This window comes from Vibrio sp. LaRot3, from assembly GCF_027587025.1.
In the GTDB taxonomy this organism is placed as follows: domain Bacteria; phylum Pseudomonadota; class Gammaproteobacteria; order Enterobacterales; family Vibrionaceae; genus Vibrio.
In genome coordinates this window covers 1,209,510-1,267,180 of record NZ_JAPPTI010000001.1, presented here as the reverse complement: position 1 = coordinate 1,267,180, position 57,671 = coordinate 1,209,510, and the positions used below count along the sequence as shown (strand labels likewise).

Genomic DNA, 57,671 nt, shown 5'->3' with positions numbered 1-57,671 from the left:
GATTTCTTCTTGAGCCGTTTATAAAAGATGGCTTTTAAAATCCGCCCGCCCACTCATCAAATGATTGAATATTATCAAGCTCTTGCTGCGTTCTGGGTGCAGGATAGTAAGGCAAAGCCAATAGCTTATCGGAAGGAAGAAGCTCCCATTCTGGGCTCATTTTTAAACGGATTAGCTTGCTTTGGCCTTCTTTAGTGACATACATGTAGTAACCGTCACTGTGGGTATTGGCGTAACTTGCGATTTTTACCACATCGCCGCTTGGTAACTTGACCTTACGACCGAGCGGATAAAGTTGATGTAGAGCGAAGCTGACATGGGCGTCTTCAAGGTAACCATGTTTGAAACGGTACAAACCGATCGCAGTTGAAGTATGTCGTACGCTCCATCCCGCCAGTTTTAAACCTTTCAAAGAATCTTTAAATGGTTTGCCTGTTGGTTCGCCTTCGTTAGAGATGAACTGAACGATTACTTCATCTCCTTGTTCTTGCTGAATACTCAAGAATTGCTCGCCAGTTTTATCCGCTAATAATTTCATTACGTTTGAATTTGAAGTGAAACTGGTGTCCATAATACGCGTTCATATTTGGTATAACAAACGGTTTGCGCGATATTTCAAAATGCCAACTTTTCGTCAGCTCTCTCAATCGCTACTTATGAGTAAAAGCGGATTGATAGGGGGAAATTTTGAGAATTAGCAGAGTTAGAGAAAGAGTGAAGTGGTTGTCGTCACGACAAATTACTTGATTAGTTGCTACTCGTGAAACCTGCTTCAATAGCGCCAACGATAAAGTTCATCGTCAATTACTTACATTCAAGGTATTCATATGTTTTCTATTGGTGATTTAGTTGTAGCAACTAAAGGTATTGAGTTGGGTCAAATGGAAGTGACTGGCTTTAGCAGTGGCGGTTTTTACGTACACGTTCTAGTGAACGATATGTCACTGACTTACCCAGCAAAAGATCTTAAGAAAGCGTAATTAAGAACTCTTTTCTGTAAAGAAGGTAGCCAAATGGCTACCTTTTTGCGTTTGGGGACCTAACTGCGTTGATAGCAGTGATAAACATACCAAATCGCGATGAATGATATGGGGATAGCCAGTAAAGAGGCGATGGCATAACTGCTTGTGGCCGCCAAGGCAATCGCAACGGCACCAATCAACGTATGGCTTAGCGTTTGCACTGCCTGATAACCCGCGATATCGACAGCGGGCTGAGTCCCTGTTTTGGCGAAGCCCATCACCAAGGTATAGGCCGCCACGGTGTTAATTCCGATAGAAAGGCCAGTCGAAATGGTCATCATCCACACCATTTCTGTTTGTATTGGGCTATCAGCACTAATGATAAACCAGCCTAAACCACTTAAGATCATTATGCCTAGTCCAATCAGTTGAACACGCCAAGCACTCCAAATGAATATCAGTGGCGCGGCGATAATACACCCTGCAATCACCATTAGGTTATGTCCAAGACCTGAGATGAAACCGATCTGTGTCATCGTCCAACCTGAATCAACCAATATCAGTTTGATAAGTGCGAATAGTCCGGCACCGCCCATGGTAGTGAATACCGCTAGCCCTAACATGGATAGTGATAAAGGCCTTGAAAATACTTTACGAATTTTACCGGGGTGGCTTTGGTCTTTTTTGTTTGGCTTGGGTTCACGCCAAATACAGATAGGCACTATGCAAAGCAACTGTAAAATCGCGATTGAGCTAAATGTGTTGAAGTGGCCTAAATGTTCTTCCCCAACCAAAACGGCTGAGCCTCCTATGATCATTCCACCCATAAAGAACGCGACTTGTATAGAGTTTGCTTGGCCAAGTTTGGTACCTTGTGAGCGTTCTGCGGTAAGACCGTCAGTCGCAATATCTTGGGTGGAACTAAATAGAGCGAGTAGAGAGATGAGTGCTAATACAAGGTAGACGCTTTGTTGGTTTAACTCTATTTGAGCGATGGTAAATAAACACGCGGCACTAAGCAGTTGTAGGGGAATAATCCAACTTTTCCTTCGGCCCACTTTGGCTAACCAATGATTATCGACCAAAGGTGCCCAAAGTACCTTAAGTACCCAAGGGAGAGCGGCTATGGGGGTTAAAGCGATAACATCGAGGCTTAATCCGGAATGCCTGAGCAGTGCGGGGAAAGCTTGAAAGGCAAGTCCTAGCGGAATACCTTGAACTAAATATAAACAAGCCAACATTAGGTAATAGTGGCTTGAACGCTGGGCTGGTTGAGCCAAAGTGTGAGTGGTCAATGGAATTGTCCTTATATGCTGAATCCAGCTTGTTATGTGTTGTAAAACAGCTTTTTCATTTCGCTTGGTAGCAGTCCGTGTTGTTTTTTAAATGCAGAGCTAAAATGACTCACATTGCTGTAGCCTAAAGCGATAGCGGTTTCTGTTACACCACGCTGCTTGAGCATCACTTTAGCTTCATCCATCCTATGTTTTAGGAAGAAGGCATACAGGCTTTCGCCAAATAGCTGTTTAAAGCTATTTTTGAGTTTTACTGGGTTTAATCCAGTGCTGGCGGAAATTTCGGCAATGGTTGGTGCGCGCGACAAATCGGCCAATAATAGATCTCGGGCATAGTGAAGTTGGCGATAGGTTTGCTTGGGAAGGTCGAGCTCTTCAGCTGGGACACAAGCATCTAATTGCACCGCAAGTAAGTGGAGTGTCGCGCTGTATATTTTGATTTGCGAAAGCTTGGGTTGCATCAACTGATCAACAAGTTCGTTTACTGCTTGGCGGTTTTCATAGGTAAACCCAATTGGTTGCCATGAACCTTCTTGGCATATTTGGTCCATAACCAATTGGTAATCATGCCCTATCAAAGACTTCAACTTATTCACGCTGACACGAATTTCGATATATCGAGTATTTGGCTCGACAGTCATGGAGAAATTGTTTTTGGGGATGTAGGTAACGAGCATTCCGCCGCGTGTTAGTTTGACTTTTTTATTTCCTGTAGTGACGCTGACATTGCCCGTGACAAGGCAAGAGAATTGAATGTCCGAGTGATCGCTGTTGCCGTGCAATGTGGTCTGCTTTTGCAAGTCAAAATCAACAACCAGTACCGAGAGTTCAGAGTCTAAGTTGAGCTGCGAGACATTCGCCGATTGCTGCTCTCCGAGCACTACCACGTTCGAAGTTAAGGTTGATTGAGTTAGGTTTGAAGTCAAAGCAAAGATCCCTATATTGAAAGGTGCTACGTGAAGTAGCACCTATTACTCTGGTCAAATTACCATTTGAAGTTAGTCGAGAGACCAAAGGTCATTGGGTCACCAGAGCGGCCGAACCAGCCTGAATCCATTTCAAAGGCTCGAGTCAAATACTCTTCATCAAGAAGGTTTTTAGCCCAAAGAGTGACGTCAACATGATTAGAGGTATAACCGACGCGAAGGTTCAATACGCCATAAGCGTCTTGTTTTTGCGTGTTGGCAACATCAAAGTACATATCTCCAACCACATTGTAGTCGGCATAAACGAAGTAATTTTCGAGGAAATTAGCATCAAAACCAATCGAGTAATCGTAACGCGGTGCACTCGCAGGGCGCTTACCTGACATGTCGACTGAACCTAAGTAATTGCCATTTTGATCGAAGGTACGGCTATGGTAGTCGGTAAAGTGTGCATCGTTATATCCACCGGAGGCAATTAGTCTAATTTGAGGTGCAACAAACCAAGATAGCTCTGCTTCTATACCTCGGCTAACCGTACTACCGGCATTCTCAGTAAAGGACTCTGGGTACAGTTGCTGCTCGACTTGTTGGTCTTGCCAATCAATCCAAAACAGCGCGGTGTTGAACTTGAGACGGTTATCTAACCATTCGCTCTTCATGCCAAGTTCGTAGTTAATGGTGTACTCAGGATCGAACTCGTACGGATACCCTGGTGGCGTCAACATGTTGAATCCGCCACTTTTATAACCGCGAGCAATTGAGCCATAAAACATTAGATCGTCATTTTGGTAATAATTAACCCCGAGCTTCGGTAGAACCTCGGTAAAGCTGACTTCTTCATCACCGGTATAACTAGGGTAAAATGCAGTCCAAGTATTGCTAAATTGAGAATTGGTTTTTTCATGGTCGACGCGCAGACCTGCGGTTAACTCCCATTGTCGGGATAGCGAATAGAAGGCGTTACCAAATAGTGCAATGTTTTGTGTGTCAGTATCAGAAACTTTCTTATTAACTACGACGCCAAAGGGCGTGGTCATATCCATTCGGATGTCTGATTTGGCATTTTCATCGAAGTAATACAACCCAGCGAGCCAGCGGAAGTCTTGATCTTGGCTGGAGCTCAAGCGGAACTCTTGCGTGAACCGCTGGTGCGCCATGTCCATATACAAAAACACGGCAGGGTGGGCGGTGAAATCGCTATCTAAATTATCTTCTTTGTCTTCCGTGCTGTATGCGGTGATCGATTCGAAGTTAATGTTTTCGCCTTCGTAACTGGCTCGGATCGATCCAGAGTAGACGTCTGCTGCGATCTCTCCTTCAAAATCTGAGTAGACTTTATGACTGTCTTGCTTGATTTGCTCTAACGAGGCAAAAGAAGTATCTCCGTTTCGACGGTGATGAGCTTCGAGAGTGGTAATCACCTTCCAATCGCTGTCGTTAGGTAGCCAACCGAGTTTAATTCGGCCATTAAATTCGTCAATTGAATCAACGTCATCTTTGCCATCAAAATCTCTTTGCCAATAGCCATCGCCCTTACGATATTGCAGTGCCGTGCGGTATGCCCAAGAATCGCTATCTCCAATACCTCCGCCTGAAATTAAGCTGGTTTTAGTTTCATTGTAATTACCTACCGATAGCTTTACTGAACCCTCTCGGTAGAAATCAGGATCTTTGGTGATGACGCTAATGACGCCGGAAGAGGCATTCCGGCCATACAATGTACCTTGAGGTCCACGTAATATTTCTACTCGTTCAACATCGAGCAGCTCCATATCGAACATATGGTAAGGCACGCCATCGACAAGGAATAACACAGTCTGGCTTCCTTCCATGGTTGGCGTGATGCCTCGCATCGACATAAAACTAGCGTCAGATGGGTTACCTGCCTTGATCATAGAAACGTTAGGAGCGCTATTTATTACGTCATAATTACTATCGATGCCTGAACGCTCCATGTCGGCATCGGTAATCACAGTCGTGCTAATAGGCGTACTTTGCTCTTGTTGAGAAAACTTCTGAGCGGTAACGACTATGGTTTCGTGAGTTGCTTGGTCATGAGTGTTGGCTGCAACGTAATGGCTAGATAAGGAACTTGCAATAGCCACTGCTACACAAGAAATCTTGGTGTTCATGCTAAATCCTTTACAAGTACAAAACTGAAATGAAGAGATGTTTTTGGTCTCCAACAACCCACACTACTCGTAAAAGATTGCGTCGGAATTTTTATAATGAGTTACGTCATCGCTTTATTTGCAATGCTTCTCGATAAGTTAATTTGGGGAAACCTAAAACGAAGGGGATATTCCTACCCTTAAGGGATTAAATGCAAATGATTCTCAATAGTGTGATGAATAAATGCTAGAGAGATAGAAAATCCAGAAAATAAACCTCAGTTAAATAGTGTTCTGTAGGAATAAGGGGAGTAAATGTCCGATTGGGGCAATGCTTCATGTGATGGTAAGTGCGATTAACTTCTAAGGCGTTGATAAATCGTCGGTATAAAATAGAGAGGATAAATAATAATCGAACACTGTTTTCAAAATGTTCGATTAGGTGTATGCTGCACACGTGTACAGTTAAATATCATTGCGAGTGATGTAAAATGGTCAATAATTTGAAGGGCAAATGGTTAGTGATTCTGGCGTGTTGGCCGGCGCTGGCATGGGCGAATACTCAATCTACTCCTTTGCGTACCTACGCTTCTTCACCATTTCAATCAAGCTCATTAAGCACTCAACTTCGAAGTGGTTTTGCACCGCAACAAACCGAAGTGTTTTCGATGATCTCTGCCGCCAGTGTTTGGGCGCAAAGTGATGACTTTCAATTAGATTATTACCAAAACCAAGCGCATCTAGGTATGCAATGGCGCGTCAGCGATAAACTGAGTGCTGAGGTGATGTATCAATATTCTTGGGCCGGTAACAACCATCTTGATACCTTGACGATAGGCTTCCATGACTTTTTTAATATTGGTCAGAACGGCCGACTGGATGTCGACAAGCACAGCTTTGATATTCGTAGCGATACTTACGGCATTGAAGTCACCGATTTTGAAGGTGAGACATTAGTCAATGCGCTGCACGGCTATATGCAATATCAACTAATAGAAAACCAGTACCATGCTTTAGCGTTAGGCGGCTCTCTCTATTACAACAATGTCAATGATTCTCCTTTTGAAGCTTCGGTGTTTGAGCAAGGGGTACAGCTAAATTACTCGTTCATTAACGGTAACCACGCGGTATTTACAACCGTGGGGTTAACGCATCGCGACGAAAATGAGCTGATGAATACCATCCCAGTGAAGAGCGGTAGCACAGCGGCATTCGCCATCGGTTATAATTATCGTTTCTTTGAACGCCACGAGGTTGTGATTGAGTATCACGGTTTTGAGGGTGTATTGGACGATGGTAGTGAGTTTGAGAAACGCTCACATGAAGTAGTAACGGGCTATCGATACCACGGCAATGGTTTCGCATTTGAGCTGTCAGCGACTGAAAACGCCATCCATATGGATAACTCGACCGATATTATGTTTACCACTGGTTTGCGTGTTTACCTATAGCTCGGCTATCAATCACATCAAGTTAAAGCAGCGAGGTTAAAATCGCTGCTTAACAAACTCAATAAACGCTCGCAGCCTTTTAGGTTGGTAGCGATCTTTATGATACAGAGCAGAGAAGGGGACGCTAGCTATTTGCCAAGCGGGCATAACTTCAACGAGCAACCCTTGCTCAATTTCTTGCTCACAATACACTTTGGGTACGCGGATAATCCCATTTCCCGCCAGTGCTGACTTGATCAGTGCCCGGCCATTTTTACATGTGAGTGTGCCTTTTACATGTAGGTCATAATGCTGCGCTGAATCAATCGCTTGATATGACCATCGGGTAACAGAACCGGTCAGTAACGAATGTTGAGCCAATTGTTTAGGGTGTTCAGGCGAGCCGAACTTCTCAATATATAGAGGGCTTGCTAATGTAACCATCTCTACATCCAATAGATGTTTGGCGACAAACCCAGAATCTTCCAAGTTGCCCATACGAAAGGCCACGTCAAACTGGTCTTCGATTAAATCGATACGGTGGCTAGAAAAATCCAAATCAATCGTCACGTTTGGATAAAGCGACATAAATTCTGCGATCGATTGAGCGATCACTTCTTCACCTAAATAACCGCCTACACAGTTAACTCGAATCAGTCCACGCACCTGCTCGGTGTCATCTACCGCAGCGAGCAAAGCTTGGTCGATGCTGTGCAAGGCGGATTCACACTGTTTGTAAAATCGCTCTCCGGCTTGAGTGAGCTTGAGTGTACGAGTGGTGCGAATAAGTAAGGTGACACCCATTTGTTTTTCAAGTGCGCTTATCTGACGAGAAACATGCGAGCGGGAGACATTGAGCGCCTCTGCCGCTTTAGTAAAGTTTCCCAATTGAGCAATTAAAACGAATGAGCGAATGTCAGCAAGTTGAATGCGATTAATCATAAAAGAACCGTCAATATCAAACAGAGCCTTAGCTTAATTTTATTGTTGCACACGTGCAACAGTGATTGAACTTAAATGCTATATATCAACGATCACCAAAACCCTAAACTAGCTTCATTGCCACGTACAAGGGTACGGGCCAACTCAATCGAATTGGAGAATAATGATGAAAAAGTTAATTGTGGTAACAGGTGCAAGTTCTGGTATTGGTGAAGCGATTGCTCGTCGTTTGAGCGCGGCTGGTCATCCGCTTCTATTGATTGCTCGCCGTATCGAGCGTCTAAACGCATTGGAACTAGCAAACACACTGTGTGAAAAAGTGGATGTATTGGATAAAGAGAGTTTTGAAGCCGCGATTGCGAAAGCGGAAGCTCAGTTTGGCCCAACAGATTGTATCGTGAACAACGCAGGCGTAATGCTGCTGAGTGAACTAGATGTGCAAGACCCGGCAGAATGGAAACGCATGTTTGATGTAAACGTGATCGGCCTAATGAATGGCATGCAAGCGGTACTAGCGCCAATGAAAGAGCGTCGCAGTGGCACTATCATTAACATCAGCTCAGTAGCGGGTCGTAAGACGTTCCCGAACCACGCTGCTTACTGTGGTACTAAGTTCGCTGTACACGCTATTTCTGAAAATGTGCGTGAAGAAGTGGCGAATTTCGATGTTCGTGTAACAACGATTGCACCGGGTGCGGTAGAAACAGAGCTTCTCTCTCATACTACGTCTGAAGACATTATTAATGGCTACGGTGAGTGGAAAGAAGAAATGGGTGGTGTGTTGGCTGCTGACGATATCGCTCGTTCAGTTGAATACGCTTACAGCCAACCACAAGGTGTGTGTGTACGTGAGATTGTTTTAGCACCAACACGTCAACAACCATAAGCCTAATCACGCTTTTTAAGCCCTGCACTGCGGGGCTTTTTTTGCATTTGGAATTCTAGTTAAATTTTGTGAATATTTATGAATTTTAGTTCGCAGTAGTAGGGTAAATGGTGAGCAGTGACATGTGTCACAGATTGCAAAGGTCTCACAATGGATTCTGTTATTTGTTAAGGATATTGCGTGATGGCTGTTAATTTTGTTGCACAATGTTTGGCATAAGATGCTAAAAAAAAGTATCTTGGTAGATGATTTGGCACTTCAATCTAGGCGCAAACGTTATCTCAATCCAAAATATCGTTCGTGTGACAAAAAATAGTGATTCTTGCCAGTTTGTAGGGGAATTTGAAGAATTATTCGATTTTCCATCACATTTTTATGGCAAATTACTTCAATGATTGCTAATGTGTGCCGCAATCTTTGTAAGGATTTAGGTTTTTCTGCTTGAAAAGTGAGCAAAAAAAATCTAATTCACTACCGTTCGAGTGACCTTACAAAGTAGTCATGGATGCAAATAAAAAACTTGGAGTTTTACGCATGTATAAGAACAAAATTACACGCGCACTGTTCGTGGGCGCGGGCCTTTCTCTTGCACTTGTGGGCTGTGGTGACAAACCAGAGCAAAAACAAGCGGCAGCACCAGCACCTCAACCAGAAGCTCAAACAGAATCTTCAGAAACGACACTGGCTGCAGTTCAAGAGCTAGTTCGTGGTAACGGTACTGAAGTCGCGACTATCGACCCTCATAAATCTCAAGGTGTTCCTGAATCTCACGTTATCCGTGACCTACTTGAAGGTCTAGTTAACCAAGACGCTGACGGCAACACGGTTCCAGCAGTAGCAGAAAGCTGGGAAACGACAGATAACAAAACGTTCACTTTCCACCTTCGTAAAGATGCAGTTTGGTCAAACGGCGATCCTGTAACAGCAGGCGATTTCGTATACAGTTTCCAACGCGCTGTTGATCCGGCAACTGCTTCTCCATACGCTTGGTACATGGAATACACCAAGATGGTTAACGCGAAAGACATCGTAGCAGGCAAAACGGACAAGTCTGAGCTAGGTGTTAAAGCGCTTGACGATCACACGCTAGTGGTTGAGCTAGAAACTGCGGTACCTTACTTCGTTATGATGATGGGTCACACAACAGTTAAGCCAGTTCACCAAGCAACGGTTGAAAAATACGGTGACCAGTGGACTAAACCTGAGCACTTCGTTGGTAACGGTGCTTACGTTGTAGACCAATGGGTTGTGAACGAGCGTCTAACTCTTAAGCGTAACGAAAAGTACTGGGATAACGAAAACACGACTCTAAACAAGGTAACGTTCCTACCGATCGAAAACCAAGTTTCAGAGATGAACCGTTTCCTAGCTGGTGAAATTGACTTCACTAACGAATTGCCAATCGAGCACTTCAAGCGTCTAACAAAAGAGCACCCAGAATCAGTATCTGTAACGGGTAACCTTTGTACTTACTACTACATCTTCAACACGAAGAAAGCACCATTTGATGATGCTCGTGTTCGTCAAGCGATCTCATACGCGATTGACCGTAACGTAGTAACTGATGCAATCCTTGCTCAAGGCCAAAAACCTGCTTACTTCCTAACTCCAGAAATTACAGCAGGCTTTGATCCAGAAATGCCAGCATACGGTGCAATGACGCAAGAAGAGCGTAATGCAGCGGCGGCTAAACTACTAGAAGAAGCAGGCTTCGGTGCGGATAACCCACTGAAATTCAGCCTTCTTTACAACACGTCTGAAAACCACAAGAAGATTGCAGTAGCACTTGGTTCTATGTGGAAGAAGACGCTAGGTCTAGACGTTACTCTTGAAAACCAAGAGTGGAAAACTTACCTATCATCAAAAGACTCAGGTGACTTTGAAGTTGCTCGTGCAGGTTGGTGTGGTGACTACAACGAAGCTTCGTCGTTCCTAACTCTAATGAAGAGTAACAACACGACTGGCGGTATTCACTATGACAGCAAAGCGTACGATGACATCATGGCACAAGCACTTGCGTCTACTTCAGAAGAAGAGCGTAAAGCACTCTACCTAGAAGCAGAGAAGCTACTAGCGAAAGATATGCCTATCGCGCCTATCTACCAGTACGTGAAATCACGTCTACTTTCTCCACAGGTTGGCGGCTTCCCAGCAAACAACCCAGAAGAGAAAATCTACTCTAAAGATCTATACATCAAAGCTAGTAAATAACTAGGCTAATAGAACTATAAAAATATTGACGCTGCATGTGAGAAATCACATGCAGGGTCTTGTTGTACTTAACTGTCACAGACTGAAAGAGTGAGTTTATGCTTAAATTCATCGCTAAAAGGATATTTGAGGCGATCCCAACTATGTTGGTTTTGATCACCGTATCTTTCTTTCTCATGCGTTTCGCACCAGGTAACCCATTTTCTACTGAGCGTCCTTTGCCGCCGGAAGTAATGGCTAACATCGAGGCTAAATACGGCCTAGATAAACCTGTATTTGAACAATACACCACTTACTTATTTAACGTTGTACAAGGTGATTTTGGTCCTTCATTCAAGTACCTTGATTACTCGGTAAACGAACTGATTGCAGGTGCGCTACCTGTATCAGCAAAAGTAGGTGCAATCGCATTTATCTTCACTGTCATTTTGGGTGTTACCGTCGGCACCATTGCCGCATTAAGGCAAAACACCTGGATTGACTACACCGTAATGTCCACCGCTATGCTCGGGGTGGTGTTGCCATCCTTCGTGTTGGCTCCTGCTTTGATTTACTTCTTCTCCTTGAAGATGAAGCTTTTCCCTGCTGGTGGTTGGAATGATGGTTCCTTCCAATATCTGTTCTTACCAGTCATCGCCATGTCACTGCTTTACGTTGCAACCTTTGCGCGTATTACCCGTGGCTCAATGATTGAAACCTTGAACAGTAACTTTATTCGTACTGCACGTGCGAAAGGTCTTAGCTACCGCTACATCATTGTTAAACACGCACTGAAACCAGCGCTTCTTCCAGTTGTTTCTTACATGGGCCCTGCGTTCGTAGGTATCATCACTGGCTCGGTTGTTGTTGAGACCATTTTCGGTCTACCAGGTATCGGTAAGCTATTCGTTAACGCCGCGTTCAACCGTGACTATTCGTTGGTAATGGGTGTCACCATTTTGATTGGTTTCCTATTCATCTTGTTCAATGCCATCGTGGATATTCTACTGGCAATGATCGACCCGAAAATTCGCTACTAACAGGGACGTTTGGTTATGTTAACGAAAAAAGAAAACCTAGAAGCGATTGAAAAGTTTTCTGAGAATTTAGAAATCGAAGGTCGCAGTTTATGGCAAGACGCTCGCATCCGTTTTATGCGTAACAAAGCGGCGATGGTGAGCTTAGCAATCTTGTTTACAATGACATTGGCAGTCATCTTTTTGCCGATGATCGCTCCATACACATTTGATAATACCGACTGGGGTTCAATGCACGTTGGTCCTAACGCTGACCATTGGTTTGGTACAGACAGCTTAGGCCGTGACTTGTATGTTCGTACGCTTGTTGGTGGTCGAATCTCGCTGATGGTTGGTGTGATGGGTGCGTTTGTAGCGGTACTGATTGGTACACTTTACGGCGCGGCATCTGGCTTCATTGGTGGTCGAACTGACCGTATCATGATGCGTATCCTAGAAATCCTTTATGCGGTTCCGTTTATGTTCCTAGTTATCGTACTGGTGACATTCTTCGGTCGTAACATCGTCCTAATCTTCGTTGCTATCGGTGCAATCGCTTGGCTAGATATGGCGCGTATTGTACGTGGCCAAACTTTAAGCCTGCGTAGCAAAGAGTTCATCGAAGCGGCACACGTTTGTGGTGTGAGCAAGTGGAACATCATCACTCGCCATATCGTACCGAACGTATTAGGTATTGTTGCGGTTTACTCGACACTGCTTATTCCAAGCATGATCTTGACAGAGTCGTTCCTATCTTTCCTTGGTCTTGGTGTTCAAGAGCCGATGACAAGTTGGGGCGCGCTACTGCAAGAAGGCGCACAGACAATGGAAGTGGCTATTTGGCAGCTTGCTTTCCCAGCACTATTCATGGTTGTAACACTTTTCTGTTTCAACTATGTGGGTGATGGTCTGCGTGATGCGTTGGATCCAAAAGACAGATAATAACGACAGCTAGAAACTAGCAATAAATAAGCAATAAATTATAAAAAAATCGAAAAGATTATAGGAAGCAATGATGAGCTTATTAGATGTTAAAGATCTGCGTGTCGAGTTCACCACACAAGATGGTATCGTAACCGCAGTAAACGATCTTAATTTTTCACTAGAGCAAGGCGAAACCTTAGGTATCGTAGGTGAGTCTGGCTCTGGTAAGTCGCAAACCGTATTCGCAATCATGGGTTTGCTTGCGAAAAACGGCATTATTTCAGGCAGCGCAAAGTTTGAGGGTAACGAAATCCTTAATTTGCCTGAAAAAGCACTAAACAAAGTTCGTGCAGAACAGATCGCGATGATCTTCCAAGACCCAATGACATCGCTCAACCCTTACATGAAAGTTAGTGACCAGCTAATGGAAGTGTTGATGCTGCATAAAGGCATGGGTAAAGCGGAAGCATTTGAAGAATCAGTACGCATGCTTGAAGCGGTGAAAATCCCTGAAGCGCGTAAGCGTATCACTATGTACCCGCACGAGTTTTCTGGCGGTATGCGCCAGCGTGTAATGATTGCTATGGCGCTATTGTGTCGTCCAAAACTGTTGATTGCCGATGAGCCAACAACAGCGCTAGACGTAACAGTACAAGCTCAGATCATGGATCTATTGAACGAGCTGAAGAGTGAGTTCAATACCGCAATCATTATGATCACTCACGATTTAGGCGTGGTTGCAGGCTCTTGTGACAAAGTGCTTGTAATGTACGCAGGCCGTACCATGGAATACGGCAAAGTGGATGATATTTTCTACAACCCAAGCCACCCGTATGCGGAAGGTCTACTGAAAGCGATCCCTCGTTTGGATACAGAAGGTGAGATTCTACCGACAATTCCGGGTAACCCACCTAACTTACTGCGTCTACCGACTGGCTGCCCTTACCAAGAGCGTTGCCACCGTGTGATTGACCGTTGTAAGCAGGAGTCGCCGATTCTGACACCATTTGGTGAAGGCCGTCAGCGCGCATGTTTTTCTGATTGGGAGGCTTGGAGCAAATGAGTGTAGATAAACCACTATTATTGGATGTTAAAGACCTAAAAGTTCACTTCAGCATTGCTGCAAAATCAGCATGGCCATGGACAAAACCATCAAACCTAAAAGCGGTTGATGGCGTTAACGTGCGCCTATATGAAGGTGAAACGTTAGGTGTAGTAGGTGAGTCAGGTTGTGGTAAATCCACCTTTGCTCGCGCAATCATTGGTTTAGTTGAAGCAACAGACGGTGAAGTTGTTTGGTTAGGCCAAGACCTCACTAAAATGCAAGAAGTGAAGCGCCGCGAAACGCGTAAAGAGATTCAAATGATTTTCCAAGATCCTTTGGCATCTCTTAACCCACGTATGACAGTGGGCGACATCATCGCTGAGCCGTTAGAAACCTTCTACCCAGAGCTTTCTAAGCAAGAAGTGAAAGATCGCGTAAAAGAGATGATGGCGAAGGTAGGTCTACTGCCAAACGTTATCAACCGTTACCCACACGAGTTCTCTGGCGGTCAGTGTCAGCGTATTGGTATTGCACGCGCGCTAATCTTAAAACCTAAGATGATCATCTGTGATGAACCAGTGTCAGCGCTAGACGTATCGATTCAGGCACAGGTTGTTAACCTACTGAAAGAACTGCAAAAAGAACTTGGCTTATCGCTAGTGTTCATCGCGCATGATCTATCAGTGGTTAAACACATTTCAGACCGCGTATTGGTGATGTACCTAGGTAACGCAGTAGAGCTAGGCGAAGCTGATGCACTGTTTGCTGACCCTAAGCACCCTTACACTCGCGCACTGATGTCGGCTGTGCCTATTCCTGATCCGAATCTAGAACGCAGTAAGAAAATTGAAATGCTAGAAGGCGATTTACCGTCACCAATCAACCCACCATCAGGTTGTGTATTCCGAACGCGCTGCCCTCAAGCGACTGAGGCGTGTGCGAATCAAAAACCACATATCCAAGGTAATGATGTTCACGCAGTCTCGTGCTTGAACGTTAGCATTTAACCCATTCAGCCTGTGACGGGCTTAAGCGCGGCTTCTTAGTAGGTCGCGCTTTTTTTATGTCTGTGTTTTATTCGTTGCTGAATGCGGCTGGATTTGGCTTCGCATTAAAGTTGATTTTTGCGGCTTCTTTAAAGCCATTGGTTTCAAATAATAACGGGAAGTCATAATCAAACCTCACAAAGTCTTCAGTGAGAAATTGTTTTACTATCACATGCATAAACTCATCTATCGGATATAGGTAATAGTTTTCGCCATTACAAATTTTCGCAACAGCATAGGTTTTTTCATAACCCAATATAAATATGGCTTGGGACTCTTCAAAAGGTATGTTTTTTTCTTTTTTGTACATGATTCTGGGGTAAGAAAAACGACACCAAAGTTTCCGTTGTGAATTCCCATGAGAGCGAAAAAAGTCTGATCATGGCCTGAACTATCAATGACTGAAAACGAAGATATGCGACCTTGATAATCCTTCATGGTGTCAGCAAAACTGTTATAAACGATAGTCGTATACCCAGGGTAGGTATCACTCAATCCTTGCTGTTTTATATCTATGTTTCCCCCTGCATAGAGAGGGGGGCTTACAAAGCCTAAAACTACCAAAGTAAACACCATCAACTTTTTCATGTCTTTTCCTTAACTATTGAACTGAAGTTTTTATCCATACAAATAATCAATGAGTTTTAATGCTACATGACGTTTGGTGATTTTTTAGGGATGTATTTTATAAATCGCGATGTTAAGTGGCTAAAATGTAGGCGTTTGTATGAGGGGGCTAGCTCTTTGGTTTACCTTTCACTAGGTAGCGATATGTTCCTTCCTCGAAGAATTTGAACGAGTTGAACTAATTGGTTGGCTGTTGTTATCTGCATGATTCTCTAAACTCTCTATGTCTAAACGGCGATAGTTGAATAGTGGAGATGAACGATGGGAAAGTTAGTTGATGGCGTGTGGCATGATGTGTGGTACGACACCAAAAGCAACGGCGGCAAGTTCGTACGCGAAGATGCAGGTTTTCGAAATTGGATAGAAGATAAGCCTGACGCCAAGTTCAAACCAGAGTCAGGTCGCTATCACCTTTACGTGTCGCTTGCTTGCCCTTGGGCGCACCGAACGTTGATTTTTCGCCAGCTTAAGCAGCTTGAATCTCACATTGATGTCACTGTGGTTTGCCCAGACATGATGAATGAAGGCTGGCAGATGGGATTACCAGAGCCGCTGTTTGGCCATACGCGACTACATCAAATCTACACGCAAGCCAAATCGGATTACACAGGCAGAGTAACAGTCCCTGTACTGTGGGATAAGAAAACCGAAACCATTGTGAGTAATGAATCTTCTGAGATCATTCGCATGTTTAACTCCGCGTTTAACTCACTTACGGGCAATCAGCTTGATTTTTATCCGCAAGAGTTACATAGCGTGATTGACGAATGGAATGATTATATCTACCCGAACATTAATAATGGGGTGTATCGTTGCGGTTTTGCCACCACTCAAGACGCGTATGAAGAAGCCTACAATAAGTTGTTTGAAGCGCTAGATAAGGTAGAAAACCATTTAGCGACCCATCGTTACTTAACTGGGGCTAAGCTCACGGAAGCTGACTGGCGATTGTTTACTACTCTTGTCCGTTTTGATGCAGTTTATGTTGGGCATTTTAAGTGTAATAAGAAAAGAATCGCAGACTACCCAAACTTGAATGGCTATTTGAAAGAGCTTTATCAAGTGGATGGCATTAAGCAAACCACCGATTTCTACCACATTAAGCGCCATTATTATTTTAGTCACAAGGGTATAAATCCAACACAAGTTGTTCCCAAAGGGCCTCTGTTGGATCTCGAATCAACTCATGGTCGAGATACCTTGTAGCAACATATGAAATAGAACATGACTTAAGCCAGCGAAAGCTGGCTTTTTACGTTTTATTAACAGTTGGGCGCAGGGCATCTTCGGTGTTGATTTTTATTTAGAATGTTGTGCCAATTCTTATTGGTGATGCGATATTGAACACGCTTGTTGGATTGATAATCAATATTCACAAGCAGATTGGATGAGTAGAGCTAAATTTAGCTGCTTTAATGCACAAAACTGACAAAAAGATGTGAGGTGCGCCCAAAAAGTAAATGTAACCAATTATAAATAGGGTTAGAATTGAGCCTCAAAAATAATAAATGATAACAAATTGTTAGCTTGCTATGCTGCTCAAAGTGCGTCGTACTGCCGGTTTTACTCTCGTAGAACTGGTCGTCACTATTATAATTCTGTCGATAATTTCTATCGTGGCCTACACGAGGTTTCCCTCTATCAGTGGCTACAAACTTCCTGCGTATTGCCATAATGTGAAATCTGCTCTGCGCCGTGTTCAGACCCAAGCAATGAATGACGTTACTATAAGCTCTGCTTATCAAGTGATTGTCTCTCCACACTCTGTCTCTTGGAATAACGATGCGATAGTCCTAGACACGAGTGCGAATTGCGTCGGGAACCAATGTAGCCAACTCGTCACGCTCAGCCAAGATGACATTAGTCGCGGTATTACGTTTTCAGCCAATCAGTTTTATTTTGATTCCATGGGGCGCTTCGTGAGTGCCGCGTCAGCGACCTCCGGCCGAGTAGAGATTGCGATCACAGCGCCTCAGACAAGTTCTGAACAGGTGACGGTGTATCAAGAGGGGTACATCGATGGCTGCGAATAAAGCGTCAGGTTTCACCCTTATTGAAAACGTCATGGCTATTACGCTTGCTGGTTTTTTGATGTTGGCATTTACCTCTTTGCTCGCGCCTGCCGCGACACAAAGTGCTGATGTGCTTACCCAGCAACGCGCTTCTCAAGTGGCCACTCTGATATTGAAAGAGATGTACTCACGCGAGTTTGATGAAGCGAATATCCAAAGTCTCGATCGTTGTGAAACCTGTTCAACAAATTTTGGTTTCAATCAAGATGGTGATTTAGTTCGCGATGACTTTGATGACTATGACACAGGCGGTAACGCTATATCTATTCAGCAGTTTGGCATTGATATGGATGGCCCTTATCAGAACTTCTTAGTTCAGATAGATGTGGCGTATGTGGATAGCCAATTTCAACCTCTTACATCTGGTACCAGCCCAACTAAACAAGCGACCTTGACCATTACTAACGGCAATGCCGCTCAAGCGATCACATTTGTTGCTTATAGGAGTAATTACTAATGAGTAAGCAGCATGGTTTTACCTTGATGGAGATGGTCGTCAGCATGGTGATTGTTGGCGTGATTTCACTTGGTTTGATCAATTATGGCGTGGTCAGTTCAACCTTGTTTGTACAAACACAAAACCGGATCAGTGCGTTAGAAGAAGCGCGTTTTGTATTGAGCCGTTTTCACCGGGAGTTGGGTAACAGTGTGCCGCTGAGTACTAGAGTTTCATCTGATGGTGATTGTATTGAATATATCCCGCTGACTTATGTTGGTGAATACGATCCAGATAACTTGACCCTAGGGACAAACAGCTTGCCTCTTACTCACCCGCTAAGTAGCGCGTTGGATCAATGTTTTGCTGATGCTAATAACCCTTGCTTAGTCAGTATTTACCCACGCCGCGCCGAAGATTTATATCAAGGTGAGAACTCGTCAAATCAAGTATATCGCTTAACCGGAGCGGATACTCAATCACTCAAATTAGGTAGTGTATTGAATGTGCGTCCCACATCGCCTTCCAATCGATTGTTTGTTTATCTGCCGATTGCAAGGCAGTTCTGCGCGATAAATGATGAGGTGCGTTTTTTCCCGGGTTACCCCCTAACGTTTGAAGGTTTGTGGGCAGCAAACAGCCAAAATGATCAACCCGTTGCCAAGCACTTGGCTAGCCATCGCAATATCTTTCGTTTAGGTGTGGATGGGACGTATTCGAGCACTGCGAGTATGCACTTTTCATTGCAGGTTAATCACGATAACGAGAATGTGGAGTTCATGCAAAATGTCCAAGTTCTTAATGCACAGTAGAAAACAGCAGGGCAGTGCAATGATCGTGATTTTGTTTGTCACGGTAATTGCTACCTTTTTTGCTGCGCAATTGCTGCAAATGAATAGCCAAAGCCAGCATGCAAATACCTATGAGGTGCTGAGCACTCGGGCGTACTGGGCGGCGCGCTCGGTTGTTGAAAAAGCCGTGTATGACTTTGTCCCTGTGACAGGGACACCCGCAACCACATGCCCTAGCGTCACGTCGTTAGAGGCTTATCCAAATTGTCAGTTTGACGTGCAATGCCAAGCCAATGGCAGTGCGGTCATCATTACTTCTAGTGCAATTTGTTCTGAAGATGCTTTTCGCGTAAGCCGTAAATTTGAAGTTGAGGTGAGACCATGAAAATACGATTACTCCTAATAGGTTGCTCACTGCTTAGCTCATGGTCTGCCTTTGCGGCAACCGTGAAAGGCACGATATTCGAAGATTACAACTTTGGCGGTGAGGCTCGTCAATATGCCTCTAATCTTGGCATGGCGAAGCTTAATCGCATGAGTATTACCGTGCGCTTGACCAACGTGGATTACCCTCAGTATTACTATGAGCAAGAAACCTACGGCTCTGGTCAGTATCGGTTTAACGGTATTCCAGCGGGGTACAGATATCGAATTAGTTTGCCAAATGCCCGACCGATGGGCTCAGATAAAGATGGTCAACTTTATTCAGAGAGAGGGGACTGTTACGACTGTTTGCCCGTTCAAGTTTACCCATACTTATCTAAAGACTTTGGCTACGAGTTTGATGTGGTTGGTGGTCAATCTACGCGAGATATTGGTATCAACTACAGTTCGGTCATCAATGGCAATGACTCAGGGGCCGGCTCGTTACGTCAGTTCATCATTAATAGCTACTCATTAAGAGGAACACGTTCGTCTCAGATTACGAAAAGCGTAATGAGACAAGAATTTCATACCGAAGGCGTCGATAACGCCATTTTTGCTATGCCGCAAAAAGATGTGATCATCAACCTTAACTCTAAGCTCAACATCGGTTATCCAAACTCTGGTATGAGAGATACGCATATTGCGGTTCTAGATACCCAAGAGACCTATTCATTAGCTAATTCAGTTACGATTAATAGTTCGAATAATTTCTCTCATCCAAACGATACCGGACGCGTGTTTGATGTGTATCGTTCGAGCAATATTAAGCTAGCCCGCTTGTATCTCAATTCTACTGGCGACAATAGCAGCAGCAATGCCAACGCGATTACAGTTCAAGATGTATCAAGTGATATCCACATTGAAGGGAATATTATCAGCGGGTCGTCTGATGATGCGATAGAGGTAAATGACTCGCGCGACATCGTGATTTTATCTAACCGAATTCATGATATCGAAGACGATGCTATTCAGGTTTACAACATTTCTTCTTCGTCAGGTAATAGCATAACCATTGACAACAACATTATTGAAAGAGTCGGTGATGATGGTATTAAGCTCTATTGGACCAACTCCAGCGTAATAAAAAACAATCGACTGAATCAAATTAATGGCATTGGTTTAAGTGTGGAAAACAGTGACCGTTTTACCGCAACGTACAATAGCTTTTCTTATATCGGTGGCAACGCACTGAGCATGTACACCTCTGGAGATAATGTATTCTCAGATAACTTGGTGGACAGAAGTTATATTTCTGCCAGCGATAAAGATTCTGCTGCCGCCATTTATTTTGAGCACAATGCTCATGATAGTCAGTTTTTTAGAAACACATTTAGCCATACCGGATTAAATAATGACGTAGAGCCACCTGCGTCGGTATTTCGTTTCGCTTCGGACAATAGTGATAGAAACTACGTGGTCAATAACGTTTATCAAAACAACGCGGGAATGTTGATTGATATCGTTAAAGGCCGTGTAGGGGTTAAAGATTCAAATGATGGTAAGTACGGTGGGCCGAACGATGGTGTTGATCATCCGATCATTACCGACATTGAGCAAGTAGGGAATGACTTGGTCATTTATGGTTATACTGGTATTCAAGGAAGCGACGAAAACAATAGAAATGGTAAAATTGATGCGCAAATGGTTGAGTTTTACAACACTCAACTAGATGCAAATGATGATATCGTTTCAGCCCAATCCTTGGGTATGTGTTATACCGAAACTCATTGGGAGCATTGGCAGTACCGCAACTTTAAATGTACTTTAGCGAATGCTGCATCACCGAATATCAACGCAATCAGTGCTATTGCAGTACGCCATAAAATTACGGGCGGTATTGGCATTGGCGATCCTCTAAATCCAAAGCCAACCGATAATAAATCCAGTGTTTCAGAGTTTGGTCCTGCGTTTGATTATGTCGGTAATCGATCTTTTGACTATGGTGATGCACCAAACCAAGACCTGCAAACTGGTTGGGAAAACGCCCGTTTTAAAGTGACTAAAGCGGACGATGGTGCTAGGCACGTCGTAGCTGCTGATATGTGTTTGCGCCCATTTGGTACCAACTCATGTACTTATCATATTGATGAAGAGAAAGATGCGACGCCATCTCGTTATGCGTCCAGTGATGAAGGTGATGATGGGGTTTGGATTAATCCATACAAAGATGAGTTAAGCCAATCGTCTTTATCGACATTGATTACGGGTTATCTTGATGAAAATGGTGATGAGCAAGCCGTTGATAACCATATTTTGATCAATGCCTCTCGGGCGGGGTATATCTCTATTTGGTTAGACAAAAACCAAGACGGTAGCTGGCAAGATTTTGAACGTGATAAGCAGCCAGTGTTAGAAAAAATCGTTGATCGTTATAGGGTGAATGCAGGTTCAAACGTGATCGACGGTATTAACCTTTCCGCTTACGATGTACACGGCGAAAGTTGGTTGAGAGTGCGTTTTTCAACCTCAGCGTCAGCCATTGAGCACTCTTATGGCACGGCACCAGATGGTGAAGTTGAAGATTACCGTGTTTGGATTGCCGCCCCATCACTGCAAACCGCAGGATGCGCAGCAGGTTTGCAAAATGGTTCATTTGAGCACTATTACACGGAGAACGGGAATAATGGCTGGGATACGCCAGAAAGCTCGGTAGCGGGTTGGTCTGTTCAGCAGCTTGATCCAACGCTCATCCCTTCTGGAATGCCTTATGAAGAGCGTCAGCAGCGCCGCAATCATATTGAATTCAACGATCACTATTATTATCTACGTCAAGCACCACTTGACGGCAGCTCTAACGTTGCTGAACTTAATGTGTATCACCCAACCATGTTGTATCAAGACATCGTGACCAAACCGGGTGATGAGATTAGCTGGTCGTTCGATTATTCAAATCGAACCAAGCCTAACAGTCATTACAATGATCAGATGTCTTTATTATTTGGTAGCCCGAGTAGCTCGCTGGTAGAAACGAAAGTCATCACGGGTAAAGATGCTTGGCAACGCTATGAAGGCGTGTACACCGTACCTGCGGGTCAATATGTTACTCGTATTGCGTTTCGTTCTAATCTACCTGTCAGTGGATCTGCCGGTAATATTCTCGATAACGCACAATTTGGTTGTCATGTTGGTTATGACTATGGCGATTTACCCACGCAGTATAATAATGAGCAAAACACCCGTTACCGTGTGAGCCCGAATCTATACGTTGGTGAACAAATGCCGGATACCGAAACGTCGGCATCACCATCACTTTATGCTCGCGGTGATGATACCACCGAGTTTAACGATGAACGCACTTTCGACACGCCAGTTATTATCAAAAAACAGAACGATTTTACGATTCACAATATTACGGTCTTCAATGCGACAAAGAAAAATGCGCATTTGAACGCATGGCTGGACATTGACCGCAACGGTGTGATGGATAGCAATGAGAAAGCGAAGCAAGTCATCGTAAAACCGATGTCTTCGGCGCAAAAGATCAGTTTGGAATGGAAAAATATCCGCGATAGCCGTTGGACGAGTGATGATCAAAGTTACCTACGTATCAGTCTTGTCCAAGATGGCTACGGTGAAGTAGAAGACCATCTTGTTTATTTGACCAATGATGACCTGATGCCATTACCGGGGCGTTGTGATGGTTTTGTTCAAGTAAAAGCACCGCAAACGAGTGGGCAAACTCAATACCAATATTCAAAATGGGTCGCTAATGGTGGTCAACTCGCTATCGAGGACATTAACCCTGCGCTATCAACGAAAGAGATTAAAGTGGTTGGTCTTAGTCAAAAAGATGGGCTTACCTACGGTGTGGGTTCAGATGAAGATTATGGCTGTCAGTCGTTAAATGGTTCTCGCTGTGAAGTGCATCTGTTTGTTGCCGACCAATCTCGCTCCCCTGCGGCTGAGTTTACTCATTTAGTGCCGCTGAGAGCCGCCAATAACAACGCGTATATTTTAGATAAAAACGGCAACCGATTCTCATTTGCCAAAGATGAGGTGTTAGATACTCGTAAGTACTCTGATAACTACACTCGCCGTTTATTAAAAGCCAACAGTGGCGACGTTTCAATTGATGGTCGTTACATGATCTTGGGTCGTGGTAGTTGGCAAACACTGGTCAGAGTCGATCTTGCGACCGGTGCATTCGACACCATTCAGTTGCAAATGTCTCGTGGTCAAAATGTGCCTTGGAGTGCCGACTTTGCGTTTAACCCAAACCAACCAGATAGCCCTTATGTGTATGGTTTATCTCGCGATCTGAAAAAACTCTATCGCATCGCCATTGCCGATGTATCAAGCAGTGAGCCAGCAGGTTCATTCACTGAACTTAACTTGGCGCTTAAACTCAACTCAGATAGCACCAATGCAAACCCTGATTGGCCGCAAGCGGACAGCAGAGGTCGCTTGGGTGCTGGTGGCGTGGGTGTAAACAAAGGCGGCGTTATTTTTGCGATGACCAATGGCGGCTATCACGATCTTGACCAAGATGGACAGTTAGAATTTAGTGAAACAAGCCGACCAACCACGGCACTGTATTCCGTTGATATTGCGAAACAAGAAATTCGCTTTGAAATGGTCGGGGTGGATGGTTCAACCATGAGTAACGATGCTGGCGGTTGTGCGATTCACGCGGATTATGGTGATGCTCCGAAGAAATTAGAGTTGCAGAGCGATCCTGCACGCCATCTTGGCAGCAGTTCTGCGATTAAACTTGGTGAGCATTGGTCAGCAGATTTAGGTCCCGGTCATGATAACGAGGCAAAATCAGACTTGTCCGATGATGGTGTAGAGATTATCGACCCTACCACTTCGAGAGTGATTAATTTAAGTAGCGAGCCTTTGATTCCCCTCAAGCGCTACCAATTACGTTTAGATAAGCGTGGTGGCGGTATTGCTTCTGCGTGGGTTAACTGGGGAGAAGAGGGGAAAACGAGTTGGATCCCAATCACGATTGCCGACGGGCTTGAAGTGCCTTTAGCCAATGGTGGTAGAGGTTACTTACGCGTCCGCTATGCTAGCTCCAAAGTGACTTCTCCATTTGGCGTAGCCGAAAATGGTGAAGTGGAAGACTTTAGTTTCGAGATTGGTAACCCAGTTAAAGGGATTGATGTTAAAGCGCCTTCGTCGAGCTTACTTACCTGCGAAGTGGCTGAGTATCGCGTCTCGTTGGATGTAGAAGGCGATCAACTGTCTCAAGATGTCGACGTGGACGTTTGGTTTGACCAACCACCAGCAGGTTGTTGGTACTCGCTTGCGCCATTTGGACGTGGTGACGCCATTAATAAAACCAGCTGTAGCACTCAGCAGACGGTGACTTTTGCAAAAGACGGTAGCTTAAGTAAGACCATTTATGTGGCCACAGACTCAGAGCTTAAACCGGTAACATTACATGCTGAAGCGACAGATATCGGCTCAGATAGTGATTTCGCATCATTTAGCAAAGAAGGCTTTGTTATTACGGAAGTCACACCAAATGGGCTCTATAAAGCGGGTGAAGAGTTTGCGATTCGACTAGAGCGAAAAGTCGCGCTTGAAGATGTTTCCCGCTGCTCGGTAGATCCAGACTATCAAGGTGATAAAGAGTTCACTTTTAGCTCGGGTAAAGGCTCTGAGCAGCACCTTGGCAAGTTGATGGTGGATGGCAAAGAGTTGACCAGCAGTGACAATAAGCGCGTGTTGTCATTCTCTAACGGGGTGAGCGGCTCTTTCCCACTGAATTATTTTGAGTCAGGAACGCTTGATCTCTACGCTGAAACCCATCCTGAAGAAGGGCATGTCAAAACCGCAGGAACAAGTTTTATCGTCCACCCTTATGCACTGACGGTAACTCGTAATTACACGTCGGCCAACCCGACTGTTCAAAGCCAAACAACCAATACTCCGTTTACTACTGCGGGAACTCCGTTCACCGTAGAGGTAGCCGCAGTGGCATCAAATGGTCAAGTCACACAGAACTTCAACGGTCAATTGATTGCAGATGCAGGTAACAGTCGCGCTGCGACAACCGGCTTTAGCCGTAAAGTCACCTCGCCAAGCGATCAGCCGAGAGACGCGACAGACTTAATAGAAACCTCTGCGTTAAATCGACAGTTTAGCCAAGGATTATTATCAAATCGTTTTGAATATCGCAATGTGGGTTCGCTAGCGACTCGTTGGAAGGTAGATAGCTACAAGAACGTGACGGGGCTTGCCAGTTTCTTAGATACTGATATTACCCATAGAAACATCGATAACCATCGCCAAGTCGGTTATTTCTATCCAAGTCACTTTGCACTCAGTCGAGCCTACAGCGCAGATTGGAAACATGAAGACCAACCGTGGACTTATTACGGTAAACCGGATGTGTTAGTTGGGGCGACATTAACGGCGAAAGCGATTGGCGGTCAAACGCTCAGTTTTTACGATGGGGATATCATGCAAGCAGGGGACTATCCTCAGCTTGCCGCCACGTCGCTTGAGTACGTTAATGCGCCGACCTGTAATACTCAGCTACTACATCATCAAGGTACGGCCATTGATTTTGACCAAACTTGGTCTGGTGGTGATTGGCAACTGCAAAATGATACCTATGCTTTTTATCGCGATCCAAGCTGTCGCAGCGAGATAAGCAATATTGCTGTACAGATGAAGGTACCAGTTTCTGTGCCGAATGCGACGATACCTATCTTTGAGTTAGGCAGTGGTGAGGATTTAAGCGGCGGAGCGATTCCATTAGGTGATGAAATGAGTGTACGTTTTGGTCGTTTGTCGATTGATAATACCGCAGGTCCGATTCAGCAAACGTTGCCAATGGGCCTGAAGTTGGAGTACTGGAGTGGCAATAACCGCTTTGAAGTGAATACATGGGACAGCGAATCGAATCTGACTGAAGGTGGTATCGGTGTTATTAATAAACAAGCGGTGACCACACAAGCAGCGAAGCAAGGAGATAAAGCGCCTGTGATTTCAACGGAGTCATTTGGTATGAATGAAGTGAAAGATGGTCAATCGCTTACAACCATAGAAGGCAGCGACCCCGGTTATGCGACCGTACCATTTAAGTTTGCTAACGACTCAGAGCAGTGGCTCGGTTATTGTTGGAAAATTGATGACAACGCACAGACGATCGATATTCCGTCAGACTGTAAGTCGGCTGATAGCTTTACTCAGCCACCAGAAGCCTTAGCGACCTTTGGTGTGTCGGCGGGGTCGAATAACGTCATTTACTTTATGGAGCGCTATCAATAATAACCGCGCTTACAAACTAAAAACGCCCCAGTAATTGGGGCGTTTTCGTTGGTGAAAGCGTTTAGCGATTCGACGCGAAAGCTTTAATCACAGTCGAAACAATCGTGTCGACTTTGCTGGCTAACTCAGCCCCTTCAGGTTTGTTGTTAAGGTCAAGCACCTGAGGCCAAAACAGTAACCCTTGGAAGATACTTATATAGACGCTGGTGATTGTTTGGGCATCTTGCGCCACAAATTTACCATCCGCGATGGCCTGCTCAAACCAACCATTAACCGCGCGAGTTCGATATAGCCTCTGAGAGACGCTTTTGGCCAGCTCCGGTTGGCGGAAAAATTCCATCACAATTGTGCGTGAAAATGCGATGCCATAGTTTTGGTAAAGCACCTCAATTTCACGGTGGGTAATCGCAGTGAGTTGCTCATCCAATGATTGTTCGGGGTGATATGGGTAGTCACCTTTGCGTTCAATCTCTTCTTGAACGATAGACAACACCGCTTCGAATAACATCTCTTTGCTTTCAAAGTGGCGATATAAAGTGCGTTTAGAGACTTCGGCTGCTGCACTCACATTATTCATGTTCGCGGCGGCGAAACCATTCTCAATAAACTCTGTTTTTGCCGCCTCTATAATGGCGCGTTTTTTTTGTTCTGAACGGGTCATCTCTTCCCTCCGGCTCACAGTCTAACAATCGCTACTTAAAAGGTAAACTTTAGAGTTTACTTTTTATAAATCTCACCATAAAATCCGAAAAATAAACTCATGAGTTTACTTTTGTTTTTCTGATCAATGACCGCGTGTCGACTTGGAGAATTCCTGTGATTAAAACGCACAAAAATACGTTTAACCCTAAGTGCCTAGTAATGGCGATTGCGGTTAGTTTATCGACTTTTGCGCTGCTAGGTTGTGGTGCAGAAGCACAGCCACCTGTGCAAAAGCAGAGTATTAAACCTGCGTTAACCGAAGTGGTTCAACCTACCTATGGTGAAAGCCTTAGCTTTAATGGCGAAGTAAGAGCGGCAGAACGTGCTGAGTTGTCATTTCGTATTGGTGGTCGCTTAAGCGATGTGTACGTTCAAGAAGGACAGAAAGTCGCTCAAGGCGAGTTATTAGCTAAGTTGGACTCTCGTGATGCAAAAACGGCGTTGGCGTCTGCCAAGATTGAGCTTGAAAACGTAAAAGCGGAATACCTACGTGCGAAAGCCATTTACGACAAGAGCAAAGCGATTTCAAAGAGCAGTTTAGATGAAATTACCGCGCGTTATAACCTAGCGAAAAACCGTTACTCAGAAGCGGAAAGGCAGCTAGATTACACCAAGATTGAAGCGCCATTTGCTGGCATTATCGGTAAAAAGTGGGTTGATAATCATACTCAAGTTCAAGCGAATGCGACGGTGTTTACCCTACATGATTTACAAGATCTTGAGGTGGTGATTCAAATTCCGGATAGCGTGATGTTATCGGGATTACATGGCACTAAAGCGCAAGCGGAGATCAGTGCAATTCCCCGAATTAAATTTGATTTGAGCTTACGTACATACGCTACTCAGGCTGATGCCAATAGTCAGAGCTATGCCGTCGTGCTTGGCTTTGATGATGTACAAGGCTATCGCGTACTACCGGGTATGGCGGTAAAAGTATACCCTGCGCAAGCGGATTCTCAAGCGAACGCGGATAAAGGGCTGTTTACACTTCCGGTAACCGCGATTGTGCCTGATAACCAAGGCAAGCAGTTTGTATGGGTGGTTGGAGACAATAACACGGTAGCAAAGCGCTTTGTTGAAGTGGGTAATCTGCATAAGCAAAGAGTGCAGATCACGGATAACTTAGAGCAAGGTGAGCGCGTTGTGATTGCCGGTGTAACAAGCCTACGTGATGGTATGCAAGTTCGTCCGATGTTAAATGAAGAGGCTAAGCAATGAACATTGCTCGCTACACTATTGCCAAGCGCACCAGTGTTTGGGTGCTGATTGCACTGATTTTAATCGGTGGTTACATCAGTTACCTAAAATTGGGCCGATTTGAAGACCCAGAGTTTGTGATTCGCCAAGCGGTGATTAACACCGCTTATCCCGGCGCAACCGCACAAGAAGTGTCAGATGAAGTTACCGACGTGATTGAAGGGGCGGTGCAATCTCTGCAAGAACTCAAAGAGGTGAAATCGGTTTCTAAGCAGGGCATGTCTGAGGTTACAGTTGAAATTAAACTGGAGTTTGCAGGCAGTGTCGCAGAGCTACAACAGGTGTGGGATAAGCTGCGTCGTAAGATCAGTGATGCACAACGCCTATTGCCTCCGGGCGCAGGTACGCCAATGGTTAACGATGACTTTGCTGATGTGTACGCACTGTTTTTTGCTGTAACGGGTGAAGGCTACAGTGATAAGCAGCTGCAAGATTACGTTGACCAATTGAGACGTGATTCAGTGCTGGTTGATGGCGTAGCGAAAACTGCCACCTTGGCAGAGCGTCAAGAGACCATTTTTGTTGAAATCTCGAGTGAGCGTTTGGCCAAATTTGGTGTATCTGCACAGCAAGTTTTGCAAGTACTGCAAAAGCAGAACATGGTGACGGTGGCGGGTTCTATTGATGCCAATGATATGCGCATTCCTGTGATTCCGAGTACTTCGGTACAGTCATTTGAACAGTTGCGCCAGCTGCCCATTAGCGTCGGTCAAGATCGTGCTGTGATGCGCCTAGGTGACATTGCAACCGTCGAGCGTGGATATCAAGAGCCTGCCAGTATGCTGATGCGCTACAACGGTGAGCGAGCGATTGGCTTTGGTATTTCAAATGTCAGCGGTGGTAACGTCGTTGATATGGGAGATGCGGTAAAAGCACGTTTGGCTGAACTCGAAGATCAGCGACCACTTGGGATGGAGCTGCATGTTATTTCGATGCAGTCTGACTCTGTACGTGCTTCGGTTGCGAATTTTATCGATAACCTGATTGCTGCCGTAGCGATCGTGTTTATCGTGTTATTGCTGTTTATGGGCGTACGCTCCGGCATCATCATTGGTTTTGTATTGTTGCTGACGGTCGCGGGCACACTGTGCATCATGTTCATCGAAGATATTGCCATGCAGCGTATCTCGCTTGGGGCATTGATCATCGCACTCGGTATGTTGGTGGATAATGCGATTGTCGTGACTGACGGTATTCTCGTTCGCTTACAGCAAAACCCTGAAGAAGATAAGCAAACGATCGTATCTGAAGTGGTGGACTCTACCAAATGGCCGTTGCTTGGCGGCACGGTTGTAGGTATCTGTGCATTCAGCGCGATTGGGCTATCACCGTCCGATATGGGCGAGTATGCCGGTTCTCTGTTTTGGGTGATTTTATACTCGATGCTGCTTAGCTGGGTGTTTGCTGTGACGGTGACGCCGATGCTTTGCTTTGATTTTTTGAAAGTCAAAGCGGTTAAAGGAGAAGTGAAAGTCGGCAAAATGATGTCGATGTACAAAGCTTTGTTAGCATGGGTGCTAAAACATCGCATGATGAGCTTAGCCATGTTGTTTGGCTTGATGGCCATTGCAGTTTACAGCCTGAAATACGTGCCTCCGGGCTTTATGCCAGACTCGCAGCGCCCGCAGTTTGTGGTGGATGTTTATTTACCGCAAGGCTCAGATATTCGTCGTACAGAACGAGTAGTGGCGAGTATTGAGCAAGATGTGAAAGCAAAAGAGGGTGTCACGAATATTGCTAGCTTTATTGGCGGTGGCGGTCTGCGCTTTATGCTGACTTACTCACCTGAAGCGCGTAACACGGCTTATGGCCAATTGCTGATTGATATTGATGACTACAAAAAAATCGCGCCTCTGCTGGTTGAGTTGCAAGATGAGCTGTCGGCGAAATACCCAGATGCTTCGATTAAAGTATGGAAGTTCATGTTGGGTCGCGGTGGCGGCAAAAAGATCGAGGCTGGTTTTAAAGGCCCAGACAGTGCGGTGTTGCGTCAACTTGCCGAACAAGCAAAAGCCATTATGCTGGCTGATAGCAACTTAATAGCGGTACAAGATGATTGGCGTCAGCAAGTGCCCGTTCTTGAGCCTGTTTATTCCGCAGAAAAAGCGCAGCGTTTTGGTTTAACGTCGCAAGAGATAAACCAAGCTATTGCGCAGACATTGAATGGGCAAAATGTCGCGGTTTATCGTGAAGGGAATGATCTCGTTCCTATTGTGGTACGCGCGCCACAAGGTGAGCGTGACCATCAACGAGCGGTGGAAAATACCGAAGTGTATAGCCAAGTTGCGGGTGGTTATATTCCTGTAAGTCAGTTAGTTGATTCTGTTGATGTTGTCTGGCAAGACGCGATGTTACGCCGTATTGATCGCATGCCAACGATTTTGGTGCAGGCCGATCCAGCTCCGGGCGTATTAACTTCGGATGCGTTTAACCAGTTAAGAACACAAATCGAAGCAATAGAGCTGCCACCGGGTTATCAGCTGACTTGGTATGGCGAATACAAAGCATCGAAAGATGCTAACCAAGGTTTAGTTATCTCGGCGCCTTATGGTTTTGCTGCAATGATTCTATCAGTGATCTTTATGTTCAACGCCATTCGTCAGCCATTGGTGATTTGGCTAACTGCGCCATTAGCTGTCATTGGGGTCACGTTTGGTTTGATTGTGTTTCAAACACCATTTGAGTTTATGGCGATTCTTGGCTTCTTGAGCCTGATTGGCATGATGGTGAAAAATGCGATTGTGTTAGTGGATCAGGCGGATGTCGAGATTGCACAAGGTAAGCAGGCTTATCATGCCATTATCGATGCAGCAACCAGTCGTGCTCGTCCGGTGTTGCTTGGCGCATTGACGACCATATTGGGTGTTGCGCCATTGCTTATCGACCCGTTCTTTAAGAGTATGGCGGTGACCATTATGTTTGGTCTGTTGTTCGCAACCATTTTGACCTTAGTCGTTATTCCGTTGTTCTATGCGCTGTTTTTCAAAGTGAATATAGAGCAATAGTCGTACGGATATGAAGCAAAGCCCCGAATTATCGGGGCTTTTGTTTTTCAGTCACTGATAAATCTTGGGGTAGTCTTGAGGTTACTTAGCGAGTGTCGCGACTTTCTTTAAAAAGCTATCGCGCAGGTGCTCTTGGTCGTACTCAAGACGATAAGTATTATGAAAGCCAATTTTTAACTCTACGCCATTGCCACGCAGATACACGTTGTAACCGTCATAATCGGAGAAGGCTTCTACGCCTTCATATATTTTGCCGTACTCAGTCGGTGAGCCATTGTTCATCACGCACTCGTATGCTTGTAACACTTTGGTTGGGTCTAATTCGTTTTTCATATCGAACGCCTTATTATTTCCACATTTTAATTATGGTTAACGGCGGTGTTATTTGCCAAATTGATACGAGAAAAGAGAGAGTAAAGTTTACTTAGTTTTATTGATCTATAGCTTCATCGAAGCAAACTTGGTTTCGGCCTAGCTTCTTGGCACGATACAAGGCTTTATCGGCAAGGTGCAGAGTTAAATCAAACTCGGTATCTGGGGAGGAGCAGCTCACCCCTATGCTAACGGTATAGTGGATATCGATTTGATGGTATTGATAGTGGGTATCGTCAAAAGTTTTTCTAACGCGCTCGGCTAGCAGAGCGACATCAGTGCAATCTTCAGCTAAGACGAGGCAAAGGAACTCTTCACCACCAATCCGGTATAGTTGGCTATTTCTCGAGACGGCTTGAAGTGTAGCTGCGGTTTGTTGCAAAACGCCATCTCCCGCAATGTGGCTGTACTGATCATTGATTTTTTTAAAATGATCAATGTCGATGTAAAGCAAATGATACTGGCAACCAGATTTTTTTAAATGCTCTATGGCACGTTCTAGCGCTAATCGGTTTTGTAGCCCAGTGAGTGGGTCGTGAGTCGCTTGATATTCCAGTTGCTCACTTTGTCTCTGACGAGTTAGTTCATGCAGGTGAGAGATGGTCCAAATAGCCGCGTAAACCAAGGTAAAATTGATTAGCGTGAAGTGGGTAGTCATCTTTAACCAGATGATCGGAACGATAGTGATAAACAGCAGGGCGGTAAATAGCGTTGCGTAGCGAAAGTTCAAAAAGATGTAGTAAATGGCAGGCAAGCAGATAAAAGCAAATATAACACCTGAGTTTATCGGCACCGTAATCAAACTGTTTAGCATCATTATGGTTAGATAAATAGCATTACCATAGAAGTACCAACGTTTGAGGTTATCGCGCTTAATTTGCAAGTAGATGTATATACAGAAGGAACTATAGATTAATGCACTGGCTCCAACTGGATAATTGTGAGTAAAGAAAAAGTTTAGTACAACACTAAACATCATGATGATGCTAAAAACGATACTGGTGACTTGCAGAACAAGCGCTCGTTGACGATAAGGGGCGAGAGTGTCGGTATCAGGATTAGACATATCAATTAATTAACATCGTTGTTAAAAAGTTGATGATATATAGATTAGAGCAATAAATCCAAAGATATGGGGAAGTTATAAAAAAGCCCTCACATTGTGAGGGCTTTATCAATCAGTAATTATCTAATTACTTTTGCTCTTGGTCAGCTTGGATTGCTGTTAGAGCGATTGTGTATACGATATCGTCTACTAGTGCGCCACGAGACAGGTCGTTAACTGGCTTGCGCATACCTTGTAGCATTGGACCGATAGATACTAGGTCAGCTGAACGTTGTACCGCTTTGTAAGTCGTGTTACCAGTGTTTAGGTCTGGGAATACGAATACAGTTGCTTTACCCGCTACTGGAGAGTTAGGCGCTTTAGAAGCGGCAACGTTTTCCATGATAGCAGCATCGTACTGTAGAGGACCGTCGATGATTAGATCAGGACGTTTCTCTTGAGCAAGCTTCGTAGCTTCACGTACTTTATCTACGTCTGCACCCTTACCAGATTCACCAGTAGAGTATGAGATCATAGCAACACGTGGGTCGATACCGAATGCAGCTGCAGAGTCAGCAGATTGGATAGCGATTTCAGCAAGTTGCTCAGCTGTAGGATCTGGGTTGATCGCACAGTCACCGTAAACCAGTACTTGATCAGGCAGAAGCATGAAGAATACTGACGATACGATAGATGCGTTTGGTGCAGTCTTGATGATTTGGAACGGAGGAACGATAGTGTTCGCAGTTGTGTGAACAGCACCAGAAACTAGGCCGTCTACTTCGTCGTTCTCAAGCATCATTGTGCCTAGGAATACTGAATCTTGCAGTTTCTCACGAGCAACAACTTCAGTCATACCTTTCGCGCCACGTAGTTCAACTAGGCGAGCTACGTAGTTTTCACGTACTGAATCAGCATCGATGATTTGTACGCCAGCGCCTAGTTCAACACCTTGTTGAGCTGCAACGCGTTTGATCTCTTCAGGGTTACCTAGAAGCACACATTCTGCAATGCCGCGCTCAGCACAGATAGCTGCTGCTTTCACTGTACGTGGTTCGTCACCTTCAGGAAGAACGATACGCTTACCAGCTTTACGAGCGAACTCAGTTAGTTGGTAACGGAATGCAGGAGGGCTTAGACGACGAGATTTTTGAGTACCTTCAGTCATAGACTCGATCCAGTTACCGTCGATGTGACCAGCAACGTGCTCGTTGATGAACTCGATACGCTCTTTATCGTCTGCAGGTACTTCTAGGCTGAAGCTTTGAAGGTTCAGAGAAGTCTGCCAAGTGTTACCTTGTGCTTTAAATAGCGGTAGGCCAGTATCGAATGCTGGCTTACATAGTGATGCGATCTCTTCTGGCATGTCGTAACCGCCAGTTAGAAGTAGCGCACCGATATCCACACCGTTCATTGCGGCAAGTGCTGCTGCAACGATAACGTCTGGACGGTCTGCTGAAGTAACAAGTAGAGAACCCGGTTTGAAGTGCTCAATCATGTTTGGCAGAGAACGTGCACAGAAAGTGATGCTCTTAATACGACGAGTATTGATGTCACCTTCGTTGATGATGTCAGCTTTAAGGTGTGACGCCATGTCTACTGCGCGAGTAGCGATTAGGTCGATGCTCCATGGCACACAACCTAGTACACGAATAGGAGAAGTGTTGAAGATTTCCATCACTTTCATTTCGTTTTGCTTCGCGCTATCTGCATCGTCAAAGATTTCAGATAGGTCAGGGCGAGTACGGCCAGCTTCATCTACAGGAGCGTTAAGTTTGTTGATGATAACGCCAGAGATGTTTTTGTTCTTAGTGCCGCCGAAGTTAGAACATGCTACTTCGATGCGCTCTTTAAGTTGTGCTGGGTTGTCAGTACCCGGAGTTGCAACCATTACGATTTCAGCGCCAAGTGTCGCTGCAATTTCAGCGTTCACTTGGTTTGCGAATGGGTGCTTACGAGTAGGTACAAGACCTTCGATAAGCGTTACGTCCGCATCGCTATTGATTTGGTTGTAACGTTCAACAACAGTTTCTAACAGCTCGTCCATGTTGTCGTTACCGATTAGGCTCTCAGCAACAGACATTTGCATAGGTTCGCCGATCTTCATATCGCTGTTTGCGCCAACGATAGTAGAAGTCAGATCAGGCTGATCGCCACCGTGACGTGGTTGTGCGATTGGCTTGTAGAAAGAAACTTTAACGCCCTTGCGCTCCATTGCGCGAAGAACACCCATGCTTACGCTAGTTAAACCAACACCAGCGCTAGTAGGGATAAGCATAATAGTACGAGACATTCGTATAAGTACCTTTAGCTATTGTGATCAAAGCTTAACTACGTATTCCATGCACGGCAAAGAATAGGAGTTAAGCCCCTTATAATTCTTCTTATGAAGAAAACTGGCTAGCCATTCGGCTAGCCAGTGAAGTCATTAAAGACCTGTTAGGCGTGCAGTGTCTTCAGCGATAACTAGCTCTTCGTTAGTAGAGATAACCATTGCTGGGATACGGCTGTTTGCAGTAGTGATAGTACCTTCACCACCGAAACGTGCTTTAAGGTTTGCTTCGCCGTCAACTTCGATGCCGAAGATAGCTAGACGGTTAAGAACCATCTCACGGATTGGGCCAGAGTTCTCGCCGATGCCGCCAGTGAAAGTAATTGCGTCTAGACGACCTTCCATTGAAGCTGTGTAACCTGCTACGTACTTAGCTAGACGGTGACAGAACACGTCCATTGCGCGAGTTGCTTCTTCTTTCTCACCGTAGTTGTCTTCAACGAAACGACAGTCAGAAGTCACTTCAGTTAGACCAGCAAGACCAGACTCTTTAGTTAGCATGTTGTTGATTTGCTCTACAGAGTAACCTAGAGCGTCGTGTAGGTGGAAAACGATCGCAGGATCGATGTCACCACAACGAGTACCCATTACTAGACCTTCAAGAGGAGTTAGACCCATAGAAGTATCTACAGATTGACCGTTCTTGATTGCACATACAGATGCACCGTTACCTAGGTGACAGTTGATGATGTTTACTTCTTCAACTGGCTTGTCTAGTAGGTTAGCAACTTCACGAGTGATGAACAGGTGAGAAGTACCGTGCATGCCGTAACGACGGATGCCGTGCTCTTTGTATAGGTTGTATGGAAGAGCGTATAGGAAAGACTCTTCAGGCATAGTTTGGTGGAACGCAGTATCAAATACAGCAACATTCTTAAGCTCTGGGAAGTTAACTTTCGCAGCTTCAATACCGATAAGGTGTGCTGGGTTGTGAAGTGGTGCGAAAGTAGCAGCGTCTTGAATACCCTTTAGAACATCGTCAGTGATCAGTGCAGATTGTGTGAACTGCTCACCACCGTGTACAACACGGTGACCGATAGCGCCTAGGTTAGCTTTAAGCTCTGGCTTAGAAGCAAGAATAGTTTCTACCATGAAAGATAGTGCTTCTACGTGAGCTGCACCAGCACCTAGTTGAGCTTCGTGTTTACCATCAAGTTTCCACTTGATACGTGCTTCAGGAAGGTGCAGACATTCTGCAAGACCTGATAGATGCTCGTCGCCGTTTTCCGCATCTACAACAGCAAATTTAAGAGAAGAACTACCACAGTTTAAAACTAAAACTAGCTTAGACATGTATGACTACCTGTTTATTCGTCTGACAAAAAATCAGTTAAGGGTGAAAAATTAATCACAAGAATAGCCGAGTCTTTTATCAACTGCGTACTATTCTTGGTCAAAAAAACTTCTATTTCCGTGTGAAAAAGAGGTTGCTTTACCAATAAAGCAACTTGTGCAATCCTTGCAGATATCTCTCAAAGTTGCCTAAATTGTAAATAACAGCAACAATGAGATTGAGGGTGTGCAAAGGATAGCGATAATAGACAAATATAACAAAAAAAATTTGAAAGAATATTAACTTTCGTCAATTTTTTACGCTATCAGTTGAAACTTTCAACTATTTTTTAGTTTGATGCCCTGTGCTGGAAGTGAGAGAGTGCTATGAATAATAAAGTCGGTATCGTTCACAGCTTACGTGATGGTCAAAAGTACATGGATACTTGGCCAATGAAGAAAGAGCTGGCTCCTATGTTTCCGGAGTTGCGTATTATCAAAGCCACACGCTTTGGTATGAAAGTAATGCCTGCAATTGCAGCGATCAGTGTGCTGACACAAATGACGTTTGGAAACTATCAAGCTATGCCTCAAGCGGTCATCATTGCGATTTTTGCGATTAGTATGCCGGTGCAAGGTATTTGGTGGTTAGGTAATCGTGCAAATACTGAGTTACCTCGTCCTTTAGCGGGCTGGTATCGCGAGTTGCACCAAAAGATCTTAGAGTCAGGATTCGCATTAGAGCCTTTAAAAGCTAAGCCACGTTATAAAGAGTTGGCGATGATTCTCAATCGTGCATTTAAGCAGTTGGATAAAAGTGCGTTTGAACGTTGGTTTTGATGGGGTAGTGACTTAAACGGGTTTGAGTGAGTCCTCAAGCCTTATACCGTTTTGCTATTGAAAATAAACAGTTTAAATAAAAAGCGCTCATATACTATGAGCGCTTTTTTGATCTTTCTGCAAAGTTCAAGTTTAGTTGAACATCGCAATTGCTTCTGCTGGGTCGACATATTCAAGGTCGAAGCTTTCAGCAACTTCTTTACAGGTGACTTTACCGTGAATCACATTTAGGCCTTCAAGGAAGCCGTGATCATCGAGTAGAGCCGCTTTGTAGCCTTTGTTTGCGAGCTTCACAATGTAAGGTAGTGTTGCGTTGTTAAGTGCGAAAGTAGAAGTTCGAGCAACGGCACCAGGCATGTTAGCCACACAGTAGTGTACGACGTCATCAATGATGTAGGTTGGATCGGCGTGAGTCGTGGCGTGAGAAGTTTCAAAACAGCCGCCTTGGTCGATGGCGACGTCAACCACAGCTGCGCCCGGTTTCATCTTAGCGATATGTTCTTTAGTGACCAGTTTAGGTGCGGCCGCACCCGGGATGAGAACAGCACCAATCACTAGATCGGCATCAAGAACATGCTTTTCGATAGCATCTTCTGTTGAATAAACCACTTTTGCACGACCTTGGAACTCTTCGTCCAATTTGCGAAGTGTGTCAATATTTCGATCAAGAATCGTTACATCTGCTCTCATTCCAACAGCCATTCGAGCGGCATTTGCGCCCACAACACCACCGCCGACAACAACGACTTTAGCGGGCTCAACCCCCGGTACGCCTCCTAATAGCAAGCCTCGACCCCCGTGAGACTTCTCTAAAGTTTGCGCGCCAGCTTGGATAGACATACGACCTGCAACTTCAGACATTGGAGCAAGTAGTGGCAAGCGACCCATATTATCTGTTACAGTCTCATAGGCTATACAGACAGCTTTGCTCTTGATTAGCTCATCAGTTTGTGGAAAATCTGGTGCTAGGTGCAAATACGTAAATAATATTTGTCCCTCTTTGAGCATGGCTCTCTCGACAGCTTGAGGTTCTTTGACCTTAACAATCATTTCTGCTTTCGCAAAAACGTCAGCAGCAGTAGGAAGAATGGATGCGCCTACAGCGACGTAATCGTCGTCTGAGAATCCAATGCCCGTGCCGGCTTGGGTTTCAACAAAAACTTGGTGGCCTTGAGACACTAGCTCGCGAACGCTAGCTGGGATCATGCCTACGCGGTACTCGTGGTTTTTAATTTCCTTAGGTACGCCAATGATCATCCTGACTCCTCATTTTATTTTGGTTGTATTGACTATGTGTAGGGTAGTATTGTCGAATTAATATCTAGTATAGAACCAAATGTTTAACATTTGATGCTAAATATTAAAAAGATGTAGTATATTTTTTTGCAAGGAAGTAATAAGGTGGAATAAAAAATGGCAGACAACAATAAGAAGCCGTCCAAGGATCTAGACCGTATTGACAGAAATATTCTGAATGAATTACAGAAAGACGGTCGTATTTCAAACGTAGAACTATCAAAGCGTGTGGGCCTTTCGCCGACGCCGTGTTTGGAGCGTGTTCGTCGTTTAGAACGTCAGGGCTACATTACGGGTTACACAGCATTGCTGAACCCGCAATATCTTGATGCGTCACTACTCGTATTTGTTGAAATTACGTTAAATCGTGGTGCGCCAGACGTGTTCGAACAATTCAACACCGCGGTACAAAAACTTGATGACATTCAAGAGTGCCATCTAGTTTCTGGTGATTTTGACTACCTATTGAAAACTCGCGTATCAGATATGGGTGCATATCGTAAGCTTCTGGGTGACACACTACTGCGTCTACCTGGGGTTAACGACACACGTACATACGTGGTTATGGAAGAAGTCAAACAAACAAATCAATTGGTAATTAAGACTCGATAATGTTTGACCGCAGAGCTGCATAACTTTGCCGATGAAGCCATTTTTGCCTTCTCGCAGACTCTTTTTCGCTAGCTTTGCTCTGTCATAGACAACAAAAGGTATCAGAGGTGGAATCCCTTTCGATATTCTGACGTTAGACAATTGGGTTTTTACCTTTGATATGGTTAAATCTATAGTCCGGGCAGCCTGCGCTGCTCGGACTATTTTTTTAACTCCGATCTGCATTGCTCAACCAGTAGATTAGGACCAGAGAAGACAAGTTGGTTATGTTCAAGAAGAACAACAATAAAGTAGAAACAATTATAAAAACGGGTGAAGAGCCTCAGTCTTCCCGTCTTAATGGCCCGCAGAGGCTAAAAGAGTGCACCTTGATTGTCGCGGTGCTTGCATCCATTTTGCTCTATGTCGCTTTGTTAACTTTTAGCCCTGCTGACCCGTCTTGGTCACAAACTGCTTGGGGCGGTAACATTTCTAATGCTGGTGGCATGGTAGGTGCTTGGTTAGCTGACACATTATTCTTTTCCTTTGGTTCTTTGGCTTACACCATTCCTTTCGTATTAACGGTTACCGCGTGGGTGTTATTTAGAAAACGCGGCGAGGATGAGCCTCTTGATTTTATGCTCTGGGGGGCTCGTCTACTCGGGCTTGCCATTCTTATCCTAACCAGCTGTGCATTGGCGGATATTAACTTTGATGACATTTGGTACTTTTCATCAGGTGGTGTCATTGGTGATGTGCTGACTAGCCTTGCTTTGCCAACACTGAACGTACTGGGTACGACGCTTGTCTTGCTGTTTCTTTGGGGCGCAGGTTTAACCCTATTGACCGGTATTTCATGGCTAACAATTGTCGATTGGTTAGGTGCAACAGCAATTAAAGCAGTGACCGCTTTATTGAACCGCATTCGTGGTGAGAAAGATGAAATTCTTGAGCCAGAACTCACAATACCTCAACCTGAGCCAGTAAAACCGGCAGCGACCCCTGCGTCAGCGGAACCGGTTCAAACTGACGAGAATAAGCGCCATTATAATATTCACATGCCTCAAGCACAGGTAGAGCAAAGTGCAGTAACGCAGCAAGCTGAACCTGTCATTCCTGAGCCAGTTTCTCAACCAACCGAAACGCAAGTGGAATATCATTATGAAGGTGAAGAGCCTGATTCAGACAGAAATCGCCAGCTAGGTGCAACGATAGAGCAGCTTGAAGCCGATGCGGTTGATGCGAATGATTTTGCTGAGCATGCTCAAGACTCAGTAGTAGTTGCGCCACAAGTTGATAGTGTTGAATCGGTTAGCGAACCAGTAGAAGTGACCAGTGACTTACCATGGGTTGAAAGCGAACCGCTCATCGATGAGTCGGTATTAGAAACGATCTCGACTCAAGTTGAAGAACAAAGCGAATATGTTGAACCAGTCATTGGTGATATGAGTGTTGCTGAACCTGAGAGTGTCGAAGAACCTTTAGTTGCTGATGACACAACGACTAATGTAGAGGTTCAAGCTACACAGGAAACGCAACAGCCTGTCGAGAATAACGATCAGGATGTTGAGGCATTCCAAAACATAGTCGCAGAAGCACAGGCGAATGTTGCCGCTTCTCAAAACCCATTCTTAGTCCAGCAAGATGTAAACTTGCCGACTCCAACAGAGCCATTGCCGACTTTAGACCTGCTCTATCACCCAGAAAAACGGGAAAACTTTATTGATCGTGAAGCGCTAGAAGGGATTGCTCGTCTGGTGGAGTCGAAACTTGCTGATTACAAGATCCAAGCGACGGTGGTAGACATCTTCCCTGGTCCTGTTATCACGCGTTTTGAACTCGATCTTGCTCCGGGTGTTAAAGTCAGTCGTATTTCAAGCTTATCAATGGACTTGGCACGCTCTCTCTCCGCGATGGCGGTACGTGTGGTCGAGGTTATCCCGGGTAAACCGTATATTGGCCTTGAATTGCCAAATATGAGCCGTCAGACCGTTTACTTCTCAGATGTTGTCGGCAGCCAGAAGTTTATCGATGCGAAATCACCAACCACCGTTGTGCTTGGTCAAGATATAGCGGGCGAAGCGGTGATTGCTGATATCGCTAAGATGCCTCACGTATTAGTTGCGGGTACAACGGGTTCGGGTAAGTCGGTGGGTGTGAACGTCATGATCTTGAGTATGCTTTATAAAGCATCTCCTGAAGATCTGCGTTTCATCATGATTGACCCGAAAATGTTGGAGCTATCCATCTATGAAGGTATTCCGCATCTGCTCTCTGAAGTCGTTACCGACATGAAAGATGCATCTAATGCGTTACGTTGGTGTGTGGGCGAGATGGAGCGTCGTTACAAACTGATGTCAGCACTTGGTGTACGTAACATTAAAGGCTTTAATGACAAGCTTAAGATGGCGGCAGAAGCCGGTCACCCGATTCATGACCCACTGTGGCAACCGGGTGATAGCATGGACCAAGAGCCACCACTACTGGAAAAACTGCCATACATTGTGGTGGTAGTGGATGAATTCGCTGACTTAATGATGGTTGTTGGCAAGAAAGTTGAAGAATTGATTGCCCGCTTGGCGCAAAAAGCACGTGCAGCGGGTGTGCATTTGATTCTTGCTACTCAGCGTCCATCAGTTGACGTGATTACCGGTCTAATTAAAGCAAACATCCCGACGCGTGTTGCGTTTACGGTTTCAACTAAGACAGACTCGCGCACTATTCTAGACCAAGGCGGCGCTGAATCGCTGCTTGGTATGGGTGATATGCTGTATCTTCCTCCGGGCTCTAGCCATACTGAACGTGTTCATGGCGCATTTGCCTCAGATGATGACGTTCACGCGGTTGTAAACAACTGGAAGGCACGTGGTAAGCCGAATTACATCGAAGAGATTACTAATGGCGATCAAGGGCCGGAGGCTCTGTTACCGGGTGAAAAACCAGAAGGTGATGAAGATATGGACCCACTGTTCGATCAAGTGGTAGAGCATGTGGTGCAATCTCGCCGTGGTTCTGTTTCAGGTGTACAGCGACGCTTCAAGATTGGTTATAACCGAGCGGCGCGCATTGTCGAGCAGTTAGAGGCACAGGGAATTGTGAGCGCTCCGGGTCATAACGGTAACCGAGAAGTGCTTGCGCCGGCTCCCAGTAGAGATATGAACTAACTCCTTGAAAGAGATTGTTGTTCAAAGATTAAACGCAGGTCTGAGACCTGCGTTTTTTTATATTTGTTAACATCAAACTGATCCTAGAGGGTAACTCAGCTGTCTTCGACATCAACTTGATATTGATTATGGCTGTACCGACTTATCTATAGTTGTTCCAGATATCGATTTTTCCCCAAATAGCGGCCACAAAAAAGCTGGCGACTAGGCCAGCTTTATCATAGTAGAAGGGGCAGTTATTTGTGTTTTACAAACTGTGCAATCACAATGCCCGCTAGCGCGACTAGGTTTGCCGCAAAGATAACTACAAGCCATTGTGGCATAGATAGGCCTAAGAACTGCCACACGACTTTAGAGCAGTCTCCATACGCTTCAAACATCCATGGTGCCCATTGGTTGAGGGGCGCCCAATCTGGGAAGGTGACAAAAAGGTCGCAGGTCGCGAATGGTGACGGATTAAATTGGTAATCGACGTGCTGCATTGAAAGCGCTAAGCCTTTGTATGCACTTGCGCCCCAAGCAGCAAGACCAAGCCAACGAGCGATAGGATTGTTTGGCGCGATCAGGCCAATGATTGCAGCGCCACCAATGCCCATCATCGCAACACGTTCGTAGATGCACATAACGCAAGGTGGCAATAACATAATGTGTTGGAAGCCTAACGCGCAAAGTTCGAAGAATACGATAAAACCAAGAAGAAGCGCCCATGAAAGACGACGTTGAGAGAACGCTTTAAGCGTTTGTAGAAAGTTCACAGTTCCTGTTTCCTTGCTTGTCCACATTAAAATAAAAAAGCTCTGATTACTCAGAGCTTTTTATCTTGGATTAGTTTCCTAATCAAGTGAAATTAATGTCCACCTGATACGGCGTGGCTCACATCTCCAACGTGATGTGAAATCCAACCTGCGTCATATAGCCATGCTGTTGAAGGCTCTAGGAAGAACATAATGCCCGCCAAACCAACGAGTGCCAGTACGATTGTGTACGGCAGTGCCATGATTACCATGCGGCCGTAAGACAAGCGAATTAACGGTGCTAGAGCAGATGTCAGTAGGAACAAGAAAGCCGCTTGACCGTTTGGTGTTGCAACAGAAGGTAGGTTAGTACCTGTGTTGATTGCTACTGCAAGTAAGTCAAACTGGTCACGAGTGATTACGCCATCAATAAGCGCTGATTTCACTTCGTTGATGTAAACCGTACCTACGAATACGTTGTCCGATACCATAGATAGTAGGCCGTTCGCGACGTAGAACATCGCAAGCTGTGTGCCTTTGTCTTCAACGGCCAATACAGCGTCGATAACTGGCTTAAACAGTTCTTGGTCGATGATTACCGCAACAACGGCGAAGAATACCGCGAGTAGGGCAGTAAACGGCAATGCTTCCTCAAAGGCTTTACCCATCGAGTGTTCTTCAATCACACCCGTGAACGCAGTCGCAAGGATGATAACTGAAAGACCGATAAGACCTACAGCTGCTAAGTGCAGAGCAAGACCAACGATTAACCATACTGCAATGAAACCTTGAACCCATAGTTTCGCAACGTCTTGGTTAGTACGCGTTTTGCGCTCTTCTTTGTCGAATTCGACTAGGATCTGACGTACGGCATCAGGCAGTTGCGCACCGTAACCAAATACCTTGAATTTCTCAACTAACGCACAAGTCAGTAGACCGCAGAAGAATACAGGTAGCGTTACTGGTGCCATACGCAGTAAGAACTCACCAAATAGCCAACCAGCTTGGTCTGCAATGATGAGGTTCTGAGGTTCACCTACCATTGTTGTTACACCACCCAGTGCCGTACCGACACCTGCGTGCATAAGTAAAGAACGTAAGAATGCGCGGTAGTTTTCTAGGTCATCACGAGTCAGCTCTGAAATGCTGCCATCTTGGGTGTGGTCGTGATCGCCAATTGGGTTACCTGAAGCTACCTTGTGATAAATAGAGTAGAAACCAACGGCAACACTGATTACAACCGCGATAACCGTCAGTGCATCAAGGAATGCAGATAAGAATGCTGCCGCGAAACAGAAAGCAACAGACAGTAGAACTTTAGAACGGATGCCGAGCAATATCTTAGTGAAGATAAATAGCAGTAACTGCTTCATGAAGTAGATACCAGCAACCATGAAGACCAGCAATAGCAGTACTTCGATGTTAGCCACTAATTCATGTTTAACTTGCTCGGGGGATGTCATGCCTATGGCGATGGCTTCAATAGCGAGTAAACCACCAGGTTGTAGAGGATAGCATTTAAGTGCCATCGCTAAAGTAAAGATGAACTCTGCAACGAGTAGCCAACCTGCAACAAATGGGTCGACAAAGAAGAAAACAATAGGGTTGATGACTAGAAAAGCGATGATTAGAACTTTATACCAGTCTGGCGCTTTACCAAGGAAGTTCTTGATAAATGCGTTTCCGAGTGACATCGGCATGATCAAATTACTCTTAAATGTTGTTACGAATAGACACTGCGTGTGCTTGTATCCGTTTATCGGCGATTAATTATTAGATACAACCCGAATCAACAGCGACTTAGAAAAACAACATTACGTAAAATGTGATGTGGCCTTGCCAAGTCACTCCCTGAGAAAGACAAGCACTCCGTTACTTTGGTCGCCACTGTACTCCTCGAACAAATTTAGTCAATCATTATGTTTATATTGATAAAATGCTTAGTGAGTTTTAGATCAAAAACGCGATCAAAGTTGGGTTAGCATATCATGATAGTTGTAAAAAAATCCATTATATACCCCGGCTGGGCTGAACGCAGAGAATAAGATAATTTGTGAGTTTAATATGAAGGTAAATGACATATTATTTTTGCATTTATAAAAACTTAGTTTTTACTGTTGGCTCTTTATTTATGGGAGCTATGTTTAAGCGGATTCTACTAAATTATGTATTTATTCACTTTGCCTTACCTTATCAACTATGCAAACGTTCCTTTTAAATTAGTGTTATTACTCTAGTATAAATTTGCGAGGAGTTTACTGTAGGTTTGTTTCCGAAGCGTTATAAGTAGTGGTATGATGAGTTTATCTGATCCCCCTATAACTAGAATATACGGACACAATTAATGGTCATTAAGGCAAAGAGCCCTGCAGGATTTGCGGAAAAATACATTATCGAGAGTATTTGGAAAGGGCGCTTCCCTCCGGGTTCTATTCTTCCGGCAGAAAGAGAGCTTTCAGAACTTATTGGTGTGACTCGCACCACTTTACGTGAAGTATTACAACGTTTGGCGCGTGATGGCTGGTTAACTATCCAGCACGGCAAACCAACCAAAGTTAACCAGTTTATGGAAACCTCTGGTTTACACATTCTAGATACGTTGATGACGTTAGATGCAGATAACGCAACTTCAATCGTAGAAGATTTACTTGCAGCACGTACAAATATCAGCCCGATTTTCATGCGTTACGCGTTTAAAGCGAACAAAGAAAACGCAGAAAGAACCATTATTGGTGTGATTGAATCTTGCGAAGCATTATTAGCCGCAGAGTCTTGGGATGCATTTATGGAGTCATCGCCATACGCAGACAAGATCAAACAACATATTAAAGATGATGGTGAAAAAGACCCAGCTAAACGTCAAGCGACGCTAGTGGCGAAGACATTTAACTTCTACGATTACATGTTATTCCAACGTTTGGCTTTCCACTCGGGCAACCAAATTTACGGTTTAATTTTCAACGGTCTTAAAAAGCTGTATGACCGCGTTGGCAGCTATTATTTCTCTAAACCTGAAGCTCGCGATTTAGCGCTGAAATTTTACCGAGATTTATTAGAGGTTTGTGAATCAGGCAATCGTGAACAGATTTTGGTTGTGGTTCGTAACTACGGCGTTGAAAGTGCGCAAATCTGGAATCAGATGAAGACTACACTGCCAACTAACTTTACTGAAGACGATAGCTAATCTAACGGTTAAGTTTGTTGAATAATCATAGTTTCAGAAAGCCCATCAAATGATGGGCTTTTTTATTGTCAGTTGTATTGTCAGCAGTAGATAAGCAAATTAGCCGATCTCGATGGCTAAATCGCCGTCAATGGTTGAAGAACAGGCGAGTACATAGCCTTGTTCAATTTCTTCTGCCGTCAATGGGTCTGAGCTGGTGGAATTGACGCTTCCTTCGGTGACTTTACACTTACACGAACCACAAATACCACTTCGACAGGCGATGATGATAGGAAGTTGTTCGGCTTCTAAGCTATCAGCTAATGTAGCGCCGTGTTTGGCTTGGAAAGTCTTGCCAAAGCTTTCGACCGTGACAGTCGCTTGCTGATTGTCGCTTTGCTTTGGTTGAGATGAGGTAACTGGCGTAAAGCTTTCCTGATAAAACTCGCTCATATCAAATTGAAGCTGCTCCAAGTAACCTTTGCTATCGAGCATGAACTGTTCTGGGCCACAAAGATAGGCGGTTCTTTGCGCGAAATCCGGAACAAGTTTTACCAACCAATTAGCATCGAACCGACCTTGATGGTAGGCGGTGTCAGTGGCGTCTTTGAGCAGAAGATGTAAGTGGAAGTTTGAATATTCACAGTCCAGTTGTTCGAGCGTAGACAAAAATAGGGTTTCGCTTGCGCTGCGGGCAATGTGGACAAATGCAATATCAACACCCGGTTGCTGGGAAAGCCAGTAGCGTGCCATGGCATAAACAGGCGTAATACCGCAACCCGCACTGATGAGTAACGCCTTATTGTTGCGTGGCTGATGATCGATACAATTGAAATCGCCAGTGGGCGCAAGGCATTGAACTGTGTCGCCAACGGCTAGAGTATCAATGATGTGGTTAGATACTTTGCCACCTTCGACGCGTTTGACGGTTAGTTGCAGCATATCTTGCTTAGGTAGAGAGCTGATCGAGTAAGCCCTGTATTCTAGTTTTCCGGCTATTTCAATTCCCACACTAACAAATTGCCCAGGTTTGAAATCAAAGCTTTGCTTGTTTTCTGCGGCGAGTTTGATGCTAACGCTATCGGGCGTTTCTTGGATTTTATCAACGCAAATAAGCGTGGATGGCTTACTATTTGGCCATTCAAATGTCATAAAAACCTCTCGGATGAGAGGGGGCTTTAAGCCCCCAAAAAGTTAAGCAGCAAGAATGGTGTCTAGATCAGATTCAACATTTGAAATTGCGCGCATGTCGAACTTTTCTTGGATAATGGCAAGTAGATTATCGGTTAGGAACGCAGGCGCAGTCGGGCCTGTGTAGATGCCTTTAACGCCAAGAGCGAACAGGGTCAGTAAGATAACAATGGCTTTTTGCTCGAACCAAGAAAGTACCAATGTAAGTGGCAGCTCGTTGATGTCACAGTCAAACTCTTTTGCTAATGCAAGCGCCAATTGAATGGCTGAGTAGGCATCGTTACATTGGCCAACATCAAGTAGACGTGGAATACCGTTGATGTCACCAAATTGGTTTTTATTGAATCGGAATTTACCGCAAGCTAGGGTCAAAATCAGTGTGTCTTCTGGTGCTTGTGCCGTGAAATCAGTGTAGTAACTGCGCTCTGCTTTATCGCCATCACAGCCGCCCACAAGGAAGAAGTGGCGAATGTTGCCCTGTTTTACTTGATCAATAACAGCAGGCGCAGCGTTCATTAATGCGTTACGGCCAAATCCGACAGTAATCATTTGTTCAATTTCATCATGTTGAAACCCTGGTTGAGCTAGAGCACATTCAATAACTTGGCTGAAATCATCGCCCTCAATGTGTGCGACACCCGGCCAGCCCACAATGCTGCGGGTAAATAAACGGTCTGCGTATTGACCGACATCAGGGTTAAGTAGGCAGTTTGATGTCATGACAATCGCACCCGGGAAGTTAGCAAACTCTTTTTGCTGGTTTTGCCATGCACTGCCGTAGTTGCCCACAAGGTGAGGGTATTTATGTAATTCAGGGTAACCGTGAGCAGGCAACATTTCACCATTGGTGTAGACGTTGATACCAGTACCTTCGGTTTGTTGAAGGATTTTCTCTAAGTCATGTAAATCGTGACCGGAAACAAGGATACACTTTCCTTTCACTGGCTTAACGTTGACTGCGGTTGGTTCAGGGTGTCCAAAGGTTTGAGTCTCGCCGTGGTCGAGCATCTCCATCACTTTGTAGTTCATTAAGCCGATTTGCATCGAGCAGTCTAATAGTTGACCGAGGTCTTCTGGGTCGGTACCAAGCCACGCCATGATTTGGTGATATTCAGCTTGAATCGCTTGGTCAGTCTGCTCCAATACGCGCGCATGTTCCATGTAAGCGGCAGCACCTTTAAGGCCATACAAACAAAGTAAACGCAGACCAATGACATCTTCGTGTACCGAGTCTTTACCGCGGTTCACTGCCACTTGAGGAGCAAAATCAAGGATAGCTTCTGCTGATGGTGGCAGTTCAAAATGTGCAACGCTAGGTGCGCTTTCAAGCTCTACATTACCCATAGCGGCAGCAGAGATAACGAGCTCTTTCAATTTAGCTTTGTATTGTGCTGCTTGATTAGCCAGTTCTAAGATACGTTCTGGGTCAAAGTTAACGTTGGTCAGTGTGGAGAAGAATGCACGTGGTGCCCACTGATCAATTTCTGCATCGATAATATTGAACTCACGCGCTTGATTAGCCCAATATGAGACGCCTTGTAAGGCATAAACCAGTACGTCTTGTAGGTCAGAAACTTCCGATGTCTTGCCACACATCCCCTGCGTGAATGAACAACCTTTGATAGTTGGGGTTTGAATCGTCTGTTCACATTGAATACAGAACATTGTAGCTCTCCAGAGTTATCGCCCATTTTAGTTTTAGGTTTGGGCTGTTTGTTTTAGATAACGCTGTAGAGCAGGGATTGTGCCAAAACTTAACTCTATGTTTTTATTGAATATTATTAGGTTTTGAGAAGGTGATTGTTGTAAAAAAGACAACATTAACGATGTCTTTTTTACAACAAGGAGGAGTTTAAAGGTTAAATTTCTTACCCATGCGATACAGGTTTCCTCTGTCCATTTGAAGAAACTCTGCTGCTTTTGCCCATACATTGCCCGATTCGTTCAAAGCGTGTTCAATCAATTGTTTTTGATAACTTTCAACCAGTTGGCGCATCGGCTGACTATCAGCAGGGAATAAGCTCGATGTGTTTTTTACAACGCCTGCTTGGTTGGGTAAATCGAAGTGATGTTGTTCTATAGTGGCGCTCTGCTGTTGTATCGCGTGTAGGGCCGCTCTCGTCAACGTATGTTCAAGCTCGCGAACGTTACCCAACCATGGTTGAGATTCAAGCATGGCCAAGGCTTTAGGGTGTACATGCAAGCTTGGTGAGTTAAATTGCTGACGAACTTTCTCTAGTAGGTAGCCAGAGAGTATGGAAATATCAGTTTGTCTCTCTCGTAGGGGAGGTACATGGATTGGGAACACATTCAGTCGATGATAAAGATCAGAACGAAATCGACCTTGCTCCACTTCTGTGGGTAAGTCTCGGTTGGTTGCCGCAAGAATTCGGACATTCACCGTTAGGTATTTATCACTACCCACACGTTGCAGCTCACCTTGCTGAATGACTCGTAGCAACTTGGCTTGTAACACCAATGGAAGTTCACCGACTTCGTCTAAAAACAATGTGCCGCCATCGGCAAGCTCGAATTTACCTGCGCGGTTGCTGTTCGCACCGGTAAATGCTCCTTTGACATGGCCGAATAGTTCGCTTTCCGCTAAGCCTTCAGGCAGCGCAGCACAGTTTACGTAGATCATTGGTTTGTCGGAGCGGTGAGATTGGGCGTGGAGGTTGTGCGCAACCAGCTCTTTACCCGTACCAGTTTCGCCTGTGATGAGTACGGCATAATCTGATTGAGCGACGGTCGCGATACTGGTTTTTAGTGCTTCGATTTGTGGGCTTAAACCAATCATCTCACCATGTTGCGAGCGCGCTTGTTGAATGAGAGTCTGAGTCACGTATTTTTGCTTTCGATTGGCTGAACGTAGCGCTTTGATTTGGCCAATATTCCTAAGGGTAGCCGCCGTTAACGCAGCGAAGGTTTCGACTGTCACCATATCTAAATTATCGAATGCACCTACATTGAGCGCATCCATGGTCAACACGCCTACTAAGGTATGGTCTACGTACAGGCTACAACCTAGACAGTCATGGACATCAATGGTTTGTTGCTCGGTAAGAAGCGCGCCGTCAAAAGGGTCGGGCAGTGGGCTATCGGCATCAAAACGAACAGGAAGCTTACTTGCCATGATTTGCTCTAACCTAAGGTGCTGTGAAGGGCAGAAGCGTCGCCCTAACACTGCGGCAGACAAACCTTCTACTGCAACAGGGGACAAATAGCCTTGCTCATCAAATACAAATAAAGCACTGGCGTCACAAGGAAATACTTGGCTAATACCTTGAAGCAGTCTTTGATATTGTTGTTCAGTAGATAGGCTAGAGCTGAGATTTAAAGAGAGTTGTAATAAGACTTGTTCGACAGAGGAAGGCATAGTGAAGCTCGTATAGATAATTTACTGAGCATACTATCAACGCGATGTGTTTTTCACATCGCTCAAATGGGTATGAATGCTATACGTTTGATGATGATCAAAAAGGCCTCGTCGAAACGAGGCCTAATCTAGATTCAGCAGTCAGAGCAATCTTCACTGCCGCCAGCTTCCATAAACCAGCTGGTTAAGTGGGCCTTTAGGTCCTTGAGCTCATCGGGGCCAATCAAGGCTAAGCCAAGATCTTCGGCGCGAGTGATATCGTTATAACGCAGTGGGCGGAAGCTCACGAGCATTGCGCGAGCTTGCAGGCCACCAAGTAGGTCGCGTAGCGATTCCAATTTATACAGTGTGTCGTCGCCATCATCGCGCATTCCTTTGGTCTTACATTCGATGATGTGTAGCTTGTTATTTACCACTGAGGCAACATCAAGCTCATTACGCACTTCACGGTCACCGAGCTGGCGATAAACCTGAACATTTAGCGAGCGGTCTTGAATGGTTGGCATATCTTGCTGAATTTGACGCACAGTACTGTGAACGAGCGTCTCAAGCCATTCACCATTTGAGAATCGGCGTGCTTCTTCGCTTTCAAAAGTGAGGATACCATTCTCGTAGGTAGCAATGTTTGCTTCCACTAGATCGCTCAGTAGCATGTTGAGCTCGCGGTAGCCTTGCTGTTTTTCTGAGAGTTCTACATCGAGCTTTTGCTCTTTACGACAAGTGGTCGCAAGGTAGTTTAGTGTCGCAAGGCCAGGGCCAAGTTCTAGTGCATTACTCGCCCAGCGTTCACCTAGCTCATAGAGCTTTTGGTCAAGCTGAGGTGGCAGTTCTTGCTCGTTAAACTCACCACGCGCGCCAAAAATAGTCAGGTAGTCTGAAATAGTGATACGGTCTTGAACTTGGGTATCTTCTTTACCATCTGGATACAGCCAACACAGGCGGTCGCTGTTTGGTTCAACCACAAAAATTGCCCAGTGGTAGCTACGAAATACTTCATAAACCGACAGCAAACGATGACGAAGGCCACAACTTGCGTTGAGTTTGACTTCTTCCCCGCGGGATTTTAGGTCTTCCGCTAATGCTGCTACAGACTGTTTAATCTTAGAAGTATTTGCAACGTTAGGGATTTGGTAAAACTCTGACGTGATATTACGTTGTTTCAATACACTGTGTAGACGTTCATACATTTCTTTTTGGTTTTCAACGCCAATAAACACAATGTGCTGACTAATCGTTCGATTGTCCAATAGTGGAGTGATCAAGCGGATAGGGTCTTGATCTATGATGCCAACATGAACTGCCATAATTGTTCCTCATGTTTGGCTTGCAATACAAACTGGAAGAAAAGGTGAAACGCCGCAAGCCATAATAACCATATAATGATGGCGCATATAAAAAACAAGGGCGATTAATAAAATTAATCGCCCTTGTTCAATTATTTACATAAAACTTGCGTGCTAGAGCTTGAAGCGATGTACCAATTCTCCTTGCTGATTAGCAAGTTGGGTGAGGTTATTGCTGGTCGCTGCAATGTCAGCCATTGCGGTGTAGCTGCTGTCAGCGATTTGGTTGATCTCTTCAATATTCTGGGCAATTTCAGACGCGGTTTGGTTTTGCTCTGCGGCAGCGGTTGAAATGTGACCACTCATCTGGCTGATTTCCATAATCAGGGATTGAATCTCTTCCATCGCACTGTTAGCACTCGATGCTTGATCAACCGACAAGGTCATATCATCCATACAGCTTTGAATTACGCTGTTGGCTGATGTAGAGCTGCTTTGCAGATTGCTGATCATGTTTTCAATCTCAGAGGTCGATTCAGTCGTGCGCTGCGCAAGGACGCGTACTTCATCTGCAACCACTGCAAAACCACGCCCTTGTTCACCAGCGCGAGCGGCTTCAATCGCTGCGTTCAGTGCAAGGAGGTTAGTTTGTTCGGCAATATTGCGAATCACGTCGAGAATCGAACCAATCTGACTACTCATGTTCTGCAGTTCTTTCACTGCATCAACGGATTCATTCAAGCGAGTCTCAAGCTGGTTGATGGTCGTAATGTTGGTGCTCATGATCTGACGACCTTGTTCCGACGCCACTTCCACTTGTTCAACCATCTGCAATGAGCTTTGTGCGCTTTGTGCCACTTCTTCAACCGAGTGAGTCATTTCAGTCATTGCGGTTGCAACACTCGCCGTTTGCTGACGTTGTTGGTTTAGCTGTGACTGCGCGTTAGACAATGTGCTTTGGTTGTTGTTAGCAGTGTGGGTGAGATTATCAGATGCTTCGTTAAGCCTAACTAGAATGTTATGTAGGTTTTCAGCTAGGTCATTAATATGCCCACTCACGCGGCTGAACTCGTTGTTGTAACGAACCTCAATACGTTGGGTCATATCGCCTTCGCTAAGACCTTCTAATGTCTTCAAGATACGAGTCAGTGGATCGCGCACGCTTTTCGCTAGGCTAAAGCCGATACCTGCTGCAAGTGCACCAACAACCAAACATAAGAAGATAGCGCGAACTAAACTTTCGTCGTAAACGTTGCCCGCTTCTACTAATGAATTGTTTAAACCGTTTTGCGCTGTTTCACTAAATGAAGCCAATAGCGCCATTGAGGTATCCACCTCTTTGGTTAGGTTAGCGATGTTTTCATACAGCGCTTCGCGTGAAATAAGGTAGCTGTTGTGTTGGTCTAATACGCCACCTTTTTTACCTATGTCCAAAGTGAACTGTTTCACCGAAGAATCGAAGGTATTTTTTAGTTCTGGCAATTGAGCCGTAAGGCCTCGGTATGCGTAGTTAAGGTGGGTAACCGCTTTTTTGTTTCTAGCCACCGCTTTTGCCACGAACTCTGTGTCGCTGCTTGCCAACGCATCAGAGGTGATCACTTCAGCATCTTTTAGCTTCACAAAGTAACTTTTTGCCATCACTTTAACTGCGATTTTATCTTGGTCGTCGATATACTCCTTCATTCCGACACTCAGTTCAGAGTGAAGGCGTTGGAATTGGCGAGTTGACTTTTGAACTTGTGCTTGGGCGGTGAACATATTGCGGTAGTTATCCATCGCAATCTGTGCTTCATCAAAGTAGCGTTGTTCGATTTGCTTAACTTGCTCTATACGTTCTTTCAATTCAGGATGGTCAGCACTAGCTTGTTCTAGCTGCGTCAAAGATTGATCGTAACGGGTTTGAGCTTCGCCAAACTGTGCGCGTATCACATCCATCCGCTCAAAACTTTGAGTGGTTAAATAGTCTTTGAAAAGTTTGTCGGCAGAAAGCAAATCAACGTTAGTTTGATTTGAATAAGACACAAGGGGCAGTGATGTATTGGTTACACTAGCAAAATTCTGATGTATAAGTTCCATACCACGCAATGCCATAAAGGTGGAAATTGCGAACATCAAAATGATCAATGCAAACCCAGCGTACATTCTCCTAATCACTGAGCCTTTCATAGACCTCTCCTAAATTTCATAATTAGATTATTGGTTATAAAGTACCAGACGCTAAGATATTGTATTGACTACGAGACACGCATTTTTTGACGCACAAGACAAAAATGACTCGACACAAATTATTTCGAAGCGCTAAATATTGAAATTGAACGCTGTTTTTAATTGTGATTTAAATCGGCATGACGCATACTCAATCACATCGCTAATCTTATCTCATGGAGTCCGGCATGGCTGAAGAAACCATTTTTAGTAAAATTATTCGTAAAGAGATCCCGGCTGATGTCGTTTACCAAGACGATTTAGTTACAGCATTCCGTGACATCAACCCACGAGCTCCAAGCCATATTTTGATTATCCCAAATAAGCTGATTCCAACGGTGAACGACATCGAAGCGGATGATGAGTTAACCATGGGGCGCATGTTTACGGTGGCTAAGCAATTGGCTAAGCAAGAAGGGATTGACCAAGACGGTTATCGATTGATCATGAACTGTAATGCGCATGGTGGCCAAGAGGTTTACCACATCCATATGCATTTAGTAGGCGGTCGACCTCTCGGCCCGATGATAGTGAACTAAACTTATTGGAAAGTGATCTGTCAAAAAAGCACGATCGAATGATTGTGCTTTTTTTATAACTACAATTTTGAATACGGAGTACGAATTGAACAATACTCTTCGACTCATACTGGCTTCGCTTAGTACCTTAACGCTTGCCGCTTGCGCGAATCTTTCTGCGGGTAATCTTTTTAGCCACTATAGTGCGCAAACTGCACAGGTTTACCAATCAGTAAAAGTGGGTCAGTACCAACAGGCAGAGCAACAGTTACCCGACCAAGTCGCGGGAGACATTTTAGATAATTTTGAAAAAGGCCGCGTGTCATTACTCAATCAAGATTATCAGCAAAGTCAGGCTGCGCTTGAACGAAGTGATAACGCCGTTCGTCAGCAACAAGACCAAGCGGTTGTTTCACTTTCTGAAACCGCGGTCAATGTAGGCTCTATCGCAGTAAACGACAACTTAAACTACTATCAGCCCGCAGATTATGAGTTAGGTTTTCTCCACCTATACTTAGGTTTGAACTATGTTAAAGCGAATCAGTTAGATGACGCTTTGGTTGAAATGCGCCGCGCTAACCAAGTTCAAGAGCGCGCTCGCATGGAGAGAGAGCGAGATCTGCAAGACGCTGAGCAACAAATGAAGCAGCAGGGGCTGACGCCAAACTTGGGCAGTGTGTTGGCCAAATACCCAGATGCGGGTAAAAGTTTACAAGCGGTGCAAAATGGCTACTTGCTTTATTTATCGGCATTGCTGTTTGAGGCAGACAATGATTTAAACAGTGCTTATGTCGACTATCGGCGAGCGCTGGCGGTGATGCCAGACAACCGAAGTGTGATTGATAGCACAATGCGTGTTGCTAAGCGGTTAGGCATGAGTGAGGATTTAACCAAGCTTGAAAAGCGGTATGGGGCTTATAAACCGTTAGCGAAAGGCAAAGCGCGCGTTATTGTGCTGCAAGAGCAAGACATTGTTGAAGCATTACAAGGTTGGAAGCTTTCTTTGCCTTTATATGACAGTCGCGGAAATGGCGCGTTGTACTCTTTGGCTTTACCTTATTATCCGACACATGCGTCGATTCGATATACGCCACTGGCGTTAAATCAGCGCAATGTGAATCAAGACCTGTTGGTAGATGTAAATCTAATGGCACAAAAGAATCTGTCAGAAAAAATGCCATCGATAGTTATCCGCCAAGCTTTGCGTGTCGTAGCCAAAGATAGACTACGTAAAGAAGCGGCTCAGGGCGATGATGTTGGCAACTTGCTGTTTAATGTTTGGAACACCTTAACTGAACAGCCAGATACTCGCAGTTGGCAAACGTTACCCGCCAGTGTTTACAGCTCAACGTCGGTAGTGTCACCGGGAGAGCAACAGCTTTTGGCTGGGTCTCAGGCGTATTCATTTAATGCGCAAGAAGGTCAAACCGTGCTTGTGTGGCTATCGCGCCAAGGCAATAGCGCCACTATTTGGCATAAACAATTAGGGAAACTGTGATGAAAAAATGGATATTAGCAATAATGGCAACCTTTGCCGTCGTCGGTTGCAGTTCTAATACCTCAGGGCTGCGTATTGATGGTGGTTCGCAAAGCGTGTTATTTGCCAACTCCTCGCTCGATCGTCGTTTGGCGGTTGAAGATATCACCACTACAGAAATGGATGGTCATACTCGCGGCATCGTAAGCCTAGCGAGTAAATCTAGCGGTGATCAGCATTTGTTGTATCGATTTTATTGGTATGACGATCAAGGGCTTGAAGTGGATACCAAAGTGGGTAATTGGAAACGTTTGATTATCCGCGGAGAAGAGATACTCACCATCTCTGAAGTGGCTGTGAATCCAAACGCGACACAATTTCGCGTTCAGATTCGTGAGCAGGACTAATTTCTGTCAATCGAAACGGTGTGGGCTGTTTGACGTCACATCGTTGGTTACAAATTTTCTGAACCATTCCTAGTGTGAGTGGGTCAGACTACGTATAAATTAATGAGAATACATTAAGGATTTTACAATGAAAAAGAGTGTTATTGCGCTGCTGGGCCTAGCGGTAATTCTAGGCGGCTGTTCAAACAAAGTAAGTTATGGTGATGCGCAAGCCGTAGAAACCACAACCATCGACTTTGGTTCAACGGATCTACAAACCATCGCAGCAGAGATGGTTGATAGCATGATGAACTCAGGTTCTGTTGCGGCTATCACTCGTGACTCTCGTCCGATTGTGTTTGTTGAGCGCATCAAAAATAAAACTAGCGAGCACATTGATACTGAATCGATTACCGACACCATCAGTACCAAAATGCTTAACTCTGGCAAGTTCCGCTTTGTAGACATGGGTCGTGTGGAAGCGGTTCGCGATCAGTTGAATTTCCAAAACAATGATGAGCTTGTAAACCAAAGCAATGCGATTCAGTTTGGTAAAATGGTCGGTGCTCAATACATGCTATATGGTAACTTATCGAGCATCGCTAAAGCCGCTGGTAGCGATAAAGACGTTTACTACAAGATGACCATGCGTTTGATGGATCTTGAAACAGGTCTTATCGAATGGGCGGATGAAACGGAAATTCGTAAGCAAGAATCTAAGAGCCTACTAGGCCTATAACATAAGGAGCGTGAAATGGCGCGAATGTCTTGGCAAGAAGCATGTCAGTTAGATAGTTCATTGGTGTCATTAGAGCGCTTCTTTTCGATTCCCCCTGATTATGGACAAACCTTAACAGGGGGCTTGACTAATCGTTGTTGGAAAGTGGTCACTCAAAGTGGCGAAGCCTATGTGTGGCGACCGACCACACCAATTACTCAAGCCTTTTCTATTTCCCGCTTTCAAGAGTATCAAATCTTATCCGCCATCCAAGAATCGCAGCTTAGCCCCAAACCGATATACATTAACGATCAAGGCTTGCTGGTGGAGTGGATTGAAGGTACGCCGCTGACCGATAACTTAAGCCTTGAGCTGATGTTAGAAGCGCTAAA

The 57,671-nt window shown here is 44.9% G+C and carries 45 protein-coding genes (1 of these 45 only partly in view); 25 read left to right on the top strand and 20 right to left on the bottom strand.

What is annotated here, in order from left to right:
- Positions 1 to 34: 34 nt before the first annotated feature.
- On the bottom strand, positions 35 to 538 hold the full coding sequence (locus OH461_RS05735) for a hypothetical protein (RefSeq protein ID WP_270019874.1): 504 nt from the start codon (positions 536 to 538) through the stop codon (positions 35 to 37).
- Positions 539 to 827: 289 nt separating this feature from the next.
- Here OH461_RS05735 and OH461_RS05730 point away from each other — a divergent pair, with 289 nt between their 5' ends.
- On the top strand, positions 828 to 980 hold the full coding sequence (locus OH461_RS05730; RefSeq protein WP_260259291.1) for a hypothetical protein: 153 nt from the start codon (positions 828 to 830) through the stop codon (positions 978 to 980).
- 59 nt (positions 981 to 1,039) lie between these two features.
- Here the strand turns inward: OH461_RS05730 and OH461_RS05725 are convergent, their stop codons facing one another.
- The 3 genes from OH461_RS05725 to OH461_RS05715 are packed head-to-tail and all read right to left on the bottom strand — an operon-like array spanning position 1,040 to position 5,315.
- Complete coding sequence (locus OH461_RS05725; RefSeq protein ID WP_270019639.1) at positions 1,040 to 2,257, bottom strand: MFS transporter; 1,218 nt, start codon at positions 2,255 to 2,257, stop codon at positions 1,040 to 1,042.
- 32 nt (positions 2,258 to 2,289) lie between these two features.
- On the bottom strand, positions 2,290 to 3,183 hold the full coding sequence (locus tag OH461_RS05720; protein ID WP_270019638.1) for a helix-turn-helix domain-containing protein: 894 nt from the start codon (positions 3,181 to 3,183) through the stop codon (positions 2,290 to 2,292).
- Positions 3,184 to 3,242: 59 nt separating this feature from the next.
- Positions 3,243 to 5,315 carry a TonB-dependent receptor gene (locus OH461_RS05715; RefSeq protein WP_270019637.1) on the bottom strand — a complete coding sequence of 691 codons (2,073 nt, stop codon included), beginning with the start codon at positions 5,313 to 5,315 and terminating at the stop codon, positions 3,243 to 3,245.
- Positions 5,316 to 5,785: 470 nt separating this feature from the next.
- Here OH461_RS05715 and OH461_RS05710 point away from each other — a divergent pair, with 470 nt between their 5' ends.
- Positions 5,786 to 6,745 (top strand): DUF3187 family protein, encoded by a 960-nt coding sequence (locus OH461_RS05710; protein WP_270019636.1) that lies wholly within the window; start codon positions 5,786 to 5,788, stop codon positions 6,743 to 6,745.
- 36 nt (positions 6,746 to 6,781) lie between these two features.
- On the opposite strand, the gene OH461_RS05705 is transcribed toward OH461_RS05710, so the two are convergent.
- Positions 6,782 to 7,666, bottom strand: coding sequence for a LysR family transcriptional regulator (locus tag OH461_RS05705; protein ID WP_270019635.1), 885 nt, complete (start codon positions 7,664 to 7,666; stop codon positions 6,782 to 6,784).
- Positions 7,667 to 7,832: 166 nt separating this feature from the next.
- Here OH461_RS05705 and OH461_RS05700 point away from each other — a divergent pair, with 166 nt between their 5' ends.
- From OH461_RS05700 to oppF, 6 genes are all read left to right on the top strand, one after another.
- Positions 7,833 to 8,552, top strand: a complete 720-nt coding sequence (locus OH461_RS05700) for an SDR family oxidoreductase (RefSeq protein WP_270019873.1) — start codon at positions 7,833 to 7,835, stop codon at positions 8,550 to 8,552.
- A gap of 534 nt (positions 8,553 to 9,086) precedes the next feature.
- Complete coding sequence (locus OH461_RS05695; RefSeq protein WP_270019634.1) at positions 9,087 to 10,763, top strand: ABC transporter substrate-binding protein; 1,677 nt, start codon at positions 9,087 to 9,089, stop codon at positions 10,761 to 10,763.
- 98 nt (positions 10,764 to 10,861) lie between these two features.
- Positions 10,862 to 11,782: an oligopeptide ABC transporter permease OppB gene (gene oppB, locus OH461_RS05690; protein WP_270019633.1), complete on the top strand. Its 921-nt coding sequence runs from the start codon at positions 10,862 to 10,864 to the stop codon at positions 11,780 to 11,782.
- A 15-nt stretch (positions 11,783 to 11,797) separates the two neighbouring features.
- Positions 11,798 to 12,700, top strand: a complete 903-nt coding sequence (gene oppC / locus OH461_RS05685; protein ID WP_270019632.1) for an oligopeptide ABC transporter permease OppC — start codon at positions 11,798 to 11,800, stop codon at positions 12,698 to 12,700.
- Positions 12,701 to 12,773: 73 nt separating this feature from the next.
- Positions 12,774 to 13,745, top strand: a complete 972-nt coding sequence (locus OH461_RS05680; RefSeq protein WP_260259285.1) for an ABC transporter ATP-binding protein — start codon at positions 12,774 to 12,776, stop codon at positions 13,743 to 13,745.
- Positions 13,742 to 14,734, top strand: coding sequence for a murein tripeptide/oligopeptide ABC transporter ATP binding protein OppF (gene oppF, locus OH461_RS05675; RefSeq protein ID WP_270019631.1), 993 nt, complete (start codon positions 13,742 to 13,744; stop codon positions 14,732 to 14,734). The genes OH461_RS05680 and oppF overlap by 4 nt, the downstream gene beginning before the upstream one ends.
- Positions 14,735 to 14,801: 67 nt before the next feature.
- On the opposite strand, the gene OH461_RS05670 is transcribed toward oppF, so the two are convergent.
- Together OH461_RS05670 and OH461_RS05665 are read right to left on the bottom strand one after the other, a co-directional pair.
- The gene (locus tag OH461_RS05670) at positions 14,802 to 14,951 is read right to left on the bottom strand and encodes a hypothetical protein (protein WP_270019630.1); all 150 of its coding nucleotides are present in this window, start codon (positions 14,949 to 14,951) and stop codon (positions 14,802 to 14,804) included.
- 8 nt (positions 14,952 to 14,959) lie between these two features.
- Positions 14,960 to 15,361 carry a hypothetical protein gene (locus OH461_RS05665; RefSeq protein WP_270019629.1) on the bottom strand — a complete coding sequence of 134 codons (402 nt, stop codon included), beginning with the start codon at positions 15,359 to 15,361 and terminating at the stop codon, positions 14,960 to 14,962.
- Between the two features lie 300 nt (positions 15,362 to 15,661).
- Here OH461_RS05665 and OH461_RS05660 point away from each other — a divergent pair, with 300 nt between their 5' ends.
- The 6 genes from OH461_RS05660 (at position 15,662) to OH461_RS05635 (ending at position 26,352) form a co-directional block, all read left to right on the top strand.
- Positions 15,662 to 16,606: a glutathione S-transferase family protein gene (locus OH461_RS05660; RefSeq protein ID WP_270019628.1), complete on the top strand. Its 945-nt coding sequence runs from the start codon at positions 15,662 to 15,664 to the stop codon at positions 16,604 to 16,606.
- A gap of 326 nt (positions 16,607 to 16,932) precedes the next feature.
- A complete protein-coding gene (locus OH461_RS05655; protein ID WP_270019627.1) occupies positions 16,933 to 17,433 on the top strand; it encodes a pilus assembly FimT family protein in 501 nt (166 codons plus the stop codon).
- A complete protein-coding gene (locus OH461_RS05650) occupies positions 17,420 to 17,929 on the top strand; it encodes a type IV pilus modification PilV family protein (RefSeq protein ID WP_270019626.1) in 510 nt (169 codons plus the stop codon). The genes OH461_RS05655 and OH461_RS05650 overlap by 14 nt, the downstream gene beginning before the upstream one ends.
- Positions 17,929 to 18,720 carry a PilW family protein gene (locus tag OH461_RS05645; protein WP_270019625.1) on the top strand — a complete coding sequence of 264 codons (792 nt, stop codon included), beginning with the start codon at positions 17,929 to 17,931 and terminating at the stop codon, positions 18,718 to 18,720. The genes OH461_RS05650 and OH461_RS05645 overlap by 1 nt, the downstream gene beginning before the upstream one ends.
- The gene (locus OH461_RS05640; RefSeq protein WP_270019624.1) at positions 18,695 to 19,084 is read left to right on the top strand and encodes an MSHA biogenesis protein MshP; all 390 of its coding nucleotides are present in this window, start codon (positions 18,695 to 18,697) and stop codon (positions 19,082 to 19,084) included. Before OH461_RS05645 ends, OH461_RS05640 begins: the two co-directional genes overlap by 26 nt.
- Positions 19,081 to 26,352 (top strand): right-handed parallel beta-helix repeat-containing protein, encoded by a 7,272-nt coding sequence (locus tag OH461_RS05635; protein WP_270019623.1) that lies wholly within the window; start codon positions 19,081 to 19,083, stop codon positions 26,350 to 26,352. Before OH461_RS05640 ends, OH461_RS05635 begins: the two co-directional genes overlap by 4 nt.
- A gap of 61 nt (positions 26,353 to 26,413) precedes the next feature.
- Here the strand turns inward: OH461_RS05635 and OH461_RS05630 are convergent, their stop codons facing one another.
- Positions 26,414 to 27,013, bottom strand: a complete 600-nt coding sequence (locus OH461_RS05630) for a TetR/AcrR family transcriptional regulator (RefSeq protein WP_270019622.1) — start codon at positions 27,011 to 27,013, stop codon at positions 26,414 to 26,416.
- Between the two features lie 158 nt (positions 27,014 to 27,171).
- On the opposite strand from OH461_RS05630, the gene OH461_RS05625 reads away from it, so the two are divergent.
- On the top strand, positions 27,172 to 28,272 hold the full coding sequence (locus OH461_RS05625) for an efflux RND transporter periplasmic adaptor subunit (RefSeq protein WP_443088445.1): 1,101 nt from the start codon (positions 27,172 to 27,174) through the stop codon (positions 28,270 to 28,272).
- Positions 28,269 to 31,316: an efflux RND transporter permease subunit gene (locus OH461_RS05620; RefSeq protein WP_270019621.1), complete on the top strand. Its 3,048-nt coding sequence runs from the start codon at positions 28,269 to 28,271 to the stop codon at positions 31,314 to 31,316. Before OH461_RS05625 ends, OH461_RS05620 begins: the two co-directional genes overlap by 4 nt.
- Positions 31,317 to 31,397: 81 nt before the next feature.
- On the opposite strand, the gene OH461_RS05615 is transcribed toward OH461_RS05620, so the two are convergent.
- The 4 genes from OH461_RS05615 to OH461_RS05600 all read right to left on the bottom strand — a co-directional run bounded on the left by OH461_RS05615 (position 31,398) and on the right by OH461_RS05600 (position 36,358).
- Complete coding sequence (locus OH461_RS05615; protein ID WP_270019620.1) at positions 31,398 to 31,649, bottom strand: DUF3081 domain-containing protein; 252 nt, start codon at positions 31,647 to 31,649, stop codon at positions 31,398 to 31,400.
- A gap of 97 nt (positions 31,650 to 31,746) precedes the next feature.
- Positions 31,747 to 32,754, bottom strand: coding sequence for a GGDEF domain-containing protein (locus OH461_RS05610; RefSeq protein ID WP_270019619.1), 1,008 nt, complete (start codon positions 32,752 to 32,754; stop codon positions 31,747 to 31,749).
- Positions 32,755 to 32,881: 127 nt separating this feature from the next.
- On the bottom strand, positions 32,882 to 35,026 hold the full coding sequence (gene pta / locus OH461_RS05605; protein WP_270019618.1) for a phosphate acetyltransferase: 2,145 nt from the start codon (positions 35,024 to 35,026) through the stop codon (positions 32,882 to 32,884).
- Between the two features lie 135 nt (positions 35,027 to 35,161).
- Positions 35,162 to 36,358: an acetate kinase gene (locus OH461_RS05600; RefSeq protein ID WP_260259268.1), complete on the bottom strand. Its 1,197-nt coding sequence runs from the start codon at positions 36,356 to 36,358 to the stop codon at positions 35,162 to 35,164.
- Between the two features lie 366 nt (positions 36,359 to 36,724).
- Between OH461_RS05600 and yfbV the strand changes: the two genes are divergently transcribed.
- Positions 36,725 to 37,177, top strand: coding sequence for a terminus macrodomain insulation protein YfbV (gene yfbV, locus OH461_RS05595; protein WP_270019617.1), 453 nt, complete (start codon positions 36,725 to 36,727; stop codon positions 37,175 to 37,177).
- 132 nt (positions 37,178 to 37,309) lie between these two features.
- On the opposite strand, the gene ald is transcribed toward yfbV, so the two are convergent.
- Complete coding sequence (gene ald, locus OH461_RS05590; protein ID WP_270019616.1) at positions 37,310 to 38,434, bottom strand: alanine dehydrogenase; 1,125 nt, start codon at positions 38,432 to 38,434, stop codon at positions 37,310 to 37,312.
- 156 nt (positions 38,435 to 38,590) lie between these two features.
- Between ald and lrp the strand changes: the two genes are divergently transcribed.
- Together lrp and OH461_RS05580 are read left to right on the top strand one after the other, a co-directional pair.
- Positions 38,591 to 39,085 carry a leucine-responsive transcriptional regulator Lrp gene (lrp, locus tag OH461_RS05585; RefSeq protein WP_260259261.1) on the top strand — a complete coding sequence of 165 codons (495 nt, stop codon included), beginning with the start codon at positions 38,591 to 38,593 and terminating at the stop codon, positions 39,083 to 39,085.
- A 266-nt stretch (positions 39,086 to 39,351) separates the two neighbouring features.
- On the top strand, positions 39,352 to 42,228 hold the full coding sequence (locus OH461_RS05580) for a DNA translocase FtsK (protein ID WP_270019615.1): 2,877 nt from the start codon (positions 39,352 to 39,354) through the stop codon (positions 42,226 to 42,228).
- A gap of 236 nt (positions 42,229 to 42,464) precedes the next feature.
- Here the strand turns inward: OH461_RS05580 and dsbB are convergent, their stop codons facing one another.
- Positions 42,465 to 42,983, bottom strand: a complete 519-nt coding sequence (gene dsbB, locus OH461_RS05575; RefSeq protein WP_270019614.1) for a disulfide bond formation protein DsbB — start codon at positions 42,981 to 42,983, stop codon at positions 42,465 to 42,467.
- A 92-nt stretch (positions 42,984 to 43,075) separates the two neighbouring features.
- Positions 43,076 to 44,662, bottom strand: coding sequence for a Na(+)/H(+) antiporter NhaB (gene nhaB / locus OH461_RS05570; RefSeq protein ID WP_270019613.1), 1,587 nt, complete (start codon positions 44,660 to 44,662; stop codon positions 43,076 to 43,078).
- Between the two features lie 644 nt (positions 44,663 to 45,306).
- Here nhaB and fadR point away from each other — a divergent pair.
- Positions 45,307 to 46,146, top strand: coding sequence for a fatty acid metabolism transcriptional regulator FadR (gene fadR / locus OH461_RS05565; protein ID WP_270019612.1), 840 nt, complete (start codon positions 45,307 to 45,309; stop codon positions 46,144 to 46,146).
- Positions 46,147 to 46,245: 99 nt separating this feature from the next.
- Here fadR and OH461_RS05560 read toward each other — a convergent pair whose 3' ends face one another.
- From OH461_RS05560 to OH461_RS05540, 5 genes are all read right to left on the bottom strand, one after another.
- The gene (locus tag OH461_RS05560; RefSeq protein WP_270019611.1) at positions 46,246 to 47,277 is read right to left on the bottom strand and encodes a hybrid-cluster NAD(P)-dependent oxidoreductase; all 1,032 of its coding nucleotides are present in this window, start codon (positions 47,275 to 47,277) and stop codon (positions 46,246 to 46,248) included.
- A 42-nt stretch (positions 47,278 to 47,319) separates the two neighbouring features.
- Entirely contained in the window at positions 47,320 to 48,981 is a 1,662-nt protein-coding gene (hcp, locus tag OH461_RS05555; RefSeq protein ID WP_270019610.1) for a hydroxylamine reductase, read from the bottom strand.
- A gap of 187 nt (positions 48,982 to 49,168) precedes the next feature.
- On the bottom strand, positions 49,169 to 50,692 hold the full coding sequence (norR, locus tag OH461_RS05550; RefSeq protein ID WP_270019609.1) for a nitric oxide reductase transcriptional regulator NorR: 1,524 nt from the start codon (positions 50,690 to 50,692) through the stop codon (positions 49,169 to 49,171).
- Between the two features lie 134 nt (positions 50,693 to 50,826).
- The gene (locus OH461_RS05545; protein ID WP_270019608.1) at positions 50,827 to 51,996 is read right to left on the bottom strand and encodes a DUF1887 family protein; all 1,170 of its coding nucleotides are present in this window, start codon (positions 51,994 to 51,996) and stop codon (positions 50,827 to 50,829) included.
- Between the two features lie 153 nt (positions 51,997 to 52,149).
- Entirely contained in the window at positions 52,150 to 54,141 is a 1,992-nt protein-coding gene (locus tag OH461_RS05540; RefSeq protein WP_270019607.1) for a methyl-accepting chemotaxis protein, read from the bottom strand.
- 227 nt (positions 54,142 to 54,368) lie between these two features.
- On the opposite strand from OH461_RS05540, the gene hinT reads away from it, so the two are divergent.
- From hinT to OH461_RS05515, 5 genes are all read left to right on the top strand, one after another.
- Complete coding sequence (hinT, locus tag OH461_RS05535; RefSeq protein WP_270019606.1) at positions 54,369 to 54,719, top strand: purine nucleoside phosphoramidase; 351 nt, start codon at positions 54,369 to 54,371, stop codon at positions 54,717 to 54,719.
- A gap of 85 nt (positions 54,720 to 54,804) precedes the next feature.
- Positions 54,805 to 56,196: a COG3014 family protein gene (locus tag OH461_RS05530; protein WP_270019605.1), complete on the top strand. Its 1,392-nt coding sequence runs from the start codon at positions 54,805 to 54,807 to the stop codon at positions 56,194 to 56,196.
- On the top strand, positions 56,196 to 56,582 hold the full coding sequence (locus OH461_RS05525; protein ID WP_270019604.1) for a YcfL family protein: 387 nt from the start codon (positions 56,196 to 56,198) through the stop codon (positions 56,580 to 56,582). The genes OH461_RS05530 and OH461_RS05525 overlap by 1 nt, the downstream gene beginning before the upstream one ends.
- 127 nt (positions 56,583 to 56,709) lie before the next feature.
- Entirely contained in the window at positions 56,710 to 57,300 is a 591-nt protein-coding gene (gene lpoB / locus OH461_RS05520) for a penicillin-binding protein activator LpoB (RefSeq protein WP_270019603.1), read from the top strand.
- Positions 57,301 to 57,315: 15 nt separating this feature from the next.
- Positions 57,316 to 57,671: the 5' portion of a phosphotransferase gene (locus tag OH461_RS05515; RefSeq protein ID WP_270019602.1), read on the top strand. 499 nt of this gene lie beyond the right edge of the window; only the first 356 of its 855 coding nucleotides appear in the window; the start codon lies at positions 57,316 to 57,318; its stop codon lies beyond the right edge, outside the window.

Bases quoted from the DNA above. Each gene is read 5' to 3' on its own strand.
- hcp (WP_270019610.1), bottom strand. From the start codon at position 48,981: ATGTTCTGTATTCAATGTGAACAGACGATTCAAACCCCAACTATCAAA.
- OH461_RS05680 (WP_260259285.1), top strand. From the start codon at position 12,774: ATGAGCTTATTAGATGTTAAAGATCTGCGTGTCGAGTTCACCACACAA.
- OH461_RS05635 (WP_270019623.1), top strand. From the start codon at position 19,081: ATGAAAATACGATTACTCCTAATAGGTTGCTCACTGCTTAGCTCATGG.
- OH461_RS05730 (WP_260259291.1), top strand. From the start codon at position 828: ATGTTTTCTATTGGTGATTTAGTTGTAGCAACTAAAGGTATTGAGTTG.
- oppB (WP_270019633.1), top strand. From the start codon at position 10,862: ATGCTTAAATTCATCGCTAAAAGGATATTTGAGGCGATCCCAACTATG.
- OH461_RS05580 (WP_270019615.1), top strand. From the start codon at position 39,352: ATGTTCAAGAAGAACAACAATAAAGTAGAAACAATTATAAAAACGGGT.
- OH461_RS05645 (WP_270019625.1), top strand. From the start codon at position 17,929: ATGAGTAAGCAGCATGGTTTTACCTTGATGGAGATGGTCGTCAGCATG.
- lpoB (WP_270019603.1), top strand. From the start codon at position 56,710: ATGAAAAAGAGTGTTATTGCGCTGCTGGGCCTAGCGGTAATTCTAGGC.
- OH461_RS05695 (WP_270019634.1), top strand. From the start codon at position 9,087: ATGTATAAGAACAAAATTACACGCGCACTGTTCGTGGGCGCGGGCCTT.
- OH461_RS05640 (WP_270019624.1), top strand. From the start codon at position 18,695: ATGTCCAAGTTCTTAATGCACAGTAGAAAACAGCAGGGCAGTGCAATG.
- nhaB (WP_270019613.1), bottom strand. From the start codon at position 44,662: ATGCCGATGTCACTCGGAAACGCATTTATCAAGAACTTCCTTGGTAAA.
- OH461_RS05545 (WP_270019608.1), bottom strand. From the start codon at position 51,996: ATGGCAGTTCATGTTGGCATCATAGATCAAGACCCTATCCGCTTGATC.
- OH461_RS05560 (WP_270019611.1), bottom strand. From the start codon at position 47,277: ATGACATTTGAATGGCCAAATAGTAAGCCATCCACGCTTATTTGCGTT.
- OH461_RS05655 (WP_270019627.1), top strand. From the start codon at position 16,933: ATGCTGCTCAAAGTGCGTCGTACTGCCGGTTTTACTCTCGTAGAACTG.
- oppC (WP_270019632.1), top strand. From the start codon at position 11,798: ATGTTAACGAAAAAAGAAAACCTAGAAGCGATTGAAAAGTTTTCTGAG.
- oppF (WP_270019631.1), top strand. From the start codon at position 13,742: ATGAGTGTAGATAAACCACTATTATTGGATGTTAAAGACCTAAAAGTT.
- ald (WP_270019616.1), bottom strand. From the start codon at position 38,434: ATGATCATTGGCGTACCTAAGGAAATTAAAAACCACGAGTACCGCGTA.
- OH461_RS05715 (WP_270019637.1), bottom strand. From the start codon at position 5,315: ATGAACACCAAGATTTCTTGTGTAGCAGTGGCTATTGCAAGTTCCTTA.
- fadR (WP_270019612.1), top strand. From the start codon at position 45,307: ATGGTCATTAAGGCAAAGAGCCCTGCAGGATTTGCGGAAAAATACATT.
- OH461_RS05705 (WP_270019635.1), bottom strand. From the start codon at position 7,666: ATGATTAATCGCATTCAACTTGCTGACATTCGCTCATTCGTTTTAATT.
- OH461_RS05615 (WP_270019620.1), bottom strand. From the start codon at position 31,649: ATGAAAAACGAATTAGACCCAACCAAAGTGTTACAAGCATACGAGTGC.
- OH461_RS05660 (WP_270019628.1), top strand. From the start codon at position 15,662: ATGGGAAAGTTAGTTGATGGCGTGTGGCATGATGTGTGGTACGACACC.
- OH461_RS05525 (WP_270019604.1), top strand. From the start codon at position 56,196: ATGAAAAAATGGATATTAGCAATAATGGCAACCTTTGCCGTCGTCGGT.
- OH461_RS05650 (WP_270019626.1), top strand. From the start codon at position 17,420: ATGGCTGCGAATAAAGCGTCAGGTTTCACCCTTATTGAAAACGTCATG.
- OH461_RS05630 (WP_270019622.1), bottom strand. From the start codon at position 27,013: ATGACCCGTTCAGAACAAAAAAAACGCGCCATTATAGAGGCGGCAAAA.
- OH461_RS05665 (WP_270019629.1), bottom strand. From the start codon at position 15,361: ATGAAAAAGTTGATGGTGTTTACTTTGGTAGTTTTAGGCTTTGTAAGC.
- OH461_RS05710 (WP_270019636.1), top strand. From the start codon at position 5,786: ATGGTCAATAATTTGAAGGGCAAATGGTTAGTGATTCTGGCGTGTTGG.
- norR (WP_270019609.1), bottom strand. From the start codon at position 50,692: ATGCCTTCCTCTGTCGAACAAGTCTTATTACAACTCTCTTTAAATCTC.
- OH461_RS05735 (WP_270019874.1), bottom strand. From the start codon at position 538: ATGAAATTATTAGCGGATAAAACTGGCGAGCAATTCTTGAGTATTCAG.
- OH461_RS05600 (WP_260259268.1), bottom strand. From the start codon at position 36,358: ATGTCTAAGCTAGTTTTAGTTTTAAACTGTGGTAGTTCTTCTCTTAAA.
- OH461_RS05620 (WP_270019621.1), top strand. From the start codon at position 28,269: ATGAACATTGCTCGCTACACTATTGCCAAGCGCACCAGTGTTTGGGTG.
- OH461_RS05700 (WP_270019873.1), top strand. From the start codon at position 7,833: ATGAAAAAGTTAATTGTGGTAACAGGTGCAAGTTCTGGTATTGGTGAA.
- pta (WP_270019618.1), bottom strand. From the start codon at position 35,026: ATGTCTCGTACTATTATGCTTATCCCTACTAGCGCTGGTGTTGGTTTA.
- OH461_RS05540 (WP_270019607.1), bottom strand. From the start codon at position 54,141: ATGAAAGGCTCAGTGATTAGGAGAATGTACGCTGGGTTTGCATTGATC.
- lrp (WP_260259261.1), top strand. From the start codon at position 38,591: ATGGCAGACAACAATAAGAAGCCGTCCAAGGATCTAGACCGTATTGAC.
- OH461_RS05670 (WP_270019630.1), bottom strand. From the start codon at position 14,951: ATGCATGTGATAGTAAAACAATTTCTCACTGAAGACTTTGTGAGGTTT.
- hinT (WP_270019606.1), top strand. From the start codon at position 54,369: ATGGCTGAAGAAACCATTTTTAGTAAAATTATTCGTAAAGAGATCCCG.
- OH461_RS05610 (WP_270019619.1), bottom strand. From the start codon at position 32,754: ATGTCTAATCCTGATACCGACACTCTCGCCCCTTATCGTCAACGAGCG.
- yfbV (WP_270019617.1), top strand. From the start codon at position 36,725: ATGAATAATAAAGTCGGTATCGTTCACAGCTTACGTGATGGTCAAAAG.